50 protein-coding genes (2 of these 50 only partly in view) are annotated in these 57,511 nt (G+C 63.3%); 25 read left to right on the forward strand and 25 right to left on the reverse strand.

Annotation, left to right across the window (positions count from 1 at the left end; translation table 11 throughout):
* The 7 genes from ispG to ABE528_RS12775 all read left to right on the forward strand — a co-directional run.
* Positions 1-770: the 3' portion of a flavodoxin-dependent (E)-4-hydroxy-3-methylbut-2-enyl-diphosphate synthase gene (gene ispG / locus ABE528_RS12745; protein ID WP_060511408.1), read on the forward strand. 340 nt of this gene lie to the left of the window's left edge; the window shows 770 of its 1,110 coding nt (coding positions 341-1,110); its start codon lies off the left edge, out of view; its stop codon occupies positions 768-770.
* 24 nt (positions 771-794) lie between these two features.
* Positions 795-2,084, forward strand: a complete 1,290-nt coding sequence (gene hisS, locus ABE528_RS12750; protein WP_346653154.1) for a histidine--tRNA ligase — start codon at positions 795-797, stop codon at positions 2,082-2,084.
* A 39-nt stretch (positions 2,085-2,123) separates the two neighbouring features.
* The gene (locus tag ABE528_RS12755; protein ID WP_346653155.1) at positions 2,124-2,762 is read left to right on the forward strand and encodes a tetratricopeptide repeat protein; all 639 of its coding nucleotides are present in this window, start codon (positions 2,124-2,126) and stop codon (positions 2,760-2,762) included.
* A complete protein-coding gene (bamB, locus tag ABE528_RS12760) occupies positions 2,763-3,905 on the forward strand; it encodes an outer membrane protein assembly factor BamB (protein WP_346653156.1) in 1,143 nt (380 codons plus the stop codon).
* Positions 3,906-4,022: 117 nt separating this feature from the next.
* Positions 4,023-5,486: a ribosome biogenesis GTPase Der gene (gene der / locus ABE528_RS12765; protein WP_346653157.1), complete on the forward strand. Its 1,464-nt coding sequence runs from the start codon at positions 4,023-4,025 to the stop codon at positions 5,484-5,486.
* A 149-nt stretch (positions 5,487-5,635) separates the two neighbouring features.
* Positions 5,636-6,784, forward strand: a complete 1,149-nt coding sequence (locus ABE528_RS12770) for a pyridoxal phosphate-dependent aminotransferase (RefSeq protein ID WP_346653158.1) — start codon at positions 5,636-5,638, stop codon at positions 6,782-6,784.
* Entirely contained in the window at positions 6,772-7,563 is a 792-nt protein-coding gene (locus ABE528_RS12775; RefSeq protein ID WP_152956698.1) for an amidohydrolase, read from the forward strand. Before ABE528_RS12770 ends, ABE528_RS12775 begins: the two co-directional genes overlap by 13 nt.
* Positions 7,564-7,645: 82 nt before the next feature.
* On the opposite strand, the gene ABE528_RS12780 is transcribed toward ABE528_RS12775, so the two are convergent.
* Both ABE528_RS12780 and ABE528_RS12785 read right to left on the reverse strand, forming a co-directional pair.
* Complete coding sequence (locus ABE528_RS12780; RefSeq protein ID WP_346653159.1) at positions 7,646-10,201, reverse strand: sulfite reductase flavoprotein subunit alpha; 2,556 nt, start codon at positions 10,199-10,201, stop codon at positions 7,646-7,648.
* Between the two features lie 102 nt (positions 10,202-10,303).
* Entirely contained in the window at positions 10,304-12,616 is a 2,313-nt protein-coding gene (locus ABE528_RS12785; RefSeq protein WP_346653199.1) for a TonB-dependent siderophore receptor, read from the reverse strand.
* A gap of 217 nt (positions 12,617-12,833) precedes the next feature.
* Here ABE528_RS12785 and ABE528_RS12790 point away from each other — a divergent pair, with 217 nt between their 5' ends.
* The 3 genes from ABE528_RS12790 (at position 12,834) to ABE528_RS12800 (ending at position 14,919) form a co-directional block, all read left to right on the forward strand.
* Entirely contained in the window at positions 12,834-13,514 is a 681-nt protein-coding gene (locus tag ABE528_RS12790; RefSeq protein ID WP_346653160.1) for a Fe2+-dependent dioxygenase, read from the forward strand.
* 3 nt (positions 13,515-13,517) lie between these two features.
* A complete protein-coding gene (locus ABE528_RS12795) occupies positions 13,518-14,267 on the forward strand; it encodes a tetratricopeptide repeat protein (protein WP_152956701.1) in 750 nt (249 codons plus the stop codon).
* A gap of 136 nt (positions 14,268-14,403) precedes the next feature.
* Positions 14,404-14,919: a hypothetical protein gene (locus ABE528_RS12800; RefSeq protein ID WP_346653161.1), complete on the forward strand. Its 516-nt coding sequence runs from the start codon at positions 14,404-14,406 to the stop codon at positions 14,917-14,919.
* A gap of 64 nt (positions 14,920-14,983) precedes the next feature.
* On the opposite strand, the gene ABE528_RS12805 is transcribed toward ABE528_RS12800, so the two are convergent.
* Entirely contained in the window at positions 14,984-16,147 is a 1,164-nt protein-coding gene (locus ABE528_RS12805) for a type III PLP-dependent enzyme (RefSeq protein ID WP_025337787.1), read from the reverse strand.
* Between the two features lie 505 nt (positions 16,148-16,652).
* Here ABE528_RS12805 and ABE528_RS12810 point away from each other — a divergent pair.
* The 3 genes from ABE528_RS12810 (at position 16,653) to ABE528_RS12820 (ending at position 20,658) form a co-directional block, all read left to right on the forward strand.
* Positions 16,653-17,141, forward strand: a complete 489-nt coding sequence (locus ABE528_RS12810; protein WP_346653162.1) for a sigma-70 family RNA polymerase sigma factor — start codon at positions 16,653-16,655, stop codon at positions 17,139-17,141.
* 17 nt (positions 17,142-17,158) lie between these two features.
* Complete coding sequence (locus ABE528_RS12815; protein WP_346653163.1) at positions 17,159-18,121, forward strand: FecR family protein; 963 nt, start codon at positions 17,159-17,161, stop codon at positions 18,119-18,121.
* Positions 18,122-18,228: 107 nt separating this feature from the next.
* On the forward strand, positions 18,229-20,658 hold the full coding sequence (locus ABE528_RS12820; RefSeq protein ID WP_346653164.1) for a TonB-dependent siderophore receptor: 2,430 nt from the start codon (positions 18,229-18,231) through the stop codon (positions 20,656-20,658).
* A gap of 36 nt (positions 20,659-20,694) precedes the next feature.
* Here the strand turns inward: ABE528_RS12820 and ABE528_RS12825 are convergent, their stop codons facing one another.
* Genes ABE528_RS12825 through ABE528_RS12840 form a run of 4 tightly spaced genes read right to left on the reverse strand, consistent with a single transcriptional unit; the run spans position 20,695 to position 24,140 of the window.
* The gene (locus ABE528_RS12825; protein WP_346653165.1) at positions 20,695-21,852 is read right to left on the reverse strand and encodes an ABC transporter ATP-binding protein; all 1,158 of its coding nucleotides are present in this window, start codon (positions 21,850-21,852) and stop codon (positions 20,695-20,697) included.
* Entirely contained in the window at positions 21,849-22,502 is a 654-nt protein-coding gene (locus ABE528_RS12830; protein WP_033701152.1) for an ABC transporter permease, read from the reverse strand. The genes ABE528_RS12825 and ABE528_RS12830 overlap by 4 nt, the downstream gene beginning before the upstream one ends.
* Positions 22,499-23,413, reverse strand: a complete 915-nt coding sequence (locus tag ABE528_RS12835) for a glycine betaine ABC transporter substrate-binding protein (RefSeq protein WP_152956707.1) — start codon at positions 23,411-23,413, stop codon at positions 22,499-22,501. The genes ABE528_RS12830 and ABE528_RS12835 overlap by 4 nt, the downstream gene beginning before the upstream one ends.
* Before the next feature lie 13 nt (positions 23,414-23,426).
* Positions 23,427-24,140 carry an ABC transporter permease gene (locus ABE528_RS12840; RefSeq protein ID WP_346653166.1) on the reverse strand — a complete coding sequence of 238 codons (714 nt, stop codon included), beginning with the start codon at positions 24,138-24,140 and terminating at the stop codon, positions 23,427-23,429.
* Positions 24,141-24,921: 781 nt separating this feature from the next.
* Between ABE528_RS12840 and ABE528_RS12845 the strand changes: the two genes are divergently transcribed.
* Entirely contained in the window at positions 24,922-26,505 is a 1,584-nt protein-coding gene (locus tag ABE528_RS12845; RefSeq protein WP_152956710.1) for a peptide chain release factor 3, read from the forward strand.
* Between the two features lie 104 nt (positions 26,506-26,609).
* Here ABE528_RS12845 and ABE528_RS12850 read toward each other — a convergent pair whose 3' ends face one another.
* From ABE528_RS12850 to ABE528_RS12865, 4 genes are all read right to left on the reverse strand, one after another.
* Positions 26,610-27,689 (reverse strand): polyamine ABC transporter substrate-binding protein, encoded by a 1,080-nt coding sequence (locus ABE528_RS12850; RefSeq protein ID WP_152956711.1) that lies wholly within the window; start codon positions 27,687-27,689, stop codon positions 26,610-26,612.
* Between the two features lie 51 nt (positions 27,690-27,740).
* On the reverse strand, positions 27,741-28,082 hold the full coding sequence (locus tag ABE528_RS12855; protein ID WP_346653167.1) for a cupin domain-containing protein: 342 nt from the start codon (positions 28,080-28,082) through the stop codon (positions 27,741-27,743).
* A 32-nt stretch (positions 28,083-28,114) separates the two neighbouring features.
* A complete protein-coding gene (locus tag ABE528_RS12860; RefSeq protein ID WP_346653168.1) occupies positions 28,115-29,521 on the reverse strand; it encodes an FAD-dependent oxidoreductase in 1,407 nt (468 codons plus the stop codon).
* A gap of 64 nt (positions 29,522-29,585) precedes the next feature.
* A complete protein-coding gene (locus ABE528_RS12865; protein WP_346653169.1) occupies positions 29,586-30,386 on the reverse strand; it encodes a nuclear transport factor 2 family protein in 801 nt (266 codons plus the stop codon).
* Positions 30,387-30,599: 213 nt separating this feature from the next.
* On the opposite strand from ABE528_RS12865, the gene ABE528_RS12870 reads away from it, so the two are divergent.
* The 3 genes from ABE528_RS12870 to ABE528_RS12880 all read left to right on the forward strand — a co-directional run bounded on the left by ABE528_RS12870 (position 30,600) and on the right by ABE528_RS12880 (position 33,097).
* Positions 30,600-31,499, forward strand: a complete 900-nt coding sequence (locus tag ABE528_RS12870; RefSeq protein WP_346653170.1) for a hypothetical protein — start codon at positions 30,600-30,602, stop codon at positions 31,497-31,499.
* Between the two features lie 451 nt (positions 31,500-31,950).
* Positions 31,951-32,478, forward strand: coding sequence for a hypothetical protein (locus ABE528_RS12875; protein ID WP_346653171.1), 528 nt, complete (start codon positions 31,951-31,953; stop codon positions 32,476-32,478).
* Positions 32,479-32,494: 16 nt separating this feature from the next.
* A complete protein-coding gene (locus tag ABE528_RS12880; protein WP_346653172.1) occupies positions 32,495-33,097 on the forward strand; it encodes a hypothetical protein in 603 nt (200 codons plus the stop codon).
* 102 nt (positions 33,098-33,199) lie between these two features.
* Here ABE528_RS12880 and ABE528_RS12885 read toward each other — a convergent pair whose 3' ends face one another.
* The 9 genes from ABE528_RS12885 to ABE528_RS12925 all read right to left on the reverse strand — a co-directional run bounded on the left by ABE528_RS12885 (position 33,200) and on the right by ABE528_RS12925 (position 44,751).
* Entirely contained in the window at positions 33,200-34,168 is a 969-nt protein-coding gene (locus ABE528_RS12885) for a peptide ABC transporter ATP-binding protein (protein ID WP_346653173.1), read from the reverse strand.
* Entirely contained in the window at positions 34,168-35,136 is a 969-nt protein-coding gene (locus ABE528_RS12890; RefSeq protein WP_346653174.1) for an ABC transporter ATP-binding protein, read from the reverse strand. The genes ABE528_RS12885 and ABE528_RS12890 overlap by 1 nt, the downstream gene beginning before the upstream one ends.
* 10 nt (positions 35,137-35,146) lie before the next feature.
* Positions 35,147-36,073: an ABC transporter permease subunit gene (locus ABE528_RS12895; protein ID WP_152956717.1), complete on the reverse strand. Its 927-nt coding sequence runs from the start codon at positions 36,071-36,073 to the stop codon at positions 35,147-35,149.
* A 10-nt stretch (positions 36,074-36,083) separates the two neighbouring features.
* Positions 36,084-37,094: an ABC transporter permease subunit gene (locus ABE528_RS12900; RefSeq protein WP_152956718.1), complete on the reverse strand. Its 1,011-nt coding sequence runs from the start codon at positions 37,092-37,094 to the stop codon at positions 36,084-36,086.
* Between the two features lie 74 nt (positions 37,095-37,168).
* Positions 37,169-38,764, reverse strand: a complete 1,596-nt coding sequence (locus tag ABE528_RS12905; protein WP_346653175.1) for an ABC transporter substrate-binding protein — start codon at positions 38,762-38,764, stop codon at positions 37,169-37,171.
* A 73-nt stretch (positions 38,765-38,837) separates the two neighbouring features.
* Positions 38,838-40,217, reverse strand: coding sequence for an OprD family porin (locus ABE528_RS12910; protein WP_346653176.1), 1,380 nt, complete (start codon positions 40,215-40,217; stop codon positions 38,838-38,840).
* Between the two features lie 143 nt (positions 40,218-40,360).
* Positions 40,361-41,953 (reverse strand): ABC transporter substrate-binding protein, encoded by a 1,593-nt coding sequence (locus ABE528_RS12915; protein WP_346653177.1) that lies wholly within the window; start codon positions 41,951-41,953, stop codon positions 40,361-40,363.
* A gap of 153 nt (positions 41,954-42,106) precedes the next feature.
* Positions 42,107-43,732 (reverse strand): ABC transporter substrate-binding protein, encoded by a 1,626-nt coding sequence (locus tag ABE528_RS12920; RefSeq protein ID WP_346653179.1) that lies wholly within the window; start codon positions 43,730-43,732, stop codon positions 42,107-42,109.
* A gap of 302 nt (positions 43,733-44,034) precedes the next feature.
* Entirely contained in the window at positions 44,035-44,751 is a 717-nt protein-coding gene (locus tag ABE528_RS12925; protein WP_152956723.1) for an SIMPL domain-containing protein, read from the reverse strand.
* A gap of 202 nt (positions 44,752-44,953) precedes the next feature.
* On the opposite strand from ABE528_RS12925, the gene ABE528_RS12930 reads away from it, so the two are divergent.
* From ABE528_RS12930 to ABE528_RS12945, 4 genes are all read left to right on the forward strand, one after another.
* Positions 44,954-46,210, forward strand: coding sequence for an ATP-binding protein (locus ABE528_RS12930; RefSeq protein ID WP_346653180.1), 1,257 nt, complete (start codon positions 44,954-44,956; stop codon positions 46,208-46,210).
* Positions 46,210-46,770 carry a response regulator transcription factor gene (locus ABE528_RS12935; protein WP_079229623.1) on the forward strand — a complete coding sequence of 187 codons (561 nt, stop codon included), beginning with the start codon at positions 46,210-46,212 and terminating at the stop codon, positions 46,768-46,770. Before ABE528_RS12930 ends, ABE528_RS12935 begins: the two co-directional genes overlap by 1 nt.
* A gap of 155 nt (positions 46,771-46,925) precedes the next feature.
* Entirely contained in the window at positions 46,926-47,867 is a 942-nt protein-coding gene (locus ABE528_RS12940) for an AEC family transporter (RefSeq protein ID WP_346653181.1), read from the forward strand.
* A gap of 57 nt (positions 47,868-47,924) precedes the next feature.
* Positions 47,925-49,283 carry an amino acid permease gene (locus ABE528_RS12945; protein WP_346653182.1) on the forward strand — a complete coding sequence of 453 codons (1,359 nt, stop codon included), beginning with the start codon at positions 47,925-47,927 and terminating at the stop codon, positions 49,281-49,283.
* 9 nt (positions 49,284-49,292) lie between these two features.
* Here ABE528_RS12945 and ABE528_RS12950 read toward each other — a convergent pair whose 3' ends face one another.
* The 5 genes from ABE528_RS12950 to gatC all read right to left on the reverse strand — a co-directional run bounded on the left by ABE528_RS12950 (position 49,293) and on the right by gatC (position 54,129).
* Positions 49,293-50,336: a calcium/sodium antiporter gene (locus ABE528_RS12950; protein WP_152956727.1), complete on the reverse strand. Its 1,044-nt coding sequence runs from the start codon at positions 50,334-50,336 to the stop codon at positions 49,293-49,295.
* A gap of 60 nt (positions 50,337-50,396) precedes the next feature.
* Positions 50,397-50,771, reverse strand: coding sequence for a septal ring lytic transglycosylase RlpA family protein (locus tag ABE528_RS12955; protein ID WP_346653183.1), 375 nt, complete (start codon positions 50,769-50,771; stop codon positions 50,397-50,399).
* A 146-nt stretch (positions 50,772-50,917) separates the two neighbouring features.
* On the reverse strand, positions 50,918-52,363 hold the full coding sequence (gene gatB / locus ABE528_RS12960; RefSeq protein ID WP_152956728.1) for an Asp-tRNA(Asn)/Glu-tRNA(Gln) amidotransferase subunit GatB: 1,446 nt from the start codon (positions 52,361-52,363) through the stop codon (positions 50,918-50,920).
* A gap of 11 nt (positions 52,364-52,374) precedes the next feature.
* Positions 52,375-53,826, reverse strand: a complete 1,452-nt coding sequence (gene gatA / locus ABE528_RS12965) for an Asp-tRNA(Asn)/Glu-tRNA(Gln) amidotransferase subunit GatA (protein WP_346653184.1) — start codon at positions 53,824-53,826, stop codon at positions 52,375-52,377.
* 15 nt (positions 53,827-53,841) lie between these two features.
* On the reverse strand, positions 53,842-54,129 hold the full coding sequence (gene gatC, locus ABE528_RS12970) for an Asp-tRNA(Asn)/Glu-tRNA(Gln) amidotransferase subunit GatC (protein WP_346653185.1): 288 nt from the start codon (positions 54,127-54,129) through the stop codon (positions 53,842-53,844).
* 204 nt (positions 54,130-54,333) lie between these two features.
* Here gatC and mreB point away from each other — a divergent pair, with 204 nt between their 5' ends.
* The 4 genes from mreB to ABE528_RS12990 all read left to right on the forward strand — a co-directional run.
* Positions 54,334-55,371: a rod shape-determining protein MreB gene (gene mreB / locus ABE528_RS12975; RefSeq protein WP_003255163.1), complete on the forward strand. Its 1,038-nt coding sequence runs from the start codon at positions 54,334-54,336 to the stop codon at positions 55,369-55,371.
* A gap of 162 nt (positions 55,372-55,533) precedes the next feature.
* Entirely contained in the window at positions 55,534-56,586 is a 1,053-nt protein-coding gene (gene mreC / locus ABE528_RS12980) for a rod shape-determining protein MreC (protein WP_346653200.1), read from the forward strand.
* Complete coding sequence (gene mreD, locus ABE528_RS12985; protein WP_060511328.1) at positions 56,586-57,074, forward strand: rod shape-determining protein MreD; 489 nt, start codon at positions 56,586-56,588, stop codon at positions 57,072-57,074. Before mreC ends, mreD begins: the two co-directional genes overlap by 1 nt.
* A 30-nt stretch (positions 57,075-57,104) precedes the next feature.
* On the forward strand, positions 57,105-57,511 hold the 5' portion of the coding sequence (locus ABE528_RS12990; RefSeq protein WP_346653186.1) for a Maf family protein. It continues 205 nt past the right edge of the window; the window shows 407 of its 612 coding nt (coding positions 1-407); it begins with the start codon at positions 57,105-57,107; its stop codon lies off the right edge, out of view.

Consider the following 57,511-nt stretch of genomic DNA (forward strand, 5'->3'; position numbering starts at 1 on the left):
GCGAAGACCGCGTGCGCGCGGTGGTCGACGCTGCCCGCGACCGGGGCATCCCGATCCGCATCGGCGTCAACGCCGGTTCTTTGGAAAAGGACCTGCAGAAGAAGTACGGCGAGCCGACCCCGGCCGCGCTGGTCGAATCGGCCCTGCGTCACGTCGAGCACCTCGACCGCCTGGACTTCCAGGACTTCAAGGTCAGCGTGAAGGCCTCCGACGTGTTCATGGCCGTCGAAGCCTACCGCCTGCTGGCCAAGCAGATCATCCAGCCGCTGCACTTGGGGATCACCGAAGCCGGTGGCCTGCGCTCGGGGACGGTGAAATCCGCCGTCGGCCTCGGTATGCTGCTGGCCGAAGGCATCGGCGATACCATCCGCATCTCGCTGGCGGCCGACCCGGTCGAAGAAGTGAAGGTCGGCTACGACATCCTCAAGTCGCTGCACCTGCGTTCGCGTGGCATCAACTTCATCGCCTGCCCGAGCTGCTCGCGGCAGAACTTCGATGTGGTCAAGACCATGAACGAGCTGGAAGGGCGCCTGGAAGACCTGCTGGTGCCGCTGGACGTGGCGGTGATCGGTTGCGTGGTCAACGGCCCCGGCGAAGCCAAGGAAGCCCACGTGGGCCTGACCGGTGGTACGCCGAACCTGATCTACATCGACGGCAAGCCGGCGCAAAAGCTGACCAATGACAACCTGGTCGATGAGCTGGAGAAGCTCATCCGCCAGAAAGCGGCCGAAAAGGTCGAGGCTGACGCGGCGCTGATCGCCCGCAGCTGACACACAGATTCGTAAGGACTTTTCGTGAGCAAATCGCTGCAAGCCATCCGTGGCATGAACGACATCCTGCCAGAGCAGTCGCCGCTCTGGCGCTACTTCGAAGGCACCGTCGCCGGCCTGCTGGACACCTACGGGTACAGCCAGATCCGCACGCCGATCGTCGAGTTCACCGAGCTGTTCAAGCGCTCCATTGGTGAAGTCACCGACATCGTCGAAAAAGAGATGTACACCTTCGAGGACCGCAACGGCGATTCGCTCACCCTGCGCCCTGAAGGCACTGCCGCCTGCGTGCGCGCGGTACTGGAGCATGGCATCACTGGCAACGGCCAGGTGCAGAAACTCTGGTACATCGGCCAGATGTTCCGCCACGAGCGCCCACAGAAGGGCCGCTATCGCCAGTTCCACCAGATCGGTGTGGAAGTGTTCAACCTGGACGGTCCGGACATCGATGCCGAGCTGATCATGCTCACCTGGCGCCTGTGGGGCCTGCTGGGCATCCAGGACGCGGTCAAGCTCGAGCTCAACAGCCTGGGTACCAGCGAAGCTCGTGCCCGCTACCGTGACGCGCTGGTCGAGTTCCTCTCGGCGCGCCTGGAGCAGCTCGACGAAGACAGCCAGCGCCGCCTCAAGAGCAACCCGCTGCGCATCCTCGACAGCAAGGACCAGGGTACCCAGGCGGTGCTGGTTGGCGCGCCGAAGCTGGAAGACTACCTGGACGAAGATTCCCGCGTGCACTTCGAGGGCCTCAAGGCTCGCCTCGACGCCGCTGGCATCCCGTTCGTGATCAACACCAAGCTGGTACGTGGCCTGGACTACTACAGCAAGACCGTGTTCGAGTGGGTCACCGACAAGCTCGGCGCCCAGGGCACCGTCTGCGCCGGTGGCCGTTACGACGGCCTGGTCGAGCAGATGGGCGGCAAGCCGACCACTGGCGTTGGTTTCGCCATGGGTATCGAGCGCCTGATCCTGCTGCTGGAAACCCTCGGCAAGGTCCCCGAGTCGATCAACCGCACCATCGACGTCTACCTGTGCGCCTTTGGCGAGCAGGCGGAACTGGCCGGCCTGCGCCTGTCCGAAAGCCTGCGCGACCGCCTGCCGGGCTTGCGCCTGGCGGTCAACGCCGGTGGTGGCAGCTTCAAGAGCCAGTTCAAGAAGGCCGACAAGAGCGGCGCGCTGTTCGCCCTGATCCTCGGCGACGACGAACTGGCCAAGCAAGAGATCGGCTTGAAGCCCCTGCGTGGTCAGGGCGAACAACAGAACATTGCCTGGGATGCTCTGGCTGAGCACCTGGAAACCGCGATCGCTCAGGCGTAACGCGGTTCAACAAGCGAATAGGCGAAAAGGAGTATTGGGGTGTCGAGTACCGATGATGAACTGGCAGGGGTCAAGGACTGGTGGAACCGCAACGGCAAGCCGCTGCTGACCGGTGCCCTGCTGGCTGGTGTGGTGGTGATGGGCTGGAATACCTGGCACAAGTACCAGAACAACCAGTCGCAAGGTGCCTCGCAGCTGTATCAGGCCCTGCTTGAGACCAGCCTGACGCCGAATGGCCAGCCAGACGCAACCAAGGTTGCGGAGCTGGCCGGCAAGCTCAAGAGCGAGTTCGGCGGTACTGCATACGCCCAGTACGGCAGCCTGTTCGTGGCCAAGGTCGCGGTCGAGAGCGGCAAGCTCGACGACGCTGCTGCCGAGCTGAAGAGCGTGCTGGACAAGCCGGCCGACGTCACCTTGGGCGAAATCTCGCGCCAGCGCCTGGCGCGTGTGCTCGCTGCCCAGAACAAGGCCGAAGAGGCCCTCAAGCTGCTCGATGGCGATGCTGACAAGGCATTCCTGGCCAGCCGTGAAGAGCTGAAGGGTGACCTGCTGGTGCAACTGGGTCGCGGCGACGATGCCCACAGTGCCTACGAAAAAGCCAAGGCCGCGCTGTCTGATGAAGCAGCGGTCGGTGGCCTGCAACTGAAGCTGGATGACCTGGCCAAAGGGGACGCGTAAGTGATCGGTTGGAAACAAGCAGCAGTGCTGACCCTGGCCATCCTGGCCGCGGGTTGCAGCAGCAACAGCAAGAAGGAACTGCCTCCGGCCGAGCTGACCAAGTTCACCGAAGAAGTGGTACTGAAAAAGCAGTGGAGCCGTTCGATCGGTGACGGCCAGGGCGAGACCTACAACACCCTGGTACCGGCCATCGAGAATGACCGCATCTACGCCGCCGACGTCAACGGCAAAGTGTTCGCCCTCGACCGCATCACCGGAGACGTGGTGTGGAAGAAAGACCTCGAGCTGCCGGTTTCCGGCGCGGTCGGCGTGGGTTACGGCCTGGTGATGCTCGGCACCCTCAAGGGTGAAGTCGTCGCGCTGGACTCCAGCACCGGTGAAGAGCGCTGGCGCTCCCGCGTGACCAGCGAAGTCCTGGCGCCGCCTGCCAACAACGGTGACGTGGTGGTGGTGCAGACCCAGGACGACCGCCTGATCGGTCTCGACGCCAGCACCGGCAACCGCCGCTGGATCTACGAAAACACCCCGGCCGTGCTGACCCTGCGTGGCACCGGCGCGCCGATCGCCACCAACCGCCTGGCCGTCGCCGGCCTGTCCACCGGCAAGGTGGTGGCGGTGGACATCAACAACGGCGTGCCAGTGTGGGAGAGCCGCGTGGCCATCCCGCAGGGCCGTTCCGAACTGGACCGCGTGGTCGACATCGACGGCGGCCTGCTGCTGTCCGGTGGTACCCTGTACGTCAGCACCTACCAGGGCCGCGTCGCGGGCCTGGACCTGGAAAGCGGCCGTGTACTGTGGCAGCGCGATGCCTCCAGCTATGTGGGTGTCGCCCAGGGCTACGGCAACGTCTATGTCAGCGAAGCCACCGGTACCGTTGAAAGTGTCGACGAGCGCTCTTCCAGCGCACTGTGGACCAACGATTCGATGGCCCGCCGCCAACTGACCGCGCCTGAAGTGTTCTCCAGCTACGTGGCTGTAGGGGACTTCGAGGGTTACCTGCACCTGCTGAGCCAGGTCGATGGCCGCTTCGTCGGCCGTGAGCGTATCGACAGCGATGGCCTGCGCGCCCGCCCACTTGTGGTCGGCGACACCATCTACGTCTTCGGCAACAGCGGCAAGCTCGAGGCACTGACCGTCCGCTGAGGCTATGCTTGAAGCCTTGGCGGGCTTCAAGCTGCGGCGTAGGACACGCCGCCCGAACTCCGGCCGCTGCCTTGCAGCGGCCTTTGCATTTTCAAGAATTCAAGAGTGGAGAGCCGCATGGTTCCCGTAATCGCCTTGGTGGGCCGCCCGAACGTCGGCAAATCCACCATGTTCAACCGCCTGACCAAGACCCGCGATGCCATCGTCGGTGACTTGTCGGGTCTGACCCGTGATCGCCAGTACGGTGATGCCACCTGGCAGGGTCGTTCTTTCATCCTTATCGACACTGGCGGTATCACCGGTGACGAAGTGGGCATGGACGAGAAGATGGCCGAGCAGTCGCTGATGGCCATCGAAGAAGCCGACTATGTGCTGTTCCTGGTCGACGCCCGCGCTGGCATGACCGCTGCGGACCAGATGATTGCCGAGCACCTGCGCAAGCGCAACAAGTCGGCCATCCTGGTGGCTAACAAGATCGACAACATCGACCCCGATGTTGCACGTGCCGAGTTCTCGCCCATGGGCATGGGCAACGCCATTCCGGTGGCGGGCTCCCAAGGCCGTGGTATCAGCGCCCTGATGGAAGCCGTGCTGGGCCACCTGCCGCGTGACGCCGAGGAAGAAGCCCTTGACCAGGATGTCGCAGAAGGCGAGGAGGCTGTGCGCATTCCTGGCCCAAGCGAGAAAGATGGCATCAAGATCGCCATCATCGGCCGCCCGAACGTTGGCAAGTCGACCCTGGTCAACCGTATGCTCGGCGAAGAGCGCGTGGTGGTGTACGACGAGCCAGGTACTACCCGTGACAGTATCTACATCCCGTTCGAACGTGATGGCGACAAGTACACCTTCATCGACACTGCCGGTGTGCGCAAGCGCGGCAAGATCCACGAGGAAGTCGAAAAGTTCTCGGTGGTGAAGACCCTGCAGGCGATCAAGGACGCCAACGTGGTGATCTTCGTCATGGACGCCCGCGAAGGTGTGGTCGACCATGACCTCAACCTGCTGGGCTTCGCCCTCGAGGCCGGCCGCGCCATCGTCATCGCCCTGAACAAGTGGGATGGCATGGAGCCGGGTGAGCGCGCCTACGTGAAGACCGAGCTGGAGCGCCGGCTGTTCTTCGTCGACTTCGCCGACATCCACTTCATCTCCGCCTTGCACGGCACCGGCGTGGGCAACCTGTACAAGTCGGTGCAGGCCGCGTTCACCTCGGCTGTGACCCGCTGGCCAACCAGCCGCCTGACGCAGATCCTCGAAGATGCCGTCAGCGAGCACCAGCCACCGCTGGTCAACGGTCGCCGCATCAAGCTGCGCTATGCCCACCTCGGTGGTGCCAACCCGCCGCTGATCGTGATCCACGGCAACCAGACCGAGAGCATTCCCAAGTCGTACTCGCGTTACCTGGAAAACACCTACCGCCGCGTGCTGAAGCTGGTCGGTACGCCGATCCGCATCGAGTACAAGGGCGGTGAGAACCCGTACGAGGGCAAGAAGAACACCCTCACCGATCGCCAGGTCAACAAGAAACGCCGCCTGATGTCGCACCACAAGAAGGCCGAGAAGAAGCGCCGCGACAAGCGCTGATTGCGCGTCGGCTTCTTCGCGGGGTTACCCGCGAAGAAGCCCTTTGATCCAAAGCAATCCCCCTATTGTTTCAACCTTTTTCCTGACCGCTCGATCCGCTATGCTCGGACTCCACCCCGTGCCGGATACACCCCAGGAAAGAGGGCTCCATGATCCGCAGCAAACTGCCGAATGTCGGCACGACCATCTTCACCACCATGTCCCAGCTCGCCGCGCAGACCGGCGCGCTCAACCTGTCCCAGGGTTTTCCCGATTTCAACGGCCCGCAGGCGCTGCTCGATGCAGTCGGCCGGCATGTTGCCGCCGGGCATAACCAGTATTCGCCGATGACCGGCCTGCCGGCCCTGCGCCAGCAGGTGGCAGCCAAGGTCGCGCGGTTGTATGGCGCGCAGGTGGATGCCGATCAGGAGGTAACCATCACCCCGGGCGCCACCGAGGCGATCTTCTGCGCCATCCAGGCGGTGATCCACGCCGGCGACGAGGTGATCGTCTTCGATCCCTGTTACGACAGCTACGAGCCCTCCGTGGAGCTGGCAGGCGGGCGCTGTGTGCATGTGCAACTGAGCGATGGCGACTTCCGCATCGACTGGCAGAAGTTCAGCGATGCCCTGAGCCCGCGTACGCGCATGGTCATTCTCAATTCGCCGCACAACCCCAGCGGCGCGCTGATCAGCCGGGAAGACCTCGACCAGTTGGCCAAGCTGATCGCCGAGCGCGATATCTACCTGATCAGCGACGAAGTCTACGAACACCTGGTCTATGACGGCGTGCGCCATGCCAGCGTGCTGGCCCACGAGCAGCTGTACTCGCGGGCGTTCGTGATCAGCTCGTTCGGCAAGACCTACCACGTCACTGGCTGGAAGACCGGCTACGTGATCGCGCCGCCGGCCTTGAGCGCCGAACTGCGCAAGGTGCACCAGTACGTCAACTTCTGCGGCGTGACGCCGTTGCAATGCGCGCTGGCCGACTTCATGGCCGAGCACCCGGAGCACATCGACGAGCTGCCGGGCTTCTACCAGGCCAAGCGCGACCTGTTCTGCGACCTGCTCGAAGGCTCGCGTTTCAGCTTTACCCGCACGGCGGGCACCTATTTCCAACTGGCGGACTACTCGCAGATCCGCCCGGACCTGAACGATGTCGACATGGCCCTGTGGCTCACCCGTGAACATGGCGTGGCGACCATTCCGGTGTCGGTGTTCTACCAGCAACCCATCCCCGAGCAACGCCTGGTACGCCTGTGCTTTGCCAAACGTGAGGAGACGCTGCGTCAGGCAGCGGAAAAACTATGCGCGATCTGAGTGCTCTGCCCAACCTGAACGTCGCCCTGGTCCAGACCACCCTGGCGTGGCATGACCGTGAGGCCAACTACGCGCATTTCGAGGTGCTGCTGGACCAGGCCCGTGGCAGCGACCTGGTGGTCCTGCCCGAGATGTTCACCACGGGGTTTTCCATGCAGTCCGAAACCCTCTGCGAGCCTGAGAACGGCCCGACCTACAAATGGCTCAAGGCCCAGGCCAAGCGTATCGACGCGGTGATCACGGGCAGTGTGATCATCCAGGCCGCCGACGGCAGCCACCGCAATCGCTTGCTGTGGGCGCGGCCGGATGGCGAGATCCTGCATTACGACAAGCGTCACCTGTTCCGCATGGCCGGCGAGCACAAGCACTACACCCCGGGTGAGCGCCAGGTGCAGTTCGAGGTCAAGGGCTGGCGGGTGCGCCCGCTGATCTGCTACGACCTGCGTTTCCCGGTGTGGAGCTGCGATGCGCAGGACACCGACCTGCTGCTGTACACCGCCAACTGGCCCGCGGCGCGTCGCCAGCACTGGAACCGCCTGCTGCCGGCGCGGGGCATCGAGAACCTGTGCTACGTGGCGGCGGTGAACCGGGTAGGGACGGACGGCAAGGGCTTTGCCTATTCCGGCGACAGCCAGGTGCTGGACTTCCAGGGTGAGAGCCTGCTCAGTGCAGGCGAGGCAGACGGGGTGTTCACTGCAGTGCTGAGCGCAGCGGAGCTGGCGGCGTACCGCACCAAGTTCCCGGCCAACCTGGATGCCGATACCTTCGAGCTGCATTGATAGCCTGTACTGGCCTCTTCGCGGGTTTATCGAGGCGTCGAACCGCCGCGAAGAGGCCGGTGCTGGTTACATCACTATCTGATCAGTACACATCCCGCCGATACCGCCCATCCTCGATCAGCTGCTGTACCGCTGCTTCCCCAAGCATGCCATTGAGCGCTGCATCCACGCCTGCCGCCATCCCTTGCAGGCTGCCGCAGACACACACACACGCCCCATCAGCCACCCAGCGCTTGAAGTCCTCGGCGTGCTGCAACAACACATCCTGTACATACACTTTCTCGGCCTGATCCCGCGAAAACGCCAGGTCCAGCCGCGCCAGGTCGCCGCTGTCGAGCCAGCCCTGCAGCTCTGTGCCACACAGCAGGTCATGCGCCCGGTTACGTTCGCCGAACAGCAGCCAGTTGCGTTGCTCGCCCGCATTGACCCGCGCCCGCATCAGGCTGCGCAGGCCGGCCAGGCCGGTGCCGTTGCCGATCAGGATCATCGGTGCCGCCGTCTCTGGCAGGTGGAAACCACTGTTGCGGCGCAGGCGCAGGCTCAAGGTGCCGCCCTGCGGCAGGTACTCGGTCAGCCAGCCGGAACCGAGGCCGAGGTTGCCGTCGGCATGGCGCTCCTGGCGCACGATCAGCTCCAGCACGCCATCGCTGGCGATCGAGGCGATCGAGTACTCGCGGCTGCCGACCGGCACCAATGCATCGACCAGCGCTTGCGGGTGCAGGCCGAGCAGGTGATCACGACGGCTTGGCAGCTGGCGGCCAGCCAGCGCCTGGTTCAAGGTTTGCTGAAGGCCCTCGACATGCACGATGGCCGCAGCGTCCAGCGCCATGCCGTGGAGGAACGCGGTGATCCTTGGCTGGCCGTTGAGTGGCAGAATTTCCACCAGGTCACCGGCTTCCCAACTGGCCGGTTGCTCGGGGCGCAGGCCCAGCAGGTAGACCGGCTGGCCTTGGCTGCCTGGGTTGAGCAGCTCGCGTTGCACCAGGGTCCAGTTGCCGAAGCTCGGCGGCTGCCAGGCGCTGACAGGCTGGGCACCGGTCAGTTGCGCCAGTTCCTGCTGCCACTGTTGCAACGCGGCCTGGTCGGCGTTGTCCACTTCCACCGGGCTGAATGCGCTGCTGGCGCCGCGCTCGCCAAGCCACGCCTGCAGGCGCCGGGCGAAGCCGCAGAAATGCGGATACTGGCGGTCGCCAAGGGCGAGCAGGGCATAGCTGAGGTTGTTCAGTGCCCAGGGCTGGCCGAGGACCTTGCGTTCGAAACTGCGGGCACTGTCTGGCGCTTCGCCGTCGCCAAAGGTGCTGACCACGAACAGGGCGCGCCTGGCCTGGCGCAAGTCTTGTTCACCCAGGTCGGCCAGGGCGCGCACTTGCACCGGCAAGCCGGCAGCCTGTAGCTGCCCGGCGCTCTGCCAGGCCAGCTGCTCGGCGAAGCCGCTCTGGCTGGCGAAGCCGATCAGCCAGCCATCGCCGCTGGCCGGGTTGCTGTCGACAGTGCCGCGAGCGGCACGTACCTGGCGCTTCTTGCGCCGGCGGTCGAGGTACAGCAGCCAGCCGGTGACGAAGAACAGCGGCATGGTCAGGCTGGCGATGGTGACGATGATGCGACCCGGCAGGCCGAAATATTCGCCGACGTGCAGGGCGTAGACGCTCTGCAGCAGCTGCGCCTTGAAAGACTTGTCGTTGTAGCGGTCCTGGCTTTTCACCTGGCCAGTGGCCGGGTCGAGCACCAGGGTGTTGAACGCGCGCGGGTGGGCGGCGTCTTCGAGCAGGTAGAACAGGTTGGCCGGCTGGCCACCGGCTGGAGGCAGGCGCAGGTTGTACATGGCCAGGCCAGGGCCGGCGGCGGCCTTGAGGCTGGCCCAGATAGCGTCATAGTCGACCACCAGCGGTGGCGCGTTCTTGTCGACCTTGGGTGGCCCATGGCGGCCCCGGCCTTCGCCGCGCTTCTGTTGCTGGCCAGCGGCGGGTTGGTCAGCCAGCAGTTTGTTCAGGCCCGAGCGGTACCATTCGTAGGACCAGAACAGCCCGGTCAGTGCGAACAGAAGGTAGAACAGCAGGCACCAGGTTCCAGCCACGGCGTGCAGGTCCCAGTTGAAGGCTCGGCCTTGCTTGGCCCAGTCGAAGGTCAGCCAGGTGCGCCAGTTCAGCGCCTTGCGCGGCCAGCGCAGGTACAGGCCGGACAGGCAGAAGAACACCAGCATCAGGGTGCAGGCACCGGTGATTTGCCGGCCGGTGTCGCCCATGGCGAGGAAGCGGTGCAGGGTCAGCATCAGGTTGAAGAAACCTTGCCCGGTGGCCTCGCCCTTGAGCTCACCGGTATACGGGTCGGCGTAGCGCAGCGCGCCCCGGCGCTCACCCGGTAGCGGGGTGAAGAATACCCGCGCGGCGTTGCCTTCGCGCACGTCGACCCACAGCATCGACACCTTGTCGCCTTGCTCGGCCTCGACCCGGCGCACCAGCTCGGCCGGTGGCAGCACGCCCTCGGCGCGGACCTCGACCTTGAGCACATCGGCGTTGAAGGCGCGCAGCAACTCTTCCTGGAACGAGTACAGCGCACCGGTGATACCCATCAAGGCCAGCACCAGGCCAGCGGTGATGCCAAACAACCAGTGCAGTTGGAACAGCGTCTTCTTCACCACATCTCTCACCTTGTGTTGCTGCCACCGACCGCGCGGCGTGCATTATGCCTTGATACGCAAAAGCCCCGCTCACAGGTATGAACGGGGCTCGGCGGTGTTTCGTCAGAAGTGGACGCTGGTGGTCAGCAATGCCGTCCGGCCCGCTGCCTGGTTGGCGAAGTGGGTGGAGAAGGCCTTGTCGTAGTACACCTCGTTGGTCAGGTTCTGCACGTTCAACTGCAGGTCGACGTTCTTGGTCAGCTTGTAGGCGGCCATGGCGTCGTAGCGCACATAGCTGTCGACCATGGTGGTGTTGGCCACGCTGCCGTATACGTCATCCACGTAGAATGCACCGCCACCGACGGTCAGCTTCGGCGTGATCGAGTAGGTGGTCCACAGGCTGGCGCTGTTGTTCGGCGTGTTCGGCAGCTGGTTGCCGTCGTTGGCCGCGCCCACCGGGCCGCCGTCGATCTGGCGCGCTTCCATGTAGGTGTAGCCGGCGAACACTTGCCATTTGTCGGTGATCTTGCCGCTGGCCGACAGCTCGATGCCCTGCACACGGGTTTCGCCGACGTTTTCGTAGGTGGTGGTGTTCACCTGGACGCGGGCGTTTTCTTTCTCGGTGCGGAACAGCGCAGCAGCCAGGGACAGACGCTCGTCGAGCAGGTCCCATTTGGTGCCGATTTCGTAGTTGGTGGTTTCTTCCGGCTCCATGTCGCTGCTCAGCAGGTTGCCGCTGCGATCAGTGGTGTTGCCCAGCGGGTTGCCTTCAGTGCCTTCGCCGAGCATCGCACCTGGTGGGGTGGCGGAGGTGGCGTAGGACACGTAGATGCTGCCGTTGTCGGCCGGTTTCCACACCAGGCCCAGCTGGCCGGTGACGAACTCACTGGTGTCCTTGCCCTTGGAGACGACGCCCTTGGTACTTACCGCCGTGCTGCCGTTGGCGTTGTAGCCACGGAACTGAGTGTCGAAGTGATCGTAACGCAGGCCCATGTTCAGCAGCCACTGTGGCGACAGTTCGAGGGTGTCGAACACGTAGATGGCCCGGGTGTTGCTCTTGGTATTGGTGCCGGCGTAGTTGCGCGAGATTGCACCGTTCCACGGATCATCCGGGTTCGGGTTGCTCAGCGAGGTGCAGTTGTAGCCGCTGGTAGCACCGATCATGCCTGGGGTGCAGTTGGTGTTCGCTGCGCCACCGGGGACGGTGTCGGTGTTGACGTCGTAGGTTTCACGGTCGCTTTCTTCACGGCTCAGCTCGATACCGGTGGCGAAGCTGTTCTTCAGGCCACCGAGGTAGAACTCGCCGAACAGATCGGTCTGGTTGGTGGTAGTGGAGGTGTTGCCAACGCGGGTGTTGGCGCGGCGCCAGACGCTGCCATTGTTGACGTTGCCCTTGCTGTCGTCGGGCTGGGTCAGGATGTAGTCCTGCATGCTGTTGCCGTGACGGAAGGTGTTCTTGATGGTCAGCGCTTCGCTCAGGTCGTGCTCGATGGCGAAGGTGGCGATGTCGACACGGGTCTTGCGGAAGTCGCGGTCGGTCAGGCCGTAGAAGTTGTCGCTGTCGCCACCGTCGTTCGGCTTGCTCGGGTGAGCAGAGGTGCGCGCGGCGCTGCCAGCGGTGGGAATAGTGTAAGGAATGCCCGAGTCAGGCAGGTCATCACTTTCCAGGTGGTAGTAATCGAGGTTGACGCGGGTCGCGGTGCCCAGGCCGAAGGCCAGCGACGGGGCGATACCCCAGCGGTCGTAGTTGACCTTGTCACGCCCGGCGACATTGCTTTCGTGGGTCATCAGGTTCAGACGCCCGGCGACGGTGTCGCTGAACTGGTAGTTGCCATCGAAGGTGTAACGCTGGGTCTGGTCGCTGCCCCAGGTCCAGGCACCGTCGAGCGAATTGCCCAGATGTGCGCGCTTGCTCACCAGATTGATGGTGCCGCCGGCAGCGCCGCGGCCGCCGATGGCCGAGTTCGGGCCCTTGGCCACTTCGACCGATTCGATGGCGAAGATTTCGCGGGTCTGGGCGCCAGTGTCGCGCACGCCGTCCAGGTAGGTGTCACCCTGGGCGTCGAAGCCGCGGATGAACGGGCGGTCGCCTTGCGGGTTGCCGCCTTCGCCGGCACCGAAGGTGATGCCAGGCACGGTGCGCAGGGCGTCCTGCAGGGTCAGGGCATTGGTGTCCTTGATCACTTGCTGCGGGATGACGGTGACCGAGCGCGGGGTGTCCACCAGCGGTGCGGTGTACTTCTGCGAGGAGGCCTTCTCGACTTTGTAATCGGTGCTGGCCTGCTCAGCCTTGCCATTGACGCTGGTGGCGTCGAGGGTGATGGCACTGCTGGCAGCCGGGTCAGCGGCGTAAGCGCCAGAAGCGCTGAGGGCGACACCGATGGCCGAGACGATCAGGCGTGGTGAACTCACTGCAGATGGTACGTGACGCATTATTGTAGGCCTTCCCCAAGGTGTGAAGGCCCCGAATGTTAATGTAAGGATTTGTAAGGCACAATTGAGACTCGTTACCATTCGCTATAAATTTACAATCTTTACATATTCTCTTTACGTTTTATGGACGCTGAATCGTCTAAGGCCTTGGCAGGGCTTGTGCTCGGTAAAAGGGAATCAATATCATTGAGGCTTTACAGATCCTAACGGTGCCGCCGCCATGCTGCTTCATATCCCCGGGTTGTTCGACGCCGATGAACTGGCCCGTATCCGCGAGGCGCTGGAGCAGACCGACTGGGCCGACGGCAAGGTCACGGCCGGCTATCAGTCGGCCAAGGCCAAGCACAACCTGCAGCTGCCGGAAGGGCACCCGCTGGCCAAGGAAATCGGCAGCGCACTGATCGATCGCTTGTGGCAGACCCCGCGTTTCATGTCGGCGGCCTTGCCACACAAAGTGTTCCCGCCACTGATCAATTGCTACCGCGAGGGCGGCAACTTCGGATTCCACATCGACAATGCCCTGCGCCAGCCCAAGGGCAGCGCGGAACGGGTGCGTACCGACCTGTCCTCGACCCTGTTTCTCAGCGACCCGGACAGCTACGACGGCGGCGAACTGGTGATCCAGGACACCTACGGTGTGCAGCAGGTCAAGCTGGCGGCCGGCGACCTGGTGCTGTATCCGGGCACCAGCCTGCACAAGGTCAACCCGGTGACCCGTGGCGTGCGCTATGCGGCGTTCTTCTGGACCCAGAGCCTGGTGCGTGAGGACAGCCAGCGCGCGCTGCTGTTCGAGATGGACAATGCCATCCAGCAGCTCACCGCCGATGTGCCGGACCACCCGTCCTTGCTGCAGCTGACCGGCACCTACCACAACCTGCTGCGCCGCTGGGCCGAGGTCTGAGCCATGTCCTATCAGCTGCGTCGTGAAGAAGTGGTGGATGCTGCCGGCCTGCAGGCCATGCTCGAACACAGCCCTGGCAAGGCGGCCCAGGCGATCCTGGCGGCTGCGGGGCAGGGCATGGTCGAGGCGCAGCTGCTGCTCGGGCAGATTCTGCTCGACGGCCGTGGTATCGAGCAGGACGCCGGTGTTGCCCGGCGCTGGTTCGGCATTGCGGCACAGGGCGGCAGTGCCATGGCGCACAACATGCTCGGTCGTTGCCTGGAGCATGGTTGGGGGGGCGAGGTGAACCTGGCGCAGTCGGCCATTCACTATGCCAGGGCGGCCGATGCCGGCCTGGATTGGGGGCTGTACAACCTGGGCAACCTGCTGGCCACCGGGCGTGGGCTACCGGCCAACCAGGCCCAGGCGCTGAGCTGTTACGAGAAAGCAGCGCAGATGGGCCATGCCAAGTCGATGAACTTGTACGGGCGTTACCTGGAGCACGGCATTGCCACCGCGCCGAGCCCGGTGCGGGCGGTGCGCTGGTATCGGCGCTCGGCCGAAGCGGGAGATTTTCGCGGCATGTTCAGCCTGGCGATGGTGCTGGCCGAGCGGGGGGATATGGCAGAAGTCGGGGCTTGGCTGGAGCGCGCGCGGGTCGAAGGCAACCTGAGCTTTCTGCGTAGCGCCTTGGTGACCTTGCAAGGGGCGGGGCCAGTGTTGATGGCGTTTGCGCAGCGATATGCCGAAGAGATCGAACGGCGCGGGGAGTGATCAGGGGCCTGGGACGGCTAGCCATTCAAGGGGGGCGTTCCAGGTTCTTCCCAGGGGGACACGGAAGCAGAGTCGCGTTGCACCGCGCAAGTCATACGACTGCGGTTCTCTTGCGATTCATCACCTGGAGGTCACCATGACGACAATCAATCTGCAGCAATCATTCACGGCGAGGTTGGAGGGGCAAGACAACAGCAAACAGAGCGTGCCGATCATGCTAATCGAACGGCAATTGCTCGAAGTGGACAGCTCCGGATGGCTCTGTCTGCCAGCAGGCGATACGGTGGGGCTGAATTTCTTGCCGGCCACGTTGCGTTTCGATTTTCTTGGTCAGCATGGCGACAGTTGCCATTACCGGGTCAGTTGCGCGACCAGGAATTCGCATTATTTCAAGCGACATCTGGATTGCAGCAGCAACGGTTACCTAGGCTTCTACAGTTCGTCGGCGGGTGACGTATTCTGGAAAATCGATGTGATCAACGGTTCGGCGAGCGGCGTATCGCCTGTGTTCAACCTGCGTGATCACCGCGGGCGCGGGGTAACGACGCTGACTGACAGCAGCATTGTCCAGGGCAATATAACCTACCTGGCAGCTTCCGACTCCAGGATGAAGCCCCAGCCCTTCAAGCTGGTTGACTATAAGCCGAGCTGACCCAAGGGAGGCATGAGTCGAGCGCCGCCTGCACGGCGCTTTACCGCGCAGGCGACGCAGATGCTTACAGGTAGTAAGCCTTCAGCGGCGGGAAGCCGTTGAATTCCACAGCGCTGTAGCTGGTGGTGTAGGCACCGGTCGACAGCCAGTACAGGCGGTCACCGATGGCCAGGTTCAGCGGCAGGCCGTACTTGTAGTTTTCGTACATGATGTCGGCGCTGTCACAGGTCGGGCCGGCAATGACCACTTCTTCGGCTTCGCCTTTCTTCTCGGTCCAGATCGGGAACTTGATGGCTTCGTCCATGGTTTCGATCAGGCCGGAGAACTTGCCCACGTCGGTGTAGATCCAGCGCTCGACGGCGGTGCGCGACTTGCGCGCGACCAGCACCACTTCGCTGACCAGGATACCGGCGTTGGCGATCAGCGAACGGCCCGGCTCGAGGATGATCTCCGGCAGGTCGTCACCGAAGTCTTCCTTCAGGAAGCGGATGATCTCTTCGGCGTAGGTCTCGAGGCTGTTGGTACGGGTGATGTAGTTGGCCGGGAAGCCGCCACCCATGTTGATCAGCTTCAGCTCGATGCCGTCTTCTTCCTTCAGGCGCTCGAAGATCACCTTGACCTTGGCGATGGCTGCGTCCCACACGCTGATATCGCGCTGTTGCGAGCCAACGTGGAAGGAGATGCCGTAAGGCACCAGGCCCAGGTCACGGGCGAGGATCAGCAGGTCCATGGCCATGTCGGTCTGGCAGCCGAATTTGCGCGACAGTGGCCAGTCGGCCGTGGTCGAGCCTTCGGTGAGGATACGCACGTACACTTTCGAGCCCGGCGCGGCCTTGGCGATGTTGCGCAGGTCGGCTTCCGAGTCGGTGGCGTACAGGCGCACGCCCTTCTCGTAGAAGTAGCGGATGTCCTTGGACTTCTTGATGGTGTTGCCGTAGCTGATACGGTCGGCGCTGACACCACGGCCCAGGACCTTGTCCAGCTCGTAGATCGAGGCGATGTCGAAGCTCGAACCTTTCTCTTTGAGCAGGTCGATGATCTCGACGGCCGGGTTGGCCTTGACCGCGTAGTACACCTTGGCGAACTCGAAACCAGCACGCAGGTCGTCATAAGCCTGGCTGATCATCTGGGTGTCGATGAGTACGAACGGGGTTTCCTGCTTGTCGGCGAACGCCTTCATTTTCTGGAAGGTGTCACGCGCGAAATAGTCTTCGACCTGGATCGACATGCTCAGGGACTCCATGGGCAAACTGAATGATTAAGTGGCTGCAAACTGAACGTCCTCCGTATCCCCACTTTGGTTCGCCTACTCAGTACTTGAGCCGGATGGATCGTTTCCAGCATGGACGTTCGGCGCGCACTTTAGGGCGTGAAGAATGCAGAATCAACTGGCAATCCGGGTGCGATCGTCGTGGATCGGCACGCTACCCGTTGAATAACCGACTCACCTGACCGCCTGATGTTCCCCGGCATGTTTCAAGCGTAAAAAATTGTGGAATAGACCGCGTTGACCCCTATGCGGGTAAACCCGCTCCTACAGGGTTTTCGCAATTCCTATGGGAGCGGGTTTACCCGCGAAGGGGCCTGTGGTGTTCATATTTATGGCCACAATTTCTGGCACTGGCGTACATGAAAAACACGATAAATTTTTTGTTACCGTCGGGCAGATTTGCCGTTATGGATGAGAAACATTACTATTCGCACCCTCATCCGCCTCCCTGACGACCCCGAACGTGTCCGGACACAAAGGCTTCCTCGACCACTACCATGAGCTGATCGGCACCTGGACGCGCAAATTGCGCAGTCGTCAGCAGGCCGAGGACCTCACGCATGATGCTTTCGTCCGGGTACTGGAAAGCCCGCGCGAACAGGTCGAGCAGCCCCGCGCCTACCTGCACCAGACTGCCCGCAACATCGCCGTGGACGGGTTTCGCCGCGAAGACCGGCGCCAGGCCCTGGAACTGCAAGCCTTCGACGAAGGCGTGGCCATTAGCGACGACCCGGAAGCCTACGTGCATGCCCTGGAGCTGGCCGAAAGTGTCGAGCGGGCGCTGGCCGAGCTGCCGCTGAACTGCCGCCGGGTGTTCATCTGGCAGAAGCTCGAAGGCTTGAGCCAGGCCGAGATCGCCGAGCGCATGGGTTTGACCAGGAACATGGTCGAAAAGTATATGATTCGCACGCTCCGGCATCTGCGCGAGCACCTGGACGTGTCAGCACGATGAGTCAGGAGACCTTTCCCATGAAACAGCGCGGTTCCGAGACCGTCCGTGAGCAGGCGGCTGCATGGTTCGTGCGCCTGCAGGACGCGCCACGCGATGCCGCGCTGCAAAAGCAGCTGCGTGCCTGGCTGGCCGCCGACCCTAGCCACCGTGCCGAGTACGATGCCCTGGCCACGGTCTGGAGCGCGGCGGAGCTGATCCCGCGCCAGCGCCTCGAAGCGCTGTGTGAGCCAGGCCCGGTACGCCAGCTGCCGCAGCGGCGCCTGCTGCGCCAGGCACTGGCGGCGAGTGTGGCAGTGGTGGCGCTGGGGCTCGGCTGGACGGGCTGGCACTACCAACAGCTCAATCACCAAGGCCAGCTGCAGACGGCCTTTGGCGAGCGCCGTCAGGTCGCGTTGCCGGATGGCTCGCAGCTTGAGCTCAACGGCGCAACCCAGCTGCACATCGATTTCAGCCCAGGCCGCCGTCACATTCAGTTGAACGCTGGTGAGGCGATGTTCATCGTCGCCCACGACAGCAGCCGCCCGTTCGTGGTCGACACTGCCCAAGGCAGCGTGACCGTGACCGGCACCCGCTTCGATGTGCGCCTGGACCCGGCAACCACTCGCGTGGCGGTCGAGCAGGGATCGGTGCGTGTGCAGGGCAGTGATACGTCGCTGGCGCAACTTGGCGCTGGTCAGGGTGCCTATATAGATGCGCATGGCCAGGTCGCCGCGCCTTATGCGGTCGACGCCGCCACCCTGACCGCCTGGCGCCAGGGCAAGCTGGTGTTCGACAACGCCACCCTCGCCGAAGTGGTGGCCGAAGTGTCGCGCTACCGCGCCCAGCCCCTGCGCGTGGCACCTGGCAAGGTTGCCCAGTTGCGCCTCTCCAGCACCTTCAGCACCGATGACACGGACGCGCTGCTGCGCGCCTTGCCGAGCATCCTGCCAGTGGCAATCAAGGCCCATGCAGACGGCTCCCGCGAAATAATCGCGAAATAGATTCAGGTTTTTTTCCGCTCGTTCGTCTTCCCCGTCAGCTGCAACTGCCAAGCATTTCCATTTGCATGCGGTTGGCGTTTATTCCTTCTTCCGGATGTTTCGACGACGTGAACAACAACAAACCTTTTCCACGCCTGAGCGCTCTGGCGCTGGCCCTGGCGGTCAGCACTGCGGCCGTCGATGCCCAGGCCGAGCAGGCCGGCAGCATGATCCAGATCCAGGCGCAGCCTTTGGCCTCGGCGCTGAGCCAGTTGGGCCAACAGACCAACCTGCAGCTGTTCTTCAGCCCTGAACTGGTAGCCGGCAAGCTGGCCCCGGCCGTGTCCGGCAACCTGGCGCCCGAGCAGGCCTTGCAGCAACTGCTGCAGGGCAGCGGGCTGACGTACGAGAAGTCCGAAGACACGGTGGTAGTGAAGCCAGCCCAGCCTGCCGGCACGCTCACCACCGGCAGCCTGGAGCTGGCGCCCACCGACGTGAAGGTGGTCGGTGACTGGCTGGGCGATGCCGACCAGGCGGTGGTGCAGAACCACCCAGGCGCACGCACCGTGGTCCGTCGTGAGGCGATGGAGGAGAAGGGCGCGATGAACGTGCGCGATGTGCTGCGCGGCATCCCTGGGGTGCAGGTACAGGACAGCAACGGCACCGGTGGCAGTGACTTGTCGCTGAACGTTGGCGTGCGTGGCCTGACCTCGCGCCTGTCGCCGCGCTCGACCGTGCTGATCGACGGCATTCCGGCAGCCTTTGCGCCCTATGGCCAACCGCAGCTGTCGATGGCACCGATCTCCTCGGGCAACCTCGACAGCATCGACGTGGTGCGCGGTGCCGGCTCTGTTCGTTACGGCCCGCAGAACGTCGGCGGGGTGATCAACTTTGTTACCCGGGCGATTCCCGAAAAGGCATCGGCAGAACTGTCCACCACGCTGGAAACTTCCCAGCATGGCGGCTGGAAACACACCGAATCGGCGTTTGTCGGTGGCACCGCCGACAACGGCATGGGTGTGGCCTTGCTGTACACCGGCGTGAACGGCAACGGCTATCGCGAAAGCAACAACGGCAATGATATCGACGACGTCATCCTCAAGACCCACTGGGCACCGACCGAGGTCGACGAGTTCTGGCTCAACTTTCACTACTACGATGGCCGTGCCGACATGCCCGGCGGCCTGACCCAGGCCCAGTACGACAGCAACCCGTACCAGTCTCTGCGCGACTACGACTACTTCGCCGGCCGGCGCAAGGACGTGTCGTTCAAGTGGCAGCGCCAGCTCGACGATGCCACCCAGTTCGAAGTACTGACCTATTACACCGACAGCTTCCGTGGTAGCGCCATCGCCGCGCGCGACATGAAGACCCTGTCGTCGTACCCGCGCAACTATCACACCTTCGCCATCGAGCCACGGGTGTCGCGGATCTTCTTCGCCGGTCCTACTACCCAGGAAGTCAGTGTCGGCTACCGCTACCTGAAAGAAGCCATGCGCGAGCAGTCGACCCGCCTGGCGCTGATCGACAACGTGCCGACGCCCACGCCGACCTCCGACGGCCACGTGTTCCAGGACCGCAGCGGCGGCACCGAGGCCAGCGCCTACTACATCGATGACAAGATCGATGTCGGCAACTGGACCATCACCCCGGGCATCCGCTTCGAACACATCAATACCGACTGGCGCGACCGCCCGGTGCTTGGCGCCAACGGCCAGCCGGTACCGGAGAAGAACCGCAGCATCACCAGCAACGAGCCATTGCCAGCGCTGAGCGTGATGTACCACATCTCCGATGCCTGGAAGGTGTTCGCCAACTACGAGACTTCGTTCGGCAGCCTGCAGTACTTCCAGCTGGGCCAGGGCGGCACCGGCAACAGCACGGCCAACGGCCTGGAGCCGGAAAAAGCCAAGACCTACGAGCTCGGTACCCGTTATGACAACGGCGGTTTCGCCGGTGAGCTGACGGCGTTCTACATCGACTTCGATGACGAGCTGCAGTACATCAGCAACGACGTGGGCTGGACCAACCTCGGCGCGACCAAGCACCAGGGCATCGAGGCCTCGGTGCGCTACGACCTGGCTGGGCTGGACCCGCGCCTGGAAGGCGTGTCGGTGAACGGTGGCTATACCTATACCCGGGCGACGTATGAAGGGGATATTCCCGGCTTCAAGGGCCGTGACCTGCCGTTCTATTCACGCCAGGTGGCCACTGCCGGGGTGCGCTATGCGATCAACCGCTGGACCTGGAATCTGGATGCCTACGCCCAGTCCAAGCAGCGTGCGCCGGGGACCGGGATCAACGCCGATGGCAGCTTCAATGGTGACTACATCACCGAACCGACTGCCGATGGGCAATACGGGGATATTCCGGGGTATGTGACCTGGCATGCCCGTGGCGGGTATGAGTTCGGGCCGCAGCTGTCCAACCTGAAGCTCGCGGCGGGGGTGAAGAACCTGTTTGACAAGCAGTACTTCACCCGCTCCAGCGACAACAATGCCGGCATCTATGTCGGTGAGCCGCGGACCTTCTATGTGCAGGCCAGTGTAGGGTTCTGAGCCGAGATTGCCGGGGCCGCTGTGCGGCCCCAGCGATTACGAAGCCACCGCCTCAGCCGGCGACACGATGCTGGTCTTCGCCCCCCGCGAGCGCCCCGAGCTCAAATAAGCCGCAATCGACTCCTGTGTCACCTCACCCAGGAACACCTGCTCCGCATCCAGCACCGGCAACCAAGCCCGGTTGAACTCATACATCCGCGACAACAAGATGCGCAGATGCTCGTCATGCGACGCCGTGGCATTGAACGGCCGCAGGAAGTCGCCGCAGGTGCCTTGCTGGCGGTGCATGTCACGCCGGCGCACATAGCCCAGCGCCTTGTTCTGCCCGTCGGTCACCACCACATAGCGGCGGTCGTGCTCGTCGAGCAGCTCCAGCGCATCGTTCACCGGCGTCTGCGGGCTCACCGACGGCGCGTTGTCCGCCGCATCCTCGGCACGCACCAGCAGCAGGCGCTTCAACGTGCTGTCCTGGCCGACGAAGTTCCTCACGAAGTCATCCACCGGGTGCGCCAGCAGGGTGTCCGGGTGGTCCAGCTGGAGCAGCTTGCCGGCGCGGAAGATAGCGATCTTGTCGCCCAGCTTGATCGCCTCGTCGATGTCGTGGCTGACCATGATCACGGTCTTGTTCAGCGCCCGCTGCATCTCGAAGAACTCGTTCTGGATCATCTCGCGGTTGATCGGGTCGACCGCGCCGAATGGCTCGTCCATCAGCAGCAGCGGCGCTTCCGCTGCCAGTGCGCGGATCACGCCAATGCGCTGCTGCTGGCCACCGGACAGCTCGCGTGGGTAGCGCTGCAGGTACTGCTTGGGTTCGAGCTTGATCATGTGCATCAGCTCGCGGGCGCGGTCGTGGCACTTCTGCTTGTCCCAGCCGAGCAGGCGCGGCACCACCGTGATGTTCTCCTCGATGGTCATGTTGGGGAACAGGCCGATCTGCTGGATCACGTAGCCGATGTGCCGGCGCAGGGTCACTTCGTCCAGCGCGCTGGTGTCTTCGCCATTGATCAACACCTGGCCGGAGGTTGGCGTGATCAGGCGGTTGATCATCTTCAGCGTGGTGCTCTTGCCGCAGCCCGAAGGGCCGAGGAACACGCAGATTTCGCCTTCGTTGACAGTGAGGCTTACCGAGTCGACGGCTTTGACGTCCTTGCCGTTGACGTTGAAGGTCTTGCTGAGGTTCTTCAGTTCGATCATGAGCGCAGTCCTTCTGGAGTCAGGGCACGTTGCAGGGTTTGCAGGAGCAGGTCGGCGATGATCGCCAGCAGGCTGACCAGCACGGCGCCGACCAGCAGCATCGACATGTCGCTGCGGCTGATGGAGGTGAGGATGAGCACGCCCAGGCCGCCGGCGCCGATGGTGGCGGCGATGGTCATGACGCCGATGTTCATCACCACGGCGGTGCGCACGCCGGCGAGGATCACCGGCACCGCGATCGGCAGCTCGACCATGCGCAGGCGCTGGCCGAAGGTCATGCCGATGCCGCGCGCCGCTTCACGGATGCCGGGCTCGACGTTGGTCAGCGCCAGGTAGGTGTTGCGCAGGATCGGCAGCAGTGAATAGAGGAACACCGCAGTGATTGCCGGCAGCGGCCCGAGGCCCTGGCCGAACTTGGAGTAGAACGGCAGCAGCAGGCCGAACAGGGCGATCGAAGGGATGGTCAGCAGCACCGTGGCACTGGCCTGAAGCGGGCCGGCGACGGCCGGGAAGCGGGTCATCAGAATGCCCAGCGGCACGCCGACCAGAATCGCCAGGCTGACGGCAACGCCCACCAGCATGATGTGCTGCCAGGTCAGCTGCAGCACCTGGGCCCAGTCGAGGTGGGCGAACGTGTCGAGCAGGCTCATGGCTGTACCTCGCTAGGCATTGGGTGCTCGCGCAGGAAGGTGGCGGCCACCGTGGTCGGGTTCTGGTGTTCGACGTCGACCTTGGCATTGAGCTGGCGCATGGTTTCGTCATCCAGCTGCTCGGCCAGGGGCTTGAGCAGGCCGACCAGTTTCGGGTTGGCGTCGAGCACCTGTTTGCGCACCACCGGGGCGGCGGTGTAGTCGGGGAAGTAGTGCTTGTCGTCTTCCAGCAACTTGAGGTTGAACGCGCTCAGGCGGCCGTCGGTGGTGTACACCAGGCCCGCGAACACCTGGTTGTTGTGCATGGCGGTGTAGACCAGCCCGGCATCCATCTGGCGGATGTTGGCGCGGCCCACTTGCAGGTCGTACATCTCCTTCAGGCCGACCAGGCCATCCGGGCGGTTGGCGAACTCGGTGTCCAGTGCCACCAGGTGCTTGCGCTGGCTTTCGTCACGCAGTACCTGGTTGAGGTCGCTGATGGTGTTGACCTGTGGATAAGCTTCGGCGACCTGCTTGGGCAGGCCCAGCGCGTAGGTGTTGCTGAACTTCGACGGGGTCAGCCAGATCAGGTCCTTCTTCGCGTCCAGTTCCTTGACCTTGGCGTAGGTGGCTTCGGCACTGGGCATGCGCTCGTCGATATGGTTGTACGAGACCAGCGACACGCCGGTGTATTCCCACATCAGGTCGAGCTGCCCGGTTTCCTGGGCCTGGCGCGCGATGCTGCTGCCAAGGCCGGAGGTGACACGCACGTCGAAGCCGTTGGCGCGCAGGTATTGCGCGGTGATTTCGGCGAGCACGGTCTGCTCGGTGAACACCCGCGCGCCGATGCGGATCAGGGGTTTTTCGGCTGCCTGGGCAAATCCTGCGAACAGCAGGGCCGCGCCCAGCAGCAGGGCGATTCTCTTGTTCATACGTTCCCTCTTGTTATCCAGCCAGGCCACGTTCCAGCCAGCGCTTGCTGGCGAAACTCACCGCCGCGTCCAGCACCAATGCCAGCAAAGCGGTGCAGGCGGCACCGAGCAGCAGCTGTGGCTGGTTGTTCAGGGCGATGCCGGGGAAGATCAGGCTACCGAGGCTGTTGGCGCCGATCAGGAAGGCCAGTGGTGCGGTGCCCACGTTCAGCGCCAGGGCCACGCGCACGCCGCCGACGATGATCGGCACGGCGTTGGGCAACTCCACCTGCCAGAGTTGCTGGCGCGGGGTCATGCCGATGCCGGTGGCGGCTTCCTTGAGCGAGGCGGGGACGTTTTTCAGGCCCTCGTAGGTGTTGCGCACGATGGGCAGGAGGGAGGCGAGGAACAGCGCGAAGATCGCAGGCCCGGCGCCGATGCCCAGGATACTCAGGGCGATGGCCAGAACGGCCAAAGGGGGGATGGTGTTGCCAACGTTGAAGAACTGCATGAAGCGCTCGGCCTTGTCGACCCGGTGCGGTCGACTCAAGGCAATGCCGGCGGGGATGCCCACGGCCAGCGCCGCCGCCATCGAAGCCAGCACCAGTACCAGGTGCGCTTGCAGGTAGAACCCAAGATCGTCGCGATAACGCGCGATCGTGTCGATGCCGATCCAGTGGATCAGCAGGGCCAGGATGACGAGCACGGTGGCGCATCCCAACAGCCCTTTTCCGTAGCGTGTAGCCACAGGCGGACTCCTTGTGTTGTCGGCGAGCACACTTCTTGTAAGCCGGCCGGTCCTGGCGGCAGAGGGTGTGTTCGCGAGTAGCAGCGTGAGGCAACCGAAGGCTGCGATCAGGCCATGAGCCGAACCCCGTCGGGCCCGAAAATGCTGATGAAACCAGTCCCCAACCGAAGCGGGTTGCAGGGGAGTGGACGTCTCCGTGGGCGTAAAGGTTCCCATCTGGGGCGGCATTTGGCCAGCGTTAATCACTGGCGTGTTAGAAATATCACGCGAAAAATAAGCGCGAATCCTACTTCAAGGCGTTGAATTACCTGCTATCGCGATGTTCATCGCAGGGTCAGGATGGCGATGGGAATTTTTCAAGTTGGGAGACAGGGAAGTGAGGATCCTATTGCCGGACTTGGATGAGACGAGTGATGGCATCCAAGTGTGGGGCGGTCGATCTTCATGGGCGTTGAGATCGAGCGCCGCCCGCGCGGCGCATCGCGAGCTACGCTCGCTCCTACGTTTGTTTCGGGCCAATCATTCCTGTGGGATTTGCGCGCGTACGCCTTGGCGCATGACTCGATATTGTGTCGTACCAACAAGGCGGTCGCGCGCGCCTGGCACAGGCGTTACTGGCCCAAAACAAACGTAGGAGCGAGCGTAGCTCGCGATGCGCCGCGCGGGCGGCGCTCGATCTCGAATGCAGTGGAGGACCAGCGGCAAGCTCCAGGATTTTGGTCCCCGCCCAACTTCAGGTATGATATCGCCCCTTTCAAATCCCCCAGTCAGGCGATTTCCCATGACCAACCAGGCCGCCGAAGTCGCGAAGCGCCGCACTTTCGCAATTATTTCCCACCCCGACGCCGGTAAGACCACCATCACCGAGAAGCTCCTGCTGATGGGCAAGGCCATTGCCGTCGCCGGTACCGTGAAGTCGCGCAAGTCCGACCGCCACGCCACCTCCGACTGGATGGAAATGGAGAAGCAGCGCGGCATCTCCATCACCACCTCGGTGATGCAGTTCCCGTACCGCGAGCACATGATCAACCTGCTCGACACCCCCGGCCACGAAGACTTCTCGGAAGACACCTACCGCACCCTGACCGCGGTGGACTCGGCGCTGATGGTGCTCGACGGCGGTAAAGGCGTAGAGCCGCGGACCATCGCCCTGATGGACGTGTGCCGCCTGCGCGACACGCCGATCGTCAGCTTCATCAACAAACTCGACCGTGACATCCGCGACCCGATCGAACTGCTCGACGAGATCGAAGCCGTCCTGAAGATCAAGGCCGCGCCGATCACCTGGCCGATTGGTTGCTACCGCGACTTCAAGGGCGTGTACCACCTGACCGGCGACTACATCGTGGTCTACACCCCAGGCCACGGCCACGAGCGCACTGAAGCCAAGATCATCCAGAAGCTGGACTCCGACGAGGCCCGCGCGCACCTGGGCGACCAGTACGATTCGTTCGTCGAGCAGCTGGAGCTGGTACAGGGCGCCTGCCATGAATTCAACCAGGAAGAGTTCATCAACGGTCAGCTGACCCCGGTGTTCTTCGGTACCGCACTGGGTAACTTCGGTGTCGACCACGTGCTTGATTCGGTCGTCGACTGGGCACCGCGCCCGCTGGGCCGCGTGGCTCACGAGCGGACCGTCGAGCCTGTGGAAGAGAAATTCACCGGCTTCGTGTTCAAGATCCAGGCGAACATGGACCCGAAACACCGCGACCGTATCGCCTTCATGCGCATTTGCTCGGGCAAGTACGAAAAGGGCATGAAGATGCGCCATGTGCGCCTGAACAAGGACCTGCGCATCGGCGATGCACTGACCTTCTTCTCCTCCGAACGTGAGCAACTGGAAGAGGCCTATGCTGGCGACATCATCGGCCTGCACAACCATGGCACCATCCAGATCGGCGACACCTTCACCGAAGGCGAGTCGCTGGGCTTCACCGGTATCCCGCACTTCGCCCCGGAGCTGTTCCGCCGCGTGCGCCTGAAGGACCCGCTGAAATCCAAGCAGCTGCGCCAGGGCCTGCAACAGCTGGCCGAAGAAGGTGCGACCCAAGTGTTCTTCCCTGAGCGCAGCAACGACATCATCCTCGGTGCGGTCGGTGTGCTGCAGTTCGACGTGGTCGCCAGCCGCCTGAAGGAAGAGTACAAGGTCGAGTGCGCCTACGAGCCGATCACCGTGTGGTCGGCCCGCTGGATCGCTTGCGACGACAAGAAGAAGCTCGAGGAATTCCAGAACAAGGCCATGGAAAACCTGGCCATCGACGGTGGCGGTCACCTGACCTACCTGGCGCCGACCCGGGTCAACCTGGCGCTGATGGAAGAGCGCTGGCCGGACATCAAGTTCCGCGCTACCCGCGAGCACCACTAAGAGCAGCTACAAGTTTCAAGCTGCAAGCTACAAGAAAAAGCGGGCGCGAATTGGCCCGCTTTTTTCTTGCCGCTGTCAGCTTGAGGCTTTGCAACTGACGAATGTCAGTTGCCTGCTTTGATGCTGGTCCAGATCCGAGTCCTGATACGGTCGATCTTGGCCGGCATCGCCTCCAGCGCGTACAGCTTGCCCATCACATCTTCGCTCGGGTAAATCATCGTATTGCCCTTCATCGCCGGCTCTACCAGCCCGTCCGCCTTGAGGTTGCCGTTGGCGTACTGCACGTGGTTGCTGATGTTGGCCATCACCTCTGGCTGCAGCAGGTAATTCATGTAGGCATACCCGGCCTTCTCATCCGGCGCATCGGCCGGCATGGCCACCATGTCGAACCACATTGGCGCACCTTCTTTCGGGATCGAATACCCGACTTTCACCCCGTTCTTCGCCTCTTCGGCGCGGTTCTTCGCCTGCAGCACATCCCCCGAGAAGCCCACCACCACGCAGATATCACCGTTGGCCAGGTCGCCGGTGTACTTCGATGAGTGGAAGTAGCTGATGTACGGCCGCACCTGCATCAGCAACGCCTTGGCCTTGTCGTAGTCGGCCGGGTTCTGGCTGTGGTGCGGCAGGCCCAGGTAGTGCAGGGCGATCGGCAGCAGTTCGGGGCCGTTGTCCAGCACTGCCACGCCGCAGCTTTTCAGCTTGCTCATGTACTCGGGCTTGAAGATCAGGTCCCAGGAGTCCACCGGTGCGTTGTCGCCGAGCACCGCCTTGACCTTGTCGATGTTGTAGCCGATGCCGGTGCTGCCCCACAGGTACGGGAAGCCGTACTGGTTACCCGGGTCGTTGACCTCCAGCGCCTTCATCAGCACCGGGTTGAGGTTATGCCAGTTGGGTAGCTGCGACTTGTCCAGCGGCTTCAGGGCCTTGCCCTGGATCTGCCGGGCCATGAAATGGTTGGACGGGAACACCACGTCGTAGCCGGAATTGCCGGTCATCAGCTTGCCGTCGAGGGTCTCGTTGCTGTCGTACACGTCATAGGTCGGCACGATGCCGCTGGCCTGCTGGAAGTTCTTCAGGGTGTCGGGCGCGACGTAGCTGGACCAGTTGTAGATCTTCACCGTTTCGGCGGCGCTGGCGAAGCTTGCGGCCAGCATCAGGGGGGCGAACAGGAACATGCGCATATCGGGTTACCTTGCTTTGTCTGTTGTTATCGAAGGCAGGCGATCAGCGGATCAGAAAATCAGAACGTAGGTCTTGCGCACGGTCTCCTGGATGTCCCAGGTGCCGGTGCTGTTGGCCGGTAGCATCAGGGCGTCTCCGGCTTCTATGACCAGGGGCTCGCCACCGTCGGGGGTGAAGGTGCAGCGGCCCTTGATGAAATGGCAGAACTCCTGTTGCACGATCTGCCGCCGCCAGCGCCCTGGGGTGCACTCCCAGATGCCGGTTTCGACGCCGTCGCTGCGTTCCACGCAGGTGACAGACGTCACTGCCACGGGGTCGCCAAGCGGCACCGCGACCGGGTTGGAGCTGTCAAGCACGGCGCTGTCTGTGTGTTTGAACTGGGTGATGCTCATGACCGGTGGATCCTGTGTCGGGGAAAGGGAAGTCAGTGCATGAAACCTTCCATGAAGTCCGCTAGCGAGCTGGCCAGGCGCCGCCTCCAGGGCGAGCTGGCGGGGTTGGCGAGGGTCCGGTCCTCGTGGACGAAGCTCTGGATGATCGCGTTGTAGCCGAGCCAGCGGCAGGGCTCGGGCGGCCAGCTGGCCAGGCTCGATACCGGGCGGTTGTCGAGCACCCAGGGTTGCGCGGTCAGCTGGTTGTGCTGGTTGAGGATCAGCGCCGCCAGCGTGCGGCCGCCGAGGTTGGTGGCACCGACACCTTCGCCGCCATAGCCGCCGGCCAGGGCAATGCCGCGCTGGCGGTCACAGAGCATATGCGGGCGAAAGCGCCGCGCCATGCCCAGGTTGCCGCCCCAGGTGTGGGTGATGCGTGCGTGCTTGAGCTGCGGGAACAGTTCGCCGAACAAGTAGCGGCGCAGCTCGATTTCGTGCTCCTCGAGGTTGAAGTTTTCGCGCAGGCGGCCGCCGAAGCGGTAGCCGCCGCGGGCGCCGAACACCAGGCGGTTGTCGGCGGTACGCTGGCCGTAGGTGACCTGGCGGCTGCTTTCGCTGAAGGCCTGGCCTTGGCTGAGGCCGATCTGCTCCCAGGTCGATTCCGGAAGCGGCTCGGTGGCCACCAGCAGGCTCTGCACCGGCAACTGGTGCTTGCCCAGCGGCGGCAGGCTGGCGGCGTAGCCTTCGACCGCAGGCACCATCCACTGGCAGCGAATGCGCGCCAGGGGCGAGCGCACTTCGCCGGGCTGCCAGTCGATGGCTGGGGTGTTCTCGTAGATCGTCACGCCAAGCGCCTCCACCGCCCGGGCCAGGCCACGGGCCAGCTTGGCCGGCTGGATGGTCGCGGTGTGCGGGCTGTAGATTGCGCCGTAGGCATTGCTGACTCGCAGTTGCGCGTCCAGCTGCTCGGGGCGCAGCCAGCGATAGTCGTCCTCGGTCATTCCCTGGCGATAGAGATCGTCGAGATAGGCGCGCAGGCTGCGTTCCTGCTCTGGGTAACGCGCGGCGCAATACAGCACACCGCCTTTGCGGTAGTCGCAGTCGATGCCTTCGCGTTGCAGCACGCTGTGCACCTCATCGGGAATGCCATGCAGCAGATCGATGCTGGCGCGGCGCTGCTGCGGCGACAGGGTGGCGAGCAGTCGGTCTTCACCGAGCAGGTTGCCCATCAGCCAACCACCATTGCGCCCCGAGGCGCCGAAGCCGGCGATGTTGGCCTCGATTACCGCGATGTTCAGGTGCGGCGCCTGGCGCTTGAGGTAGTAGGCGGTCCATAGCCCGGTGTAGCCGGCGCCGATGATGCACACATCGACTTCGAGGTCCTGGCGCAGGGCCGGGCGCGCGCACAGCGGCTCGTCGAGCTGGTCCATCCACAGGCTGAGCGTGCGCAGGGGTTGCATCGGGTTTTGCTCCACATCCGTCAAGGTCTGTGGGCGATGCTAGTGGTGTCGGCCAGCGCCTGTCTTACGTGCGTGCACGCAGGGAAATTTGCTTCAGATAGGCCTTGGGGGTGAGGCCGGTGTGCTCGCGGAAGCACTTGTAGAACGCCGAGAGCGAGTTGAAGCCAGCGTTGAACGCCAAGTCGTCGATCGGTGCCTCGACGCTGTTGTCGTCGAGGCTGGCCATCAGGTGTTGCAGGCGTGCCTGGTTGACGTAGCGGTAGAAGCTTTGCCCGAGCACCTGGTTCAGCAGGTAGGAGATCTGGTTGCGGCTGTAGCCGCTGGCGTCGGCCACCTGCTGCAGGTCCAGTTCCGGGTCGAGGTAGGGGCGCTGGCGCTGGAAGTAGTGTTCCAGGTCCTGGGCCATGGTCGACAGCTGCCGTGGCGACAGGCCCAGGCGGCTGGTGGCCGGGCGTGGGCCGCTGCTGACCAGGGCGTTGCCGTTCTGGCGCACCAGGGTGGCGTACTCGTTGACCCGCCAGATCAGGCCGTCCTTGACGGTGATCGCTTCGCTGGACTGGAACGCCACCAGGCCTTCGCCGCCCTGCACCGTGACCTGGTACTGGATGAACGCCGTGCAGCCGTCGACGCGGATGCGGTCGCTGTGGACGATGTCTTCGCCGGCTTCATGGGGCAGGCAGGCGCGCACGTAGTCGCGTAGCTCGACATAGCCGAGCACGCGGTTCTGGAAGAAGTCGTGGTACTGGATGTCGGGGTGGTAGAGCGCGATCACGCCGTCGAGGTCACGGTGCTTCCAGCACAGGTGGTAGCGCAGCACGGTGTCGGCGGTGAGCGGGGTCTGGGCGGGGCCGTCGGGTAGCATCATGGGTAGATCATGCCTCGTCTGTCAGACCCGTTACAAGAATGCAGAACACCTGATGCAGGGGGGCGCGTCGCGCATTTTGCACGGTCAGACGTCGACCAATTTTATTAACTCATTGATATTCAAAGGCGTCATTTTTTGTCACAACTGGCACAACCGCTGCAATGGTGACTGCGCGAACGGAATTTATCGCTCACAACATAAGGCGCATACATCATGATCACCCCTGCCGATTACCCTGCTGTCGATACTCAAAACCGCTCAGGAGTCTCCTGGGCGGCGGTCTTCGCTGGCGCGGCCGCTGCCGCCTCGGTGTCCCTGATATTGGTGGTACTGGGGGCCGGACTCGGCTTTGCGGCCAGCTCACCGTGGGCTGACGAGGGAGCCAGCGCAAAGGCCCTGGGCGTTTCCACCATCGTCTGGTTGCTGGTCACACAGATCATTGCATCGGGTTTGGGCGGCTACATAGCCGGTCGCTTGCGCGTGAAATGGGCCAACTTGCATGGCGATGAAGTCTACTTCCGCGACACCGCTCACGGTTTTCTGTCCTGGGCCGTGGCGACCTTGGTAGCAGCCATGCTGGTATTGGGGGCCGCAGGCAATCTGCTGGGTGCGGGAGCCAGTGCAGCCTCGCAGGCAGCTACCGTTTCAGCCGCTACAGGGGGTGCCGCAGCGGCGGGTAGCAACAACGACTCGATGGATTACTTCGTCGATAGCCTGTTCCGTGGCGATGGCCCGGCGCCGGTCAGCGAAGATGCAGCCAATGGCATAGCTGCGCGCATCCTGGCCAAGGGCGTTGCGGGCGATGGTGCACTGCCTGCAGAAGACCGCGCTTACCTGGCGCAACTGGTTGCCCAACGGACTCGCCTGAGCCAGGCCGAGGCCGAAGCCCGGGTCGACCAGGTAATGGCACAGGTGCAACAACTGAAAACCGCTGCCAAGCAAGCGGCGGACACCGCTGCCAAGGTTGCCGCCTGGACTGCGCTGTGGACCTTTGTCGCACTGCTGTGCGGCGCATTCTTCGCCAGCCTGGCGGCCCTTTACGGTGGTCGTCAACGCGACTGCGTGCAGTGGCTTGAAGGCGACTTTGCAGCCCACCGCACCCTTCAACGTTAAGCAAGGAGAACTGCCATGCGCTCGATACTGCTTTGGATGATTGGCGTCCCGATTCCGGTCATCATCCTGATTGCGCTGTTCATGCATTGACTGAAGAAGGGCGGCTTTGCTGCCCTTCACTTTTTTGGCCAGTACCCTGTCGCCTTGAGCGGCACAAGGATAAACAACATGCGCTCGATATTGCTTTGGATGATCGGGGTGCCGATCCCGGTGATCATCCTGATCTGGCTCTTTATGCATTGATAATCAGGGGCCGCTGTGCGGCCCTTTTCCATTCGTGGAACCGCGGGAAGCCGAGAGTGAAAAGTGGATATGTCAGGGAACCATTTATACGTGCCCACGCTGTTTGCCGCCCCTTAGTCTTTGCGCTGTGACGGCGCCATGAGGCCTTGCAAGTGGCAGGGCCCCTGCGCGCTCGTCATGCCTGAATTCTAAGAGTGGAGTGGCCGACGTGGCTGATTTAATTGAAAACGAAAGTGGCGAATGGGAAATGTTGAACCCGAATGGCGACTGGGTAATTGTTTCCGGTGACATTGATCCAGACGCGCCAACTCATGCGCAAGCGCGATTGGCTGGAAAGTTCCGCAGGGTCAAACGGCCAAGGCTGGGAGGTGCGACCGGAAAAGCCAGGGGGCGCTTGCGCAAAGGTATTGTTTCCCAGGCCGGTAAGGCATTTTTGGAGCATTTTGTCGCTCCCGTCGCGGTACAGATTATTGTTGATGAGATTGGCGGCAATCAGTTCAAGCATCCCGCCGATAGCGTAAAAAATGCAGACGGCAGCTTCACATACAAGGATGGATCCATTGCAACGGACAGGCAGATAAAACATCCCGATGGCAGCGTGTCGACCCCGGACGGTAAAGTCGCTTATCAGAATGGTACTTCCTATGATCGGGCGACCCACGTCGTGACGTTCGCGGATGGTGCGCAAGTACAGGGAGAATTTGATGAGAATGAAAACCTGGTTGTGACGCTTTGACTACGAGGTGATCACAATGGTTGAAAGATTGCTACCCGAACCCACTGACAATGGGGCATCGGGGCAACGTTGGGAAATGAGGAACGCTGACGGAAACTGGCAACTTCTAGAGGAGGATTTTGACCCGGCAGGTCTTGAGGCAATCGGGGATGGACTGTGGATGTTCCCTTCCCAGCAAGGTGCAGAGGAGGGTCGATCAGAAAGGAGTGTTTTCGGTCAGATTTTTCGGCTATCGGCAGGCCTCATGTTTGAAAACCCTCAGTCTGAGCGGAGTCCGCAGTTCAGTGAGAGTTGGGGTGAAAGAGTCCTGGACGACGCGGTGCCGGGTACTGAAATCTATATCGATGATCAGGGCAAGTACGTCTACCGCCATATCGGTGCGAATCATATTCTTTTGGACAATACGGCCCGTTATGAAGATGGCTCTGTGGGCAAGGAAACCACATTGACCCTGCGTGATGGACGGATCTTTCACGCCAGTGGGCACACGGTGTATCCGGATGGGCGATCACTCAACCGACGTACGGGTGTGCTGTCCGATCCTGGAGGTAACCTGCAGAACCTCGAGCGCCGGGCAGACGGGGAATGGGATGTGCCGGCAGCCCAGGGTTCCACATAACGGCACATCCTGCCGACCGTGAACGGCCCATCGCGGATAAATCCGCTCCTGCAAAGGTACCGATGTAGGAGCGGATTTATCCGCGATGGATTTCACACTGATCTAGAGAAATTGCTCGGCATAGTGGCAAGCCACCTGCCGCGTACTCACCTGCCGCAACGCTGGCACCTCCTTGGCACAGCGCTCGGTCGCATACGGGCAGCGTTTGTGGAACGCACACCCATCCGGCGGATTAAGCGGGTTGGGCAGCTCCCCGGCAATGCGGATCTTCGGCTTCAGCGGATCGGGGTGAATCGCCGGTGTCGCCGACAGTAGTGCCTGGGTATACGGATGCAGCGGCTTCTCGTAGATGTCCTCCTTCGGCCCCATCTCTGCCGGCCGCCCCAGGTACATCACCAGCACCTGATCGGCCACATGTCGCACCACCGCCAGGTTGTGCGAGATGAACACGTAGGCGGTGTTGAACTCCTTCTGCAAATCCATGAACAGGTTCAGCACCTGCGCCTGGATCGACACGTCCAGCGCCGAGGTCGGTTCATCCGCCACCAGCACCTTCGGCTGCAACATCATGGCCCGGGCCAGGGCGATGCGCTGGCGCTGACCACCGGAGAACATGTGCGGGTAGCGCTGGTAATGCTCGGGGCGCAGGCCGACCTGTTCCATCATCTTCTGCACTTTCTCGCGCCGCTCGGCTTTGCTCAGCGAGGTGTTGATCAGCAGCGGCTCGGCCAGCTGATCACCGATCTTCTGGCGCGGGTTGAGCGAGGCGTAGGGGCTCTGGAACACCATCTGCACGTCACGGCGCAGTTGCTTGCGCTCGGCCTTGCTGGCGCCCTTAACCTCGGTGCCGGCGATCTGCAACGAGCCGGAGGAGGGCTCTTCGATCAGTGTCAGGGCACGGGCCAGGGTCGACTTGCCGCAGCCGGACTCACCGACCACGGCCAAAGTCTTGCCGGCTTCCAGTTCGAACGACACGCCATTGAGCGCGCGCACCAGGGCGTGGCCCTTGAACAGCCCGCGGGAGACTTGGTAATGCCGGGTCAGCTCCCGGGCAGTGAGAACGACGGCCATCACGCCACCTCCTGGTTCAGCGGGTAGAAGCAACGCACCAGGCTGTGGGCCTGCGGGTCGAGGGGCGGGCGCTGGTGCCGGCAGTTGTCCTGCACGTACGGGCAGCGCGGTGACAGCAGGCAGCCAGCCGGGCGGTCGTAGCGGCCTGGGACAATGCCGGGCAGCGTGGCCAGGCGCTCGGCACCGATGCTGTGCTCGGGGATCGCCGCCAGCAGCGCTTCGCTGTACGGGTGGGCAGGCACGTCGAACAGCTCCGGCACCTGGCCGACTTCCACGGCCTGGCCGGCGTACATCACGCACACCCGTTTGGCCGTTTCGGCGACCACGGCCAGGTCGTGGGTAATCAGGATAAGCGCCATATTGCGCTCTTTCTGCAGGTTGACCAGCAACTCCATGATCTGAGCCTGGATGGTCACGTCCAGCGCGGTGGTCGGTTCGTCGGCGATCAGCAGCTTGGGTTCGCCGGCGATGGCCATGGCGATGGCGACGCGCTGGCTCATGCCGCCGGAGAGCTGGTGCGGGTAGGCGTCCAGGCGGCTTTCCGCAGCCGGGATCTCGACTTTCTTCAGCAGTTCCAGGGCACGCTGACGCGCAGCCTTGCCCTTCAGGCCCAGGTGCTGACGCAGCACTTCCTCGATCTGATAGCCGACGGTGTAGCTGGGGTTGAGCGCGGTCATCGGGTCCTGGAAGACCATGGCGATGTCCTTGCCCACCACCTTGCGCCGCTGCCGGCCGCTGAGCTTGAGCATGTCGGTACCGTCGAAGGTGAGCGCATCGGCGGTGATGCGCCCAGGGGCGTCGATCAGGCCCATCAGGGCCATCATGGTGACGGATTTGCCCGAGCCGGACTCGCCGACGATGGCCAGGATCTCGCCGGCGTCCACCGCCAGGTCCAGGCCATCGACCACGGGGACGGCATTGGCGTCGCCGAAGCGCACGTTCAGGTTGTTGATTTGCAACAGTGACATGGCGGTCTCCTCAGGCGGCGTTCTTGAGTTTCGGGTCCAGCGCATCGCGCAGGCCGTCGCCCATCAGGTTGATTGCCAGCACACTGAGCAGAATGGTCAGGCCAGGCAGGCTCACCACCCACCAGGCGCGCTCGATGTAGTCGCGGGCCGAGGCCAGCATGGTGCCCCACTCGGGGGTTGGCGGTTGTACGCCGAGGCCGAGGAAGCCCAGGGCGGCGGCGTCGAGGATCGCCGAGGAGAAACTCAAGGTCGCCTGCACGATCAGCGGTGCCATGCAGTTGGGCAGCACGGTGACGAACATCAGCCGTGGCAGCCCGGCACCGGCCAGGCGAGCGGCGGTAACGTAGTCGCGGTTCAGTTCGCCCATCACCGCAGCGCGGGTCAGGCGCACGTAGGACGGCAACGACACGATGGCGATGGCGATCACCGTGTTGATCAGGCCTGGGCCGAGGATGGCGACGATGGCCACGGCCAGCAGCAGTGACGGCAGGGCCAGCATCACGTCCATCAAGCGCATGATCGATGGGCCGAGCAGCTGCGGGAAGAAGCCGGCCAGCAGGCCCAGCAGGATCCCTGGGATCAACGACATCACCACCGACGACAGGCCGATCAGCAGCGACAGCCGCGCGCCCTGGATCAGGCGTGACAGCAGGTCGCGGCCGAGTTCGTCGGTGCCGAGGATGAACTGCCAGCTGCCGCCATCGAGCCACACCGGCGGAGTCAGCAGGAAGTCGCGGTACTGCTCGCTCGGGTCATGGGGGGCGACCCATGGCGCGAATAACGCGCAGAACACCACCAGGCACATGAAGGCCAGGCCCATTACCGCGCCCTTGTTGCGCGAGAAGGCGTGCCAGAATTCTTTGTACGGTGAGGGGTAGAGCAGGCTCTGGTCCACCGGGCTGGCCGGTGCGACGGATTTCGGAATCGGGCTAGTCATGGCGAAGGCCTCAGCGCTGATGACGGATGCGTGGGTTGGCCAGGCCGTAGAGGATATCCACGACGAAGTTGACCAGGATCACCAGGCAGGCGATCAACAGGATGCCGTTCTGGACCACGGGGTAGTCACGGGCGCCGATGGCTTCGATCAGCCATTTGCCGATGCCCGGCCAGGAAAAGATGGTTTCGGTCAGCACGGCGCCGGCCAGCAGCGTGCCGACCTGCAGGCCGAACACCGTCAGCACCGGGATCAGCGCGTTGCGCAGGCCATGCACGAAGACCACGCGGGCCGGCGACAGGCCCTTGGCGCGGGCGGTGCGGATGTAGTCCTCGCGCAGCACTTCGAGCATCGACGAGCGGGTCATGCGGGCGATCACCGCCAGCGGGATGGTGCCGAGCACGATGGCCGGCAGGATCAGGTGCATCACCGCGTCCTTGAACGCGCCTTCCTCGTCGCTGAGCAGGGTGTCGATGAGCATGAAGCCGGTCTTCGGCGCGATGTCGTAAAGCAGGTCGATACGCCCGGACACCGGGGTCCAGCCCAGGCTCACCGAGAAGAACATGATCAGGATCAGGCCCCACCAGAAGATCGGCATGGAATAGCCGGCCAGGGAGATCCCCATCACCCCGTGGTCGAACAGCGAACCGCGCTTGAGCGCGGCGATCACCCCGGCCAGCAGGCCGACCACGCCGGCGAACAGCAAGGCGGCCAGGGCCAGCTCCAGGGTGGCGGGGAACAGGGTGAGGAACTCGGTCCACACGCTCTCGCGGGTGCGCAGCGATTCACCGAGATCGCCCTGGGCCAGCTTGCCGACGTAGTCCAGGTACTGGACCGGCAGTGGCTTGTTCAGGCCCAGGCGCTCCATGGCCTGGGCGTGCATCTCGGGGTCGACCCTGCGCTCGCCCATCATCACTTCCACCGGGTCGCCGGGGATCAGGCGTATGAGCGCGAAGGTCAGCAAGGTGATACCGAAAAAGGTCGGTATCAGCAGGCCCAGGCGCCGGGCAATAAAACTCAACATTGTCGGGGTTACCTCATCAACAGGTCACGCAGTGCCGCCGGTGCCCGTGTGGGGTCCCGGCGATCGTTGTTGTTCTACTTCACCCGGGTGGTGGCGAAGTTGTTGTTGGTCAGAGGGTTGATCACGTAGCCCTCCACGTTGTCTCGCATGGCAGTGAACATCTTCGGATGGGCCATGTTGATCCAGGGTTGATCGTCATCGTACACCTTCAAAGCCTCGGCATAGACCCATCGACGTTCATCATCGTTGCTGAGTTCTCGGCCACGGACGATCAGGTCCTGAAATTTTTCATTGCACCAGCGGGCATAGTTCTCACCGTTGCGCGCGGCTTCGCAACTGAGCAGCGGGCCGAGGAAGTTGTCCGGGTCGCCGTTGTCACTGGCCCAGCCAGAGGAAATCAGGTCCGCTTCGCCGGCCTTGGCGCGGCGCAGCATTTCGGCCCATTCCATGACGCGGATGTTGAGCTTGATGCCGATCTTGGCCAGGTCCGCTTGCAGCATCTCGGCGGAAAGCCGCGGATTGGGATTGGTCGGGCCACCGCCGTTACGGGTGTATAGCGTCAACACCGTACCTTCCGGCATGCCCGCCTCCTTCAGCAGAGCGCGAGCCTTGACCAGGTCCTGCTTCGGGTTGGTGATCGACACGTTGTTGCCCAGCATGGTGTATGGGTACGGGTTGATGGCTTCGGTGGCATTGCCTTTGCCGAACAGCTGCTCGATATGTGTCTGGCGATCGAATGCCAGGTTGATGGCTTTGCGCACGCGTACGTCGCTGAGGTACTTGTGCTGTGTGTTCATGGCGATGTAGCCGGTGACCAGCGCATCGGTTTCCGCCACCTTGAGCTGAGGGTCGGACTTGATCGATGGCACGTCTGTCGGCTTTGGATACAGCGCCACCTGGCATTCGTTGGCACGCAGCTTCTGCAGGCGCACGTTGCTGTCGGTGGTGATGGCGAACACCAGCGCATCGGCCGGCGGTTTGCCGCGGAAGTAGTCCGGGTTGGGTTTGTAGCGAACCTGGGCGTCCTTGTTGTAGCGCTGGAAGATGAACGGGCCGGTGCCGATCGGCTTGCTGTTGAGGTCACCGGTCTTGCCGGCCTTGAGCAGCTGGTCGCCGTATTCGGCGGAATAGACCGAGGTGAAGGCCATGGCCATGTCGCGCAGGAAGGGGGCTTCGGGGCGGGTCAGGGTGATCACCACGGTATGGTCGTCGGTCTTGCTCACCGACTTGAGCAGCGCCTTGAAGGCCATGCTTTCGAAGTACGGGTAGCCGACGCTGGTCTTGGCGTGCCACGGGTGGTTCGGGTCGAGTTGGCGATTGAGGCTCCACAGCACGTCGTCGGCGTTGAACTCGCGGGTCGGCTTGAAGTAGTCGGTGGTATGGAACTTGACCCCTTGGCGCAGGTGGAAGGTGTAGGTCAGGCCGTCTTGCGAGATGTCCCAGCGTTCGGCCAGGGCCGGCTGGATGTCGGTGGTACCGGGCTTGAAGTCGACCAGGCGGTTGAACACCGTCTCGGCCGAGGCATCGGCGGTGACGGCAGTGGTGTACTGGACGATGTCGAAGCCTTCCGGGCTGGCTTCGGTGCACACCACCAGCGGCTTGGCCGCGAGGTTGCCGGCGGCGCCCAGGATAACCGCTGCCAGGGCAGCGCGGAGCGGTAGCGATGTCATGGAAACTCCCTGCATGCGTTGATTCCAGCGTAGCCGCCACGGCCCGGGTTGAAGCGGGCCGTGGCGCCAGTGGTCAGAGAATGTTGAATGGAATGGTGGTCACTACGCGGAACTCGTCCAGGCTGCCATCGCCCTGGGCCTTGCTGGCGCGGTGGGCGGTGTAGGTGGCGCGGATGCTGGTGTCCTTGAACGGCCCGCTCTGCACGGCGTAGCTGGTGCCGATGCCCCACTCGTAGTGGGTTTCGCCGTCCAGGCCGCGCACGTCGTAGGCGGTGCCGGTGTAGTGGGTGCCGTCGATGCCCCAGCCGCGGGCGTTGTACAGGTTGAACTTGAGGCCTGGCACGCCGTAGGGCGCCATGTTCAGCACGTAGGAGAGCTGCAGGGATTTCTCGTTGGGGCCGTTGAAGTCCGACAGCAGCGAGTTGGCCAAGTAGATGCCGTTGGTTTCGTGCAGGTAGTCGAAGTACTCGTTGCCGTTGACCTGCTGCCAGGAGGCGGTGAGGGTGTGCGCCTGATGGCTCAGGCCGAACGACAGGCTGTAGGTGTCGTTGTCGATCTCGCCCATCTTCTTGCTGCCTTCGTCCACGGTCTTGTAGTAGTTCAGGCCGGTGGTCAGGGCGAGCACGGCGTTGTCGCCGAGCACGTGGTTGGCGCCGAAGTAGTACTGGTTCCAGAAGTCGTCGACCTTGGTGGCGTACAGGCTGGTGGTCAGGCTCTTGAACGGCTGGTAGTTGACCCCGGCGGTGCTGGCGCGGTCGGTCTCGACGCCGGTGGCGCTGTATTCGCTGCGGAACTTGCTCAGGCTCTGTTCGGTGCGTGGCGAAACGCGGTCGAAGGTGCCCAGGTCAAGCGACAGGTTGTCGAACTCGGCGCTGTGCAGGAACGCCCCCTGGAAGCTCGACGGCAACGCACGGTTGCCGATGTAGGCGATCATCGGTGTATCCACCGACTGGCGGCCGACGGTAAGGGTGGTGTTGGACACGCGCGCCTTGACGTTGGCCAGGCCCATCTTGCTCCACTGGCCGACCGGGTCGCCGTCGCTGTGGGTGAGTGTTCGGTTGTTCGGCCCGGCGATCGCGGCACGGCCCTGCTGCAGGGCGACGGCGTTGTAGCCGGCGGCCTCGACGGCAAAGCCGACGGTGCCCTGGGTGAAGCCCGAACTGTAGTTGAGGATGGTGCCCTGCACCCAGTTGTCGCGGCTGTGGGTATCGTGGCGGGTGCCGTCGGCCTTGTAGTACTTCCACAGCGGTGCGCGGGTGGCGCGTTCGTGGGCGTACCAGTTGCGCGTGCTGCCGGACAGGCTCTGGCCGTCGATGAAACCGTTGGCCTGGTCCTGTTCGCTACTGGATTTCAGGCTGAACGGGACGTAGTCCTGGCTCTGGGTGTCGGCCTCGGTCACGGCGCAAAAGGTGCCGATGGATAAGGCCAAAGCGGTCAAGGTGAATAGTCTCAAAGTTAAAGCTCCCTTTCTGTTCTTTTAGTTATTACCTGGCCTTGTGGGCCGGGTTGCTTGCTGCGGTGTTGCCAGGGTTGCCCGGGGTCGCCGGGCAAAAGCGGGGGAGTTGTGTTGGCGATGAGGCCGGCACTGGCTATCGCTTAATCAACACTCACACCGGAAAAGTCATTGCGCCCGAATGGGCTGACCTTGAAATCGGCCACCTTGATGCTCAGCGGCTGGTTCACCGTGGAATGCGCCACCGGGGTGATCGGCACCTGTTGCTTCAGGCGCTGCTGGGCCTGCTGGTACAGCGCCGTGCGCTGCTCGCGGTCGGTGACCTGCTTGGCCTGCTTGACCAGGCTGTCGTACTGCGGGTCGCACCACAGCGAGTAGTTGTTGCTGCCGATGGCGTCGCAGTTGTAGAGGGTGCCGAGCCAGTTGTCCGGGTCACCGTTGTCGCCGGTCCAGCCGATCAGGGCGATGTCGTGCTCGCCGCTCTTCATGCGCTTGAGGTATTCGCCCCATTCATAGCTGACGATGCGCACTTTGAAGCCGAGCTTGCTCCAGTCGGCCTGGAGCATCTCGGCCATCAGCTTGGCGTTGGGGTTGTACGGGCGCTGTACGGGCATGGCCCACAGGGTGATCTCGGTACCCGGCTTGACCCCGGCCTGCTGCAGCAACTGCTTGGCCTTTTGCGGGTCGAACGGTGCGTCCTTGAGGCTGTTGTCATAGGACCACTGGGTTGGCGGCATGGCATTGACTGCCAGTTGGCCGGAGTCCTGGTACACCGCCTGGATGATGGCCTGCTTGTTCACGGCCATGTCCATGGCCTGGCGTACTGCAAGGCGATCAAACGGCGGGTGCTGGGTGTTGTAGGCGATGTAGCCGAGGTTGAAGCCAGGCTGCTGCATGACCTGCAGCTTGCCGTCGGCCTTGAGCGCCGGCAGGTCGGCCGGGCGTGGGTGCAGGGTGACCTGGCACTCGTTGCGGCGCAGCTTCTGGATGCGCACCGACGGGTCGGTGTTGATCGAGAACACCAGGTTGTCGATCTTCACTTCATCCGGCGCCCAGTAATGCTTGTTGCCCTTGAAGCGGATCTGCGAGTCCTTCTGGTAACGCTGGAACACGAACGGCCCGGTGCCGATCGGTTGCTGGTTGATGGCGCTGGGGCGCCCGCTGACCATTAGCTGCTCGGCATATTCAGCAGACAGTATCGAGGCGAAACTCATGGCCAGGTTCTGGATGAATGCGGCATCGACCTTGTTCAGGCTGAACACCACGGTCAGCGGGTCGGTCTTTTCGACCCGGGCGATGTTCTTGTCCAGGCCCATGCTGACGAAGTACGGGAATTCGGTAGGGTAGGCCTTACGGAACGGTTGGTCCTTGTCGAGCATGCGGTTGAAGGTGAACAGCACATCGTCGGCGTTGAAATCACGGCTCGGTTTGAAGGCCTTGTTGGCATGGAACTTCACGCCCTCGCGCAAGTGAAAGGTGTAGCGCAGGCCATCGTCGGAGACCTCCCATTTCGTCGCCAGCGCCGGGTGCACCGCCGTGCCGCCGCGTTCGAACTCCACCAGCCGGTTGTAGATCGGCTCGGCGGCGTCGTTGTCGGTGGCACTGGTGTACTGGGCGGTGTCGAAGCCGGCCGGGCTGCCTTCGGAGCAGAACACCAGGTTCTTGGCCTGAAGGGCAGGGGCCTGGCTCAGCAGGCCGAGGGCGAGCAGGGTCGAAAGGTAAGTGACGTGGCGCATGGCGGTTCCTTTTCCAGCTGTTCAAGCCGCCTCGGGGTACGAATGACGGCAACAGTTTGCCGACTCCGTCGCGGGTAGCGTCGGAGTGGGCGCGAGATGCTTGAGGGTGGTGAGGCGGCACCCGCCGTCGCTCGGCGGGTGCCGGGATCTACCCTATTTGTCCACGGTGACGCCGTAGAAGGCGTTCAACGCGAACGGGCTGATCTTGAAGTCTTTCACCTTGGCGCTCATCGGCTGGTAGACCGTGGAGTGGGCGATCGGGGTGATCGGCACCTGCTCCTTGAGGATGTGCTGGGCCTTCTGGTACAGCTCGGTGCGCTTGGCCTGGTCGGAAGTGGCCTTGGCCTGCTTGATCAGGTCGTCGTAGGGCTTGTAGCACCACTTGGAGAAGTTGTTGCCGTCGATGGCGTCGCAGCCGTACAGGGTGCCCAGCCAGTTGTCCGGGTCACCGTTGTCGCCGCTCCAGCCGATCAGCATGGCGCCTTGTTCGCCGCCTTTGGAGCGCTTGATGTACTCGCCCCATTCATAGCTGACGATCTTCGCCTTGATGCCGATCTTGGCCCAGTCGGACTGCAGCATCTCGGCCATCAGCTTGGCATTGGGGTTGTAGGGGCGTTGCACAGGCATGGCCCACAGGGTGATCTCGGTGCCTTCCTTGATACCGGCTTCCTTGAGCAACTGCTTGGCCTTCTCGGGATCGTAAGGCGCGTCCTTGATGCTGGTGTCATAGGACCACTGGGTGGGTGGCATGGCGTTGACTGCCAGCTGGCCAGCGCCCTGGTAGACCGATTCGATGATCTTCTTCTTGTCCACGGCCATGTCCAGCGCCTGGCGGACTTCCAGCTTGGCCATCGGGTTGGGCTCGTTGCTGCCCTTGATCTTGTCCATCACGTTGTAGGCGATGTAACCAAGGTTGAAGCCGGCCTGCTGTGGCATCTGCAGGTTCTTGTCGGCTTTCAGCGGCTCGATGTCGGCCGGCCGTGGGAACAGGGTGACCTGGCACTCGTTCTTCTTCAGCTTCTGCATGCGCACCGAGGCGTCGGTGGTGATGGCGAAGATCAGGTTGTCGATCTTCACGTCCTCGGGCTTCCAGTAGTCCTTGTTGCCCTTGAAGCGGATCTGCGCGTCCTTCTGGTACTTGCTGAACACAAATGGCCCGGTGCCGATCGGCTTCTGGTTGATGTCGGCGGCCTTGCCGTCCTTGAGCAGCTGGTCGGCGTACTCGGCGGACTGGATGGAGGCGAAGCTCATGGCCAGGTTCTGGATGAACGCGGCGTCTACTTCATTGAGGGTGAACTTCACCGTGTGATCGTCAAGCTTCTCCACCTTGGCGATGTTCTTGTCCATGCCCATGTCGGTGAAGTACGGGAACTCGGTGGGGTAGGCCTTACGGAACGGGTGGTTCTTGTCGAGCATGCGGTTGAAGGTGAACAGCACGTCGTCGGCGTTGAATTCGCGGGTCGGCTTGAAGTAGTCGGTGGTGTGGAACTTGACCCCTTCGCGCAGGTGGAAGGTGTAGGTCTTGCCGTCGTCGGCCACGTCCCATTTGGTTGCCAGGCCCGGGATGACCGCGGTGCCGCCGCGTTCGAACTGGGTCAGGCGGTTGAACACGGTCTCGGCCGAGGCGTCGAAGTCGGTTCCGGTGGTGTATTGCCCCGGGTCGAAGCCGGCCGGGCTGCCTTCGGAGCAGAACACCAGGTTGGACGCGGCCTGGGCCAGCGGAGCGCCGGCGAGCAAGCCTGCACCTAGCAGGAACGGAATGACTGCGTGTTTGAGCATGGTGGCCTCATTGTTGTCATTTTTTGGATTGAGGTGGCCTCGTGAGCCGACCTGCGGATACTTATGCAGGGGGTATTCCCAATGCAACAGGCAGAAGGATAGTTGGCGTCAGGAAAGTAGTACGAGCGTACATGGATGTCGCATACGTATAACTTTCAGCGAAGTTGAACGTTTGCGTGGGCAAAATGATGGCTTTTTTCGGGATGTTTCTGGGCGGGGGAGGGTGTAGGACGCACTTCTATGGTGCGTAGGAAATATCTGATTTTGGTAAAGAGGGGCTGCCAAGCAGCCCCCGACGATCTTCAGGGCATCTGCACTTCGATCAGGCCATCGGCATTCATGCTGACTTCACTGGTCCCCGCTTCGATATCTGGCGCTGGCGCCGCTTCGTCAGCCCCCATGGCCTTCATCGCCATCGGTGCGCTACGCAGGTAAGGGCGCGGGTAACCGGAGCTGTTCAGGTTCAGGCTGACCACTTTATAGCCCTTGCCCCCCAACGCCTCGGTGGCCAACTGCGCACGGGCCTTGAACGCATTGACCGCATCCTTGAGCAGTTCGTCTTCGCTGGCCTTGCGTGTGGCCGGGGCGATGGAGAAGTCCATGCCGCCCATCTTCAGGTCCTGCAGCAGGTCGGCAGTGAGCTGGGACAGGGCCGGGAAGTCGGCACCTTCCAGGCGCAGCTCGGCGCGCTCGCGCCAGCCGGTAATCTTCTGGCCTTTGCTGTCATACACCGGGTAGCTGTTGCGGCTGCCCTGGCTGATCTTCACGTCCTTGACCTGGCGTGCCTGCTGCACGGCCTTGTTCATGGTTTCGGTGATCTGCTTGGCGAGCTTGCCCGGGTCGGTATTCTGCGCTTCGCTGTAGAGGGTCACGACCATCAGGTCGCGCGCCACTTCCTTGCTGACTTCGGCGCGCAGCGATACCTGGTTGTAGCGCGGTTCGTCGGCCGCCAACGCCGGCAGGCTGGCGAGCAGGCCGCAGGACAGGATCAGTGCCGCGCCGTGACGGGTAATGTGCATGTGTTACTCCTTGGCAATAATGGGCGTGGGTTCTGGCCATCCATTCCACGCATGGCCAATCAGACCGGGACCAGTGTAGTGGGTTCAAAAGTGCCACTATGAACGTGTGACAAAGTGTGGCGCTTTGCCGCATTGCTGCAGTGGGGCGCCCGGCTTCGGTATACTCCAGCCGATTTTCCTGGAGCACTCATCGGGAGAGCGCATGCTCGCCGCCGCACAACCGTTGTCCGCAACACGCCAGAACCTCTGGCGCCTGACTGTCATTCGGGTTCTGGTCCTGGCCGCCCAGGCAGGCTCCGTGGGCGTTGCCTACTGGACTGACCTGCTGCCACTGCCGTGGCTTTCGCTGGCTGCGACCCTGGCCCTGTCGTCGCTGCTCTGCGCGTTCACCGCCTTGCGCCTGCGCCTGTCGATGCCGGTCACCGAGACCGAATATGCCTTGCAGCTGGCCTGCGACCTGTTGATCCACAGTGCCTTGCTGTATTACTCAGGTGGCTCGACCAACCCGTTCGTGTCCTATTACCTGGTGCCGCTGGCTATTGCTGCGGTGACCTTGCCATGGCTGTATTCGCTGATCCTCTCGGGCATCGCCCTGACCGCCTACAGCCTGCTGCTGGTGCAGTTCTACCCGCTCGAGGGGCTGCCGATGGCGCGGGACAAGATGCAGGTCTACGGCATGTGGCTGAGTATCGCCCTGGCCGCAGCCGTGATTACCTTCTTTGCCGCGCGCATGGCCGAGGAGCTGCGCCGCCAGGAGCAGTTGCGTTCCGAGCGCCGCGAAGAAAGCCTGCGTGATGAGCAGTTGCTGGCCGTGGCTACGCAGGCTGCCGGCGCGGCCCATGAACTGGGCACGCCACTGGCGACCATGAGCGTGCTGCTCAATGAAATGCGCCAGGACCACACCGACCCGTTGCTGCAGGAAGACCTGCAGATCCTTCAGGACCAGGTCAAGCTGTGCAAGGAAACCCTCCAGCAGCTGGTGCGCGCCGCCGAGGCCAACCGCCGCCTGGCGGTGGTCGAACAGGACGTTACCGCCTGGCTCGACGAGGCGTTGAACCGCTGGCACCTGATGCGCCCGGAGGCCAGCTACCGCTTCCAGCGCCTGCGCGACGGCCAGGTGCCGCGCCTGACGCCGCCACCGGACCTGACCCAGGCGCTGCTGAACCTGCTGAACAATGCCGCCGATGCCTGCCCCGATGACCTGCAGGTGACCCTCGACTGGGACGCCCAGGACATCCTGATCAGCATCCGCGACCATGGCCCTGGCGTGCCGCCGGCCATCGCCGAAGCGATCGGCAAACCCTTCATTACCACCAAGGGCAAAGGCTTCGGCCTGGGCCTGTTCTTGAGCAAGGCCAGCGTGACCCGTGCGGGCGGCTCGGTGAAACTCTATAGTCATGAACAGGGTGGCACCCTGACCGAACTGCGCCTGCCCCATGGCACGCGAGGAGATGAATGATGAGCGAAGAAAACCAGGTCGAAGGCGAAGAGCTGCCGCACCTGCTGCTGGTGGACGATGACGCCACCTTTACCCGGGTCATGGCCCGCGCCATGAGCCGCCGTGGCTTCCGCGTGAGCACTGCCGGTTCCGCCGAGGAAGGCCTGATCCTGGCCCAGCAGGACCTGCCGGACTACGCCACGCTGGACTTGAAGATGGAAGGCGACTCGGGCCTGGTGCTGCTGCCCAAGCTGCTGGAGCTGGACCCGGAGATGCGCGTGGTGATCCTGACCGGTTACTCGAGCATCGCCACCGCCGTCGAGGCGGTCAAGCGGGGCGCCTGCAACTACCTGTGCAAGCCGGCCGATGCCGACGACGTGCTGGCGGCGCTGCTGTCGGAGCATGCCGATCTGGACTCTCTGGTGCCGGAAAACCCGATGTCGGTGGACCGTTTGCAGTGGGAGCACATCCAGCGCGTGCTGAACGAGCACGAGGGCAATATCTCCGCCACCGCTCGGGCGTTGGGCATGCACCGCCGGACCTTGCAGCGCAAATTGCAGAAGCGCCCGGTCCGCCGCTGACCGTCTGCTGCTTGCACCGGCCGCTTCGCGGGTAAACCTGCGAAACGGCCGGCACAGGCAGAAACGTGTTTATAGTCCCGCTCGATCCCCGCATTCCCTGACGCGTTGGCGTATCATTAGTCGCCTAACGGCAACCCCTTCAGGACCGCTTGCGCATGCTCGCCCTTCTTATCCAGACGCTGAACATCACGGCGCCCGTCTTCGCCATGCTGTTCATGGGCGTGCTGCTCAAACGCATCCACCTGATCGACGACAACTTCAACCGCGTCGCCTCGCAGTTGGTGTTCAACGTCTGCATGCCCGCGCTGCTGTTTCTTGGCATCTACCACGCCGACCTGGCCACAGCGGTGCAACCCAAGGTCATCCTCTACTTCGTCGCCGCCACGCTGGTCGGCTTCGCCGTGTCCTGGGGCATGGCCATCTGGCGTAGCCCGTTGGCCGACCGCGGCATCTACACCCAGGGTGCGTTCCGCGGCAACAACGGCGTGATCGGCCTGGCCCTGGCTGCCAGCCTCTATGGCGATTACGGCATCTCCCTGGGTGCGGTGCTCGCCGGCCTGGTGATCCTCATGTACAACTCGCTGTCGTCGGTGGTGCTGGCGGTGTACAGCCCGGACCTCAAGTCCGACCCGTGGAGCATCTGCAAGAGCATCTTCAGCAACCCGCTGATCCTCAGTGTGTTGGTGGCAACGCCGATGGCGTACGGCCAGGTGCCGCTGCCGAACTGGTTGCTGACTTCGGGTGACTACCTGGCGCAGATGACCCTGCCGCTGGCGCTGATCTGCATCGGCGGCACCCTGTCGCTGGCGGCGCTGCGTGACAGCGGCAAGCTGGCCATCGATGCCAGCCTGGTGAAGATGGTATGGCTGCCGCTGATCGGCACCCTGGGAGCCTGGTTATGCGGTTTCCGGGGGGCCGAGCTGGGCATCCTGTTCCTTTACATCGGCAGCCCGACCGCGGCGGCCAGTTACGTCATGGCCCGCGCCGCCAACGGCAACCACGAGCTGGCGGCCTCGATCATCGTGATCACTACGTTAATGGCGGCGATCACCACCAATATTGGTATTTTCATCTTGCAGTGGGGCGGATGGATCTAGATCCTTGACTGCAAAACAACAGCAACAACACTGCCTCACTGAGCCAAAGGACACTTCATGCAAGACCAGAGCACGCCCGAGCCGCTGAAGCGCGGGCTGAAGAATCGCCATATCCAGCTGATTGCGCTGGGTGGTGCCGTCGGCACCGGGCTGTTTCTGGGCATCGCCCAGACCATCCAGCTGGCCGGCCCCTCCGTTCTGCTGGGCTACGCCATCGCCGGCCTGATGGCCTTCTTCATCATGCGCCAATTGGGTGAGATGGTGGTCGAGGAGCCGGTCGCCGGCAGCTTCAGCCACTTCGCCCACCAATACTGGAGCGAGTTCGCCGGGTTCGTCTCCGGTTGGAACTACTGGGTGGTGTACGTGCTGGTCGGCATGGCCGAGCTCACGGCCGTGGGCATCTATGTGCAGTACTGGTGGCCGGATTTCCCGACCTGGGCCACGGCGGCGATCTTCTTCGTGGTGATCAACCTGATCAACCTGACCCAGGTGAAGGTGTATGGCGAAATGGAGTTCTGGTTCGCCCTGGTCAAGGTGGTGGCGATCGTCAGCATGATCGGCTTTGGCGCCTGGATGCTCGCCAGCGGTCATGGTGGCCCGGATGCCAGTGTGGCCAACCTGTGGCAATACGGCGGGTTCTTCCCCAATGGCGTGAGCGGGCTGGTGATGGCGCTGGCGGTGATCATGTTCTCGTTCGGTGGCCTTGAGCTGGTCGGTATCACCGCCGCCGAGGCCGACAACCCGCGTCAGAGCATCCCCAAAGCGACCAACCAGGTGGTCTACCGCATTTTGATCTTCTACATCGGCGCCCTGGCTGTGTTGTTGTCGCTGTACCCCTGGCAGAAAGTGGTGCAGGGCGGCAGCCCGTTCGTGATGATCTTCCACGAGCTGGACAGCGACCTGGTGGCGACCATCCTCAACATTGTGGTGCTGACTGCTGCGTTGTCGGTGTACAACAGCTGCGTATACGCCAACAGCCGCATGCTGTTCGGCCTGGCCAGCCAGGGTGATGCACCGCGTCAGCTGCTCAAGGTCAGCCGCAGCGGCGTGCCACTGACGGCGTTGGGCGTTTCGGCCTTCGCGACCGGCCTGTGCGTGCTGATCAACTACCTGATGCCCGGTGAGGCGTTCGGCCTGCTGATGGCGCTGGCGGTGTCGGCGCTGGTGATCAACTGGGCCAGCATCAGCATTACCCACCTGAAGTTCCGCAAGGCCAAGCTGGCGGCCGGGATCACCCCGTTCTACCAGAGCTGGGGGCACCCGCTGACCAACTACCTGTGCCTGGCGTTCATCGTGCTGATTCTGGTGGTGATGTACCTGACCCCGCCGATTCGCATCTCGGTGATGCTGATTCCGGCTTGGATTCTGGTGCTCTGGGGCGCTTTCAGGCTGAAGAAGGCTCGGCAGGGGAGATAAGTAAAGCGGTCAGTGCTGCCTGCGCCAGGCCCGGGCTGTGGTGTACAGCAACACCGCGCCCAGCACCGGCAGCACATAGAACAGCATCAGCCGCTCCAGCCGCCCGGCCAGCGGCATGCCCATGGTAAACGCTGCCACATGCAGGCCGTAGGCCAGGTACAGGCAGAGGAACACCAGCCCCTCGATGCGGGTGATGCGGTAGCCGGAATAGAACACGGGCAAGCTCAGGGCCGCGACACCCAGCATCACCGGCAGGTCGAACGCCAGCGCATTGGGCGAGATGGTCAGCGGCTCGGGGGTGACCAGTGCCGTCAGGCCGAGCACTCCCAGCAAGTTGAACAGGTTGCTGCCAATCACCGTACCGACTGCAATCTCCCGCTCGCCTCGAATGGCGGCAATCAGCGCGGCGGCAAGTTCAGGCAAGGATGTGCACACGGCAACCACAGTCAGGCCGATGACGCGTTCGGACAGGCCGAGATCGGTGGCCACTTCAATGGCAGCTTCCAGCAGCAGGTGGCCGGCCAGGCTCAACAGCCCAAAGCCGAACAGCACCTGTAGCAGCGTCCCGGACCAGAAGCGCCCAGCGCTGGCTGCCGTAGCATCCTGGGCGGGGTAGGTGCGGGCATAGTTGCGCGACTGGTGCCACAGCATGGCCAGGTAGCCCGCCAGGGCGAGCAGCAACAGCAAGCCTTCGGCCCGGCCCAGGTGGCCGTTGGCACAGAGCGCATAGACCAAGGCGCTGGCGGCAATCATCAGCGGGATGTCCAGGCGCACCAGCTGGCGTGATACCCGCAGTGGAATGATCAGCGCGGCCAGGCCGAGGATGACCAGCACGTTGAAGATGTTGCTGCCGATCACGCTGCCCACGGCCACGTCGGGCGCGCCTTGGTAGGCGGCCTGGAGGCTCACGGTCAGCTGCGGTGCGGTACTGCCGAAGGCTACAAGGCTTAAGCCAATGATCAGTGGCCGCACGCGCAGGCGTTCAGCCAGGCGCAGCGCCGCGCGCACCAGCAGTTCGGCCCCGGCGATCAGCAGTAGCAGGGCAACGCCCATTTGCAGCAGGCTGAAGGTGGGGAGGGTGGCCAGGTCGAAAATTTTCGGACTCCTGTCAGGTCAGTCGCTCAGACCTTGTACCCGCACGCGCGCCGTTCCGCTACGGAGCATGCCGATTTTTTCTGCGGCAGCACGTGACAGGTCGATCAGGCGGCCGCGAGTATGCGGGCCGCGGTCGTTGATGCGCACCACTACGCTGCGTTCGTTGGCCAGGTTGGTGACCAGCACCCGGCTGCCGAATGGCAGGCTGCGGTGGGCTGCGGTGAGGCCGTGCTGGTTGAACGGTTCGCCGCTGGCAGTGCGTTTGCCGTGGTGGCGCGAGCCGTAATAGGAAGCGGTGCCGGTTTCGTTGTAACCGCGCGGGTCGATGTCGTGGCTGGCGCAGCCGGCCAGGAAGGAGAAAAGGGCCAGGGTGCCGAGGGATCGTTTTAGCAAGTCAGGTGCTCTCCTAGTGCGGCCATTCGCGGCTAAAGCCGCTCCCACAGGTACGGCGCTGCCCGTGAGAGCAACGCCGTACCTGTGGGAGCGGCTTTAGCCGCGAACGAGGGCGAAGCCCTCGCAGCATTACAGGGGTAAAACAATCACCCTTCGAGCTTGGCCTTGAGCAATTGGTTCACCTGCCCCGGGTTGGCCTTGCCTTTGGATGCCTTCATCGCCTGGCCGACGAAGAAGCCGAACATCTTGCCGCGCTTGGCCTCGTCGGCGGCGCGGTACTGTTCGACCTGTTCGGCGTTGGCGGCGAGCATTTCGTCGAGCATCTTGTCGATCGCACCGGTGTCGGTGACCTGCTTGAGGCCTTTGCTCTCGATGATGCTGTCGGCATCGCCTTCACCGGCGGCCATGGCCTCGAACACGGTCTTGGCAATCTTGCCGCTGATGGTGTTGTCGCGAATGCGCAGCAGCATGCCGCCCAGGTCCGCGGCGCTGACCGGCGCCTGGTCGATCTCGATGCCCAGCTTGTTCAGCAGGCTGCCCAACTCGACCATGACCCAGTTGGCGGCCAGCTTGGCGTCGCCACCAATCTTCACCACTTCCTCGAAGTAGTCCGCCTGTTCGCGGCTGGAAGCCAGCACGTTGGCGTCGTAGGCCGACAGGCCGTACTGGCTCTGGAAGCGCTCGACCTTCTGCGGTGGCAGCTCCGGCAGGCCAGCGCGGACGGTTTCGAGGAAGCTGTCCTCGATCACCACCGGCAGCAGGTCCGGGTCGGGGAAGTAACGGTAGTCGTTGGCCTCCTCCTTGCTGCGCATGGAGCGGGTCTCGTCCTTGTTCGGGTCGTACAGGCGAGTTTCCTGCACCACCTTGCCGCCGTCCTCGATCAGGTCGATCTGGCGCTGGATCTCGCTGTTGATCGCGCGCTCGATGAAGCGGAACGAGTTGACGTTCTTGATCTCGCAGCGGGTGCCGAATTCGGCCTGGCCTTTGGGGCGGATCGACACGTTGCAGTCGCAGCGCAGCGAGCCTTCGGCCATGTTGCCATCACAGATGCCCAGGTAACGCACCAGCGCGTGGATGGCCTTGACGTAGGCCACGGCTTCCTTGGCGCTGCGCATGTCTGGCTCGGAGACGATCTCCAGCAGCGGCGTGCCGGCGCGGTTCAGGTCGATGCCGGTGGAGCCGCTGAAGTCTTCGTGCAGGCTCTTGCCGGCGTCTTCCTCAAGGTGCGCGCGGGTGACGCCGATGCGCTTGATGGTGCCGTCTTCCAGGGCGATGTCCAGGTGGCCCTTGCCGACGATCGGCAGGTCCATCTGGCTGATCTGGTAACCCTTGGGCAGGTCCGGGTAGAAGTAGTTCTTGCGCGCGAACACGTTGCGCTTGCCGATCTCGGCATCGATCGCCAGGCCGAACATGCAGGCCATGCGCACGGCTTCCTGGTTCAGCACCGGCAGTACGCCGGGCATCCCTAAGTCAACCAGGCTGGCCTGGGTGTTCGGCTCGGAGCCGAAGGTGGTGGCGCTGCCGGAGAAGATCTTCGACTGGGTGGCCAGCTGGGTATGAATCTCCAGCCCGATCACAACTTCCCATTGCATGTGTGAATTCCTCAGAAGCCGTTAGGGGCGCGGGTGTGCCAGTCGGTGACTTGCTGGTAACGGTGCGCGACGTTGAGCAGGCGGCCTTCCTGGAAGTACGGGGCCAGCAGCTGCACGCCGACCGGCAGGCCATCGACGAAGCCGGCTGGCATCGACAGCCCCGGCAGGCCCGCCAGGTTGGCGGTGATGGTGTAGACGTCTTCCAGGTAGGCGGCGACCGGGTCGCTGCTCTTGGCGCCAAGCTTCCAGGCCGGGTTCGGCGTGGTCGGGCCGAGGATCAGGTCGACATCATTGAAGGCGGCCATGAAGTCGTTCTTGATCAGGCGGCGGATCTGCTGGGCCTTGACGTAGTAGGCGTCATAGTAGCCGGCCGACAGGGCGTAGGTGCCGACCATGATGCGGCGCTGCACTTCAGTACCAAAGCCTTCGCCACGGGAGCGCTTGTACAGGTCGGTCAGGTCTTTCGGCGCTTCGCAGCGGTAGCCGAAGCGCACGCCGTCGAAGCGCGACAGGTTGGACGAGGCTTCTGCAGGCGCGATCACGTAGTACGCCGGAATGGCATGCTGCATGTTCGGCAGGCTGATTTCCTTGACCACGGCACCGAGCTTTTCCAGCTCCTTGACACTGGCCTGGACCAGCTCGGCGATGCGCGGGTCGAGGCCGGCGCCGAAGTATTCCGTCGGCAGGCCGATGCGCAGGCCCTGCAGCGAGCCATTGAGGGCAGCGCTGTAGTCCGGTACTGGCTCGTCGATGCTGGTGGAGTCCTTGGCGTCGAAACCGGCCATGCCTTGCAGCAGCAGGGCGCAGTCTTCGGCAGTACGCGCCAGCGGGCCGCCCTGGTCGAGGCTGGAGGCGTAGGCGATCATGCCCCAACGCGACACACGACCGTACGTCGGCTTGAGGCCGGTCAGGTTGGTCAGTGCCGCCGGCTGGCGGATCGAGCCGCCGGTGTCGGTGCCGGTGGTGGCCGGCAGCAGGCGCGCGGCCACGGCTGCGGCCGAACCGCCGGACGAACCGCCAGGCACGTGCTCGAGGTTCCACGGGTTCTTCACCGCGCCGTAGTGGCTGGATTCGTTGGCCGAACCCATGGCGAATTCGTCCATGTTGGTCTTGCCCAGGGTGACCATGCCGGCTTCGGCCAGCTTGGCGACCACGGTGGCGTCGTACGGCGCCTTGAAGTTGTCGAGCATCTTCGAGCCGCAGCTGGTGCGCACGCCGAGGGTGCAGAACAGGTCCTTGTGGGCGATCGGTGCGCCGAGCAGCGCGCCGGTCTCGCCAGCGGCGCGACGGGCGTCGGCGGCACGCGCCTGGCCCAGGGCCAGCGCTTCGGTGACGCTGATGAAGCTGTTGATCTGTGGGTCGATCTGCTTGACGCGCGCCAGCAGGGCGCCGGTCAGCTCTTCGGAGGAAAACGACTTGTCGGCGAGTCCGCGGGCGATCTCGGCCAGGGTCAATTCATGCATGGCAGGCTCTATCCCTTACTCGATGACTTTGGGAACCAGGTACAGACCGCTTTCGGTCGAGGGTGCGATGGCCTGGTAGGCCTCGCGCTGGTTGCTTTCGGTGACCTGGTCGGGACGCAGGCGCTGGCTGGCCTCCAGGGGGTGGGCCAGGGGCTCGATGCCGTTGGTATCGACCGCTTGCATCTGGTCGACCAGGCCGAGAATGCTGTTCAGGGCGTCAGTAATGCGTGGCAGTTCGCCTTCATTCAGGCCCAGGCGGGCCAGATGGGCGATCTTTTCCACGTCGCTGCGTTCAAGCGCCATGGTGATCTCCAGGGGAAACAAAGAACCGAATAGGGTCGGCGGTGAGGAACATGTCAGCATTTTGGCGGTCCAACGGCCGCGATCATCTGCTGGCGTGCTCGGAAAAACAGCCAATTTAACATATTGGCTCCTTGCCCAAAATCCCTGCCATTGTTAGAGTTTGCCGCACTTTTTTACCCACGCTTTCCCCAGGGTCACTTTCCCATGTTCAAGAAACTGCGTGGCATGTTTTCCAGCGATCTTTCCATCGACCTGGGGACTGCCAACACCCTTATTTACGTGCGTGAGCGCGGTATCGTCCTGAATGAGCCCTCGGTTGTTGCCATCCGTACCCACGGCAACCAGAAAAGCGTCGTCGCCGTCGGGACCGAAGCCAAGCGCATGCTGGGCCGTACGCCAGGTAACATTGCTGCCATTCGTCCGATGAAGGACGGCGTCATCGCCGACTTCAGCGTTTGTGAAAAAATGTTGCAGTACTTCATCAACAAGGTTCACGAAAACAGCTTCCTGCAGCCCAGCCCACGCGTGCTGATCTGCGTGCCGTGCAAATCGACCCAGGTAGAGCGCCGCGCCATTCGCGAGTCGGCCCTGGGTGCCGGTGCCCGTGAAGTGTTCCTGATCGAAGAGCCGATGGCCGCTGCCATCGGTGCCGGCCTGCCGGTCGAAGAAGCCCGTGGCTCGATGGTCGTCGATATCGGTGGCGGTACCACCGAAATCGCCCTGATCTCGCTGAACGGTGTGGTCTATGCCGAATCCGTCCGCGTGGGTGGCGACCGCTTCGACGAGGCCATCGTCACCTACGTGCGCCGCAACTACGGCAGCCTGATCGGCGAATCCACCGCCGAGCGCATCAAGCAGGAAATCGGCACCGCCTACCCGGGCGGCGAAGTGCGCGAAGTCGACGTGCGCGGTCGTAACCTGGCCGAGGGCGTACCACGCGCCTTCACCCTGAACTCCAACGAAGTCCTGGAAGCCCTGCAGGAATCCCTGGCGACCATCGTCCAGGCAGTCAAGAGCGCCCTGGAGCAGTCGCCGCCGGAGCTGGCCTCCGACATCGCCGAGCGCGGCCTGGTGCTGACCGGTGGTGGTGCGCTGCTGCGTGACCTCGACAAGCTGCTGGCCCAGGAAACCGGCCTGCCGGTGATCGTCGCCGAAGACCCGCTGACCTGCGTCGCCCGTGGCGGCGGTCGCGCCCTGGAGATGATGGACAAGCACGCGATGGACCTGCTCTCCAGCGAGTGATCCGCGCTGCTTTTGAAAGCCCGGTTTACAGGTAGCACGCGCAGTGCTACCTGTATGCGCTGGGCTGGCGTCCATCCGGGCGTCGTTTCCGTCAACCCGCAACCAGGCTGGTGCGTTGTCCCATGTCCAATGACCTCCTGAGTCGTCCACGAGGAACGGCCCATTAAACCGCTTTTTTCCAAGGGCCCTTCGCTGGGCGTTCGCCTGCTGGTACTGGTGGTGCTGTCGGTCGCGTTGATGGTTGTCGACGCGCGTTTCGACGTGCTCAAGCCGGTGCGCAGCCAGATGGGCCTGGTGCTCATGGAGTCGTACTGGATCACCGACCTGCCGCAGCGCATGTGGCAAGGCGTGGCCGGCCAGTTCGGCAGCCGCACCGAGCTGATCGCCGAAAACGAAAAACTCAAGACCGAAGCCCTGCTGCTGCAGGGGCGTCTGCAGAAGCTGGCGGCCCTGACCGAGCAGAACGTGCGCTTGCGTGAGCTGCTCAATTCCTCGGCGCTGGTCAACGAAAAGGTTGAAGTGGCCGAGCTGATCGGCGTCGACCCCAACCCGTTCACCCACCGCATCCTGATCAACAAGGGTGAGCGCGATGGCGTGTTCCTTGGCCAGCCGGTGCTCGATGCCCGTGGCCTGATGGGCCAGGTGGTCGAGCTGATGCCGTATACCTCGCGGGTTCTGCTGCTGACCGACACCACCCACAGCATTCCGGTGCAGGTCAACCGCAACGGCCTGCGCGCCATCGCCAGCGGCACCGGCAACCCGGAGCGCCTGGAGCTTCGGCATGTCGCCGACACCGCCGACATCAAGGAAGGTGACCTGCTGGTGAGTTCCGGCATGGGCCAGCGCTTCCCGGCCGGCTACCCGGTGGCCACGGTCAATGAAGTGATCCACGATTCCGGCCAGCCGTTTGCCATCGTCCGCGCCATTCCGACCGCCGCGCTCAACCGCAGCCGCTACATGCTGCTGGTGTTCAGTGACCGCCGGAGTCCGGAGCAGCGCGCCACCGAGGCAGCCATTGCCCAGGAAGAAGCCGATCGCAAAGGCACTGGCCAACCTGCCGCCAATGCCGAGCACCCGGCAGCGGCCCCAGCCCCAGCCCAGCCATCGGCTCCGGCAGCTCCGGCTGCTGCTGGGCAGGCGCCAGCAGCCCCGGCTGCAGCGCCCGCCAGCCCGGCCGCCGCACCTGCGGCACCCGCTCATCCACGGAGGCAATGATGGCCAAGTCGCGCCGTAACCACGGTTGGGTCATCTGGCTGACGTTCGCCATCGGCCTGTTGCTCAGCGTTTCGCCCATGCCGCAGTTCCTCGAAGTGTTCCGGCCCATGTGGCTGGCGATGCTGGTGTCGTTCTGGACCTTGAACGTGCCGAACAAGGTGGGCATGACCACCGCTTTCGTCCTGGGGCTGGCCGAGGACGTGCTGTATGGCACCTTGCTGGGGCAGAACGCGCTCATCCTCACCCTGATCACGTTCCTCGTGCTGTCGCTGCAGCAGCGCCTGCGCATGTTCCCGCTGTGGCAGCAGAGCCTGGTGATCCTGGTGATATTCGGTATCGCCCAGTTGATCCAGCTTTGGCTCAGTGCGCTGACCGGCAATCGCCTGCCGACCCTGGCGCTGGTCTGGTCAGCCGTGATCAGTGCCTTGCTCTGGCCTTGGATCAGCTTCGCCCTGCGCGACCTGCGCCGACGTTTGCGTATCAACTGACGGCGCTGCCACTGACAGGGAGATGTCTAGATGAAACCCCTCTACCTCGCCTCCGGCTCACCGCGCCGGCGTGAACTGCTCGGCCAGATCGGCGTGCCGTTCACCGTCATCAGTGCTCCCATCGATGAAACCCCGCTGCCGGGCGAAAGCGCCGAGGCCTATGTCGAGCGCCTGGCCCGGACCAAGGCCGAAGCCGGCCTGGCCACGCTTGAAGGCCCTGCCGTGGCGCTTGGCGCCGACACGGCGGTGGTGCTCGATGGGCGTATTCTTGGTAAGCCGGAAAACCGTGAACATGCCCTGGCGATGCTGGCCGACCTGGCTGGCCGCGAGCACCAGGTGCTGACCGCCGTGGCCTTGAACGATGGCCTGCACTGCGAGAGCCTGTGCGTCAGCAGTACCGTGCGTTTTCGCCCTGTCGATGCCGCAGAAGCCGAGCG

This window comes from Pseudomonas sp. TWI628, from assembly GCF_039673865.1.
Classification (GTDB): Bacteria; Pseudomonadota; Gammaproteobacteria; order Pseudomonadales; family Pseudomonadaceae; genus Aquipseudomonas.

Excerpts from the sequence above, each read along its gene's own strand:
- der (WP_346653157.1), top strand. The coding sequence starts at position 4,023 with ATGGTTCCCGTAATCGCCTTGGTGGGCCGCCCGAACGTCGGCAAATCC.
- ABE528_RS12770 (WP_346653158.1), top strand. The coding sequence starts at position 5,636 with ATGATCCGCAGCAAACTGCCGAATGTCGGCACGACCATCTTCACCACC.
- ABE528_RS12775 (WP_152956698.1), top strand. The coding sequence starts at position 6,772 with ATGCGCGATCTGAGTGCTCTGCCCAACCTGAACGTCGCCCTGGTCCAG.
- ABE528_RS12790 (WP_346653160.1), top strand. The coding sequence starts at position 12,834 with ATGCTGCTTCATATCCCCGGGTTGTTCGACGCCGATGAACTGGCCCGT.
- ABE528_RS12795 (WP_152956701.1), top strand. The coding sequence starts at position 13,518 with ATGTCCTATCAGCTGCGTCGTGAAGAAGTGGTGGATGCTGCCGGCCTG.
- ABE528_RS12800 (WP_346653161.1), top strand. The coding sequence starts at position 14,404 with ATGACGACAATCAATCTGCAGCAATCATTCACGGCGAGGTTGGAGGGG.
- ABE528_RS12805 (WP_025337787.1), bottom strand. The coding sequence starts at position 16,147 with ATGTCGATCCAGGTCGAAGACTATTTCGCGCGTGACACCTTCCAGAAA.
- ABE528_RS12815 (WP_346653163.1), top strand. The coding sequence starts at position 17,159 with ATGAAACAGCGCGGTTCCGAGACCGTCCGTGAGCAGGCGGCTGCATGG.
- ABE528_RS12825 (WP_346653165.1), bottom strand. The coding sequence starts at position 21,852 with ATGATCGAACTGAAGAACCTCAGCAAGACCTTCAACGTCAACGGCAAG.
- ABE528_RS12830 (WP_033701152.1), bottom strand. The coding sequence starts at position 22,502 with ATGAGCCTGCTCGACACGTTCGCCCACCTCGACTGGGCCCAGGTGCTG.
- ABE528_RS12835 (WP_152956707.1), bottom strand. The coding sequence starts at position 23,413 with ATGAACAAGAGAATCGCCCTGCTGCTGGGCGCGGCCCTGCTGTTCGCA.
- ABE528_RS12845 (WP_152956710.1), top strand. The coding sequence starts at position 24,922 with ATGACCAACCAGGCCGCCGAAGTCGCGAAGCGCCGCACTTTCGCAATT.
- ABE528_RS12850 (WP_152956711.1), bottom strand. The coding sequence starts at position 27,689 with ATGCGCATGTTCCTGTTCGCCCCCCTGATGCTGGCCGCAAGCTTCGCC.
- ABE528_RS12855 (WP_346653167.1), bottom strand. The coding sequence starts at position 28,082 with ATGAGCATCACCCAGTTCAAACACACAGACAGCGCCGTGCTTGACAGC.
- ABE528_RS12860 (WP_346653168.1), bottom strand. The coding sequence starts at position 29,521 with ATGCAACCCCTGCGCACGCTCAGCCTGTGGATGGACCAGCTCGACGAG.
- ABE528_RS12865 (WP_346653169.1), bottom strand. The coding sequence starts at position 30,386 with ATGATGCTACCCGACGGCCCCGCCCAGACCCCGCTCACCGCCGACACC.
- ABE528_RS12870 (WP_346653170.1), top strand. The coding sequence starts at position 30,600 with ATGATCACCCCTGCCGATTACCCTGCTGTCGATACTCAAAACCGCTCA.
- ABE528_RS12880 (WP_346653172.1), top strand. The coding sequence starts at position 32,495 with ATGGTTGAAAGATTGCTACCCGAACCCACTGACAATGGGGCATCGGGG.
- ABE528_RS12885 (WP_346653173.1), bottom strand. The coding sequence starts at position 34,168 with ATGGCCGTCGTTCTCACTGCCCGGGAGCTGACCCGGCATTACCAAGTC.
- ABE528_RS12890 (WP_346653174.1), bottom strand. The coding sequence starts at position 35,136 with ATGTCACTGTTGCAAATCAACAACCTGAACGTGCGCTTCGGCGACGCC.
- ABE528_RS12895 (WP_152956717.1), bottom strand. The coding sequence starts at position 36,073 with ATGACTAGCCCGATTCCGAAATCCGTCGCACCGGCCAGCCCGGTGGAC.
- ABE528_RS12900 (WP_152956718.1), bottom strand. The coding sequence starts at position 37,094 with ATGTTGAGTTTTATTGCCCGGCGCCTGGGCCTGCTGATACCGACCTTT.
- ABE528_RS12905 (WP_346653175.1), bottom strand. The coding sequence starts at position 38,764 with ATGACATCGCTACCGCTCCGCGCTGCCCTGGCAGCGGTTATCCTGGGC.
- ABE528_RS12915 (WP_346653177.1), bottom strand. The coding sequence starts at position 41,953 with ATGCGCCACGTCACTTACCTTTCGACCCTGCTCGCCCTCGGCCTGCTG.
- ABE528_RS12920 (WP_346653179.1), bottom strand. The coding sequence starts at position 43,732 with ATGCTCAAACACGCAGTCATTCCGTTCCTGCTAGGTGCAGGCTTGCTC.
- ABE528_RS12925 (WP_152956723.1), bottom strand. The coding sequence starts at position 44,751 with ATGCACATTACCCGTCACGGCGCGGCACTGATCCTGTCCTGCGGCCTG.
- ABE528_RS12930 (WP_346653180.1), top strand. The coding sequence starts at position 44,954 with ATGCTCGCCGCCGCACAACCGTTGTCCGCAACACGCCAGAACCTCTGG.
- ABE528_RS12935 (WP_079229623.1), top strand. The coding sequence starts at position 46,210 with ATGAGCGAAGAAAACCAGGTCGAAGGCGAAGAGCTGCCGCACCTGCTG.
- ABE528_RS12940 (WP_346653181.1), top strand. The coding sequence starts at position 46,926 with ATGCTCGCCCTTCTTATCCAGACGCTGAACATCACGGCGCCCGTCTTC.
- ABE528_RS12945 (WP_346653182.1), top strand. The coding sequence starts at position 47,925 with ATGCAAGACCAGAGCACGCCCGAGCCGCTGAAGCGCGGGCTGAAGAAT.
- ABE528_RS12950 (WP_152956727.1), bottom strand. The coding sequence starts at position 50,336 with ATGGGCGTTGCCCTGCTACTGCTGATCGCCGGGGCCGAACTGCTGGTG.
- gatB (WP_152956728.1), bottom strand. The coding sequence starts at position 52,363 with ATGCAATGGGAAGTTGTGATCGGGCTGGAGATTCATACCCAGCTGGCC.
- gatA (WP_346653184.1), bottom strand. The coding sequence starts at position 53,826 with ATGCATGAATTGACCCTGGCCGAGATCGCCCGCGGACTCGCCGACAAG.
- gatC (WP_346653185.1), bottom strand. The coding sequence starts at position 54,129 with ATGGCGCTTGAACGCAGCGACGTGGAAAAGATCGCCCATCTGGCCCGC.
- mreB (WP_003255163.1), top strand. The coding sequence starts at position 54,334 with ATGTTCAAGAAACTGCGTGGCATGTTTTCCAGCGATCTTTCCATCGAC.
- mreD (WP_060511328.1), top strand. The coding sequence starts at position 56,586 with ATGGCCAAGTCGCGCCGTAACCACGGTTGGGTCATCTGGCTGACGTTC.